General features: G+C 41.6%; 49 protein-coding genes (2 of these 49 running past the window's edge). 33 read left to right on the top strand and 16 right to left on the bottom strand.

The window, feature by feature from the left end; genetic code table 11:
- Positions 1 to 117, bottom strand: the 5' portion of a protein-coding gene (locus tag N477_RS24895) for a FecR family protein (protein ID WP_063363965.1). 486 nt of this gene lie to the left of the window's left edge; the window shows 117 of its 603 coding nt (coding positions 1-117); it begins with the start codon at positions 115 to 117; its stop codon lies beyond the left edge, outside the window.
- A 224-nt stretch (positions 118 to 341) separates the two neighbouring features.
- On the opposite strand from N477_RS24895, the gene N477_RS24900 reads away from it, so the two are divergent.
- Entirely contained in the window at positions 342 to 1070 is a 729-nt protein-coding gene (locus tag N477_RS24900) for an enoyl-CoA hydratase-related protein (protein WP_196760695.1), read from the top strand.
- Positions 1071 to 1150: 80 nt separating this feature from the next.
- Here N477_RS24900 and N477_RS24905 read toward each other — a convergent pair whose 3' ends face one another.
- The gene (locus tag N477_RS24905) at positions 1151 to 1984 is read right to left on the bottom strand and encodes an SGNH/GDSL hydrolase family protein (RefSeq protein WP_063363963.1); all 834 of its coding nucleotides are present in this window, start codon (positions 1982 to 1984) and stop codon (positions 1151 to 1153) included.
- A gap of 260 nt (positions 1985 to 2244) precedes the next feature.
- Between N477_RS24905 and N477_RS24910 the strand changes: the two genes are divergently transcribed.
- The 15 genes from N477_RS24910 to N477_RS24980 all read left to right on the top strand — a co-directional run bounded on the left by N477_RS24910 (position 2245) and on the right by N477_RS24980 (position 25839).
- Positions 2245 to 2655 carry a hypothetical protein gene (locus tag N477_RS24910; RefSeq protein ID WP_063363962.1) on the top strand — a complete coding sequence of 137 codons (411 nt, stop codon included), beginning with the start codon at positions 2245 to 2247 and terminating at the stop codon, positions 2653 to 2655.
- Positions 2656 to 3215: 560 nt separating this feature from the next.
- Complete coding sequence (locus N477_RS24915) at positions 3216 to 4961, top strand: phage tail sheath family protein (protein WP_063363961.1); 1746 nt, start codon at positions 3216 to 3218, stop codon at positions 4959 to 4961.
- Between the two features lie 125 nt (positions 4962 to 5086).
- Positions 5087 to 5533: a phage tail protein gene (locus tag N477_RS24920; RefSeq protein ID WP_039609825.1), complete on the top strand. Its 447-nt coding sequence runs from the start codon at positions 5087 to 5089 to the stop codon at positions 5531 to 5533.
- A 48-nt stretch (positions 5534 to 5581) separates the two neighbouring features.
- Positions 5582 to 6043, top strand: coding sequence for a phage tail protein (locus N477_RS24925; protein ID WP_039609826.1), 462 nt, complete (start codon positions 5582 to 5584; stop codon positions 6041 to 6043).
- Positions 6044 to 6055: 12 nt separating this feature from the next.
- On the top strand, positions 6056 to 6301 hold the full coding sequence (locus N477_RS24930; RefSeq protein WP_063363960.1) for a hypothetical protein: 246 nt from the start codon (positions 6056 to 6058) through the stop codon (positions 6299 to 6301).
- Between the two features lie 2 nt (positions 6302 to 6303).
- Positions 6304 to 7041, top strand: coding sequence for a hypothetical protein (locus N477_RS24935; protein WP_063363959.1), 738 nt, complete (start codon positions 6304 to 6306; stop codon positions 7039 to 7041).
- A gap of 1 nt (position 7042) precedes the next feature.
- Complete coding sequence (locus tag N477_RS24940) at positions 7043 to 8629, top strand: phage baseplate assembly protein V (protein WP_063363958.1); 1587 nt, start codon at positions 7043 to 7045, stop codon at positions 8627 to 8629.
- Between the two features lie 13 nt (positions 8630 to 8642).
- The gene (locus N477_RS24945) at positions 8643 to 9044 is read left to right on the top strand and encodes a GPW/gp25 family protein (protein WP_063363957.1); all 402 of its coding nucleotides are present in this window, start codon (positions 8643 to 8645) and stop codon (positions 9042 to 9044) included.
- Positions 9045 to 9208: 164 nt separating this feature from the next.
- Positions 9209 to 12421: a hypothetical protein gene (locus N477_RS24950; protein ID WP_063363956.1), complete on the top strand. Its 3213-nt coding sequence runs from the start codon at positions 9209 to 9211 to the stop codon at positions 12419 to 12421.
- A 101-nt stretch (positions 12422 to 12522) separates the two neighbouring features.
- The gene (locus N477_RS24955) at positions 12523 to 15195 is read left to right on the top strand and encodes a hypothetical protein (protein ID WP_063363955.1); all 2673 of its coding nucleotides are present in this window, start codon (positions 12523 to 12525) and stop codon (positions 15193 to 15195) included.
- Positions 15192 to 20207 (top strand): hypothetical protein, encoded by a 5016-nt coding sequence (locus tag N477_RS24960; protein ID WP_063363954.1) that lies wholly within the window; start codon positions 15192 to 15194, stop codon positions 20205 to 20207. The genes N477_RS24955 and N477_RS24960 overlap by 4 nt, the downstream gene beginning before the upstream one ends.
- Positions 20207 to 23905 carry a contractile injection system tape measure protein gene (locus N477_RS24965; protein WP_063363953.1) on the top strand — a complete coding sequence of 1233 codons (3699 nt, stop codon included), beginning with the start codon at positions 20207 to 20209 and terminating at the stop codon, positions 23903 to 23905. The genes N477_RS24960 and N477_RS24965 overlap by 1 nt, the downstream gene beginning before the upstream one ends.
- Positions 23906 to 24051: 146 nt before the next feature.
- Complete coding sequence (locus N477_RS24970; RefSeq protein ID WP_063363952.1) at positions 24052 to 24630, top strand: hypothetical protein; 579 nt, start codon at positions 24052 to 24054, stop codon at positions 24628 to 24630.
- Positions 24631 to 24710: 80 nt separating this feature from the next.
- On the top strand, positions 24711 to 25136 hold the full coding sequence (locus N477_RS24975; RefSeq protein WP_063363951.1) for a hypothetical protein: 426 nt from the start codon (positions 24711 to 24713) through the stop codon (positions 25134 to 25136).
- A 97-nt stretch (positions 25137 to 25233) separates the two neighbouring features.
- Positions 25234 to 25839 (top strand): hypothetical protein, encoded by a 606-nt coding sequence (locus N477_RS24980; protein WP_063363950.1) that lies wholly within the window; start codon positions 25234 to 25236, stop codon positions 25837 to 25839.
- Positions 25840 to 25851: 12 nt separating this feature from the next.
- On the opposite strand, the gene N477_RS24985 is transcribed toward N477_RS24980, so the two are convergent.
- The 4 genes from N477_RS24985 to N477_RS25000 all read right to left on the bottom strand — a co-directional run bounded on the left by N477_RS24985 (position 25852) and on the right by N477_RS25000 (position 28297).
- Positions 25852 to 26205, bottom strand: a complete 354-nt coding sequence (locus N477_RS24985) for a hypothetical protein (RefSeq protein WP_063363949.1) — start codon at positions 26203 to 26205, stop codon at positions 25852 to 25854.
- A 155-nt stretch (positions 26206 to 26360) separates the two neighbouring features.
- Entirely contained in the window at positions 26361 to 27218 is an 858-nt protein-coding gene (locus N477_RS24990) for a hypothetical protein (protein ID WP_063363948.1), read from the bottom strand.
- 237 nt (positions 27219 to 27455) lie between these two features.
- A complete protein-coding gene (locus tag N477_RS24995) occupies positions 27456 to 27725 on the bottom strand; it encodes a hypothetical protein (RefSeq protein WP_155732031.1) in 270 nt (89 codons plus the stop codon).
- Between the two features lie 278 nt (positions 27726 to 28003).
- Entirely contained in the window at positions 28004 to 28297 is a 294-nt protein-coding gene (locus tag N477_RS25000) for a hypothetical protein (RefSeq protein WP_155732032.1), read from the bottom strand.
- A gap of 376 nt (positions 28298 to 28673) precedes the next feature.
- Here N477_RS25000 and glnS point away from each other — a divergent pair, with 376 nt between their 5' ends.
- From glnS to N477_RS25015, 3 genes are all read left to right on the top strand, one after another.
- Complete coding sequence (gene glnS / locus N477_RS25005; RefSeq protein WP_063363945.1) at positions 28674 to 30335, top strand: glutamine--tRNA ligase; 1662 nt, start codon at positions 28674 to 28676, stop codon at positions 30333 to 30335.
- Positions 30336 to 30431: 96 nt separating this feature from the next.
- The gene (locus N477_RS25010; protein WP_063363944.1) at positions 30432 to 32243 is read left to right on the top strand and encodes a protein kinase domain-containing protein; all 1812 of its coding nucleotides are present in this window, start codon (positions 30432 to 30434) and stop codon (positions 32241 to 32243) included.
- Positions 32244 to 32367: 124 nt separating this feature from the next.
- A complete protein-coding gene (locus tag N477_RS25015; RefSeq protein WP_063363943.1) occupies positions 32368 to 32667 on the top strand; it encodes a hypothetical protein in 300 nt (99 codons plus the stop codon).
- 80 nt (positions 32668 to 32747) lie between these two features.
- Here the strand turns inward: N477_RS25015 and fur are convergent, their stop codons facing one another.
- The 5 genes from fur to N477_RS25040 all read right to left on the bottom strand — a co-directional run bounded on the left by fur (position 32748) and on the right by N477_RS25040 (position 35214).
- Positions 32748 to 33194, bottom strand: coding sequence for a ferric iron uptake transcriptional regulator (gene fur / locus N477_RS25020; RefSeq protein ID WP_063363942.1), 447 nt, complete (start codon positions 33192 to 33194; stop codon positions 32748 to 32750).
- A gap of 117 nt (positions 33195 to 33311) precedes the next feature.
- A complete protein-coding gene (gene fldA, locus N477_RS25025; protein ID WP_063363941.1) occupies positions 33312 to 33839 on the bottom strand; it encodes a flavodoxin FldA in 528 nt (175 codons plus the stop codon).
- Positions 33840 to 33852: 13 nt separating this feature from the next.
- Positions 33853 to 34131, bottom strand: coding sequence for a LexA regulated protein (gene ybfE / locus N477_RS25030; protein ID WP_023399385.1), 279 nt, complete (start codon positions 34129 to 34131; stop codon positions 33853 to 33855).
- Positions 34131 to 34352, bottom strand: a complete 222-nt coding sequence (locus N477_RS25035; RefSeq protein WP_023399386.1) for a DUF2788 domain-containing protein — start codon at positions 34350 to 34352, stop codon at positions 34131 to 34133. The genes ybfE and N477_RS25035 overlap by 1 nt, the downstream gene beginning before the upstream one ends.
- 88 nt (positions 34353 to 34440) lie before the next feature.
- Positions 34441 to 35214: an alpha/beta fold hydrolase gene (locus N477_RS25040; protein ID WP_063363940.1), complete on the bottom strand. Its 774-nt coding sequence runs from the start codon at positions 35212 to 35214 to the stop codon at positions 34441 to 34443.
- A 126-nt stretch (positions 35215 to 35340) separates the two neighbouring features.
- Here N477_RS25040 and seqA point away from each other — a divergent pair, with 126 nt between their 5' ends.
- The 7 genes from seqA (at position 35341) to ttcA (ending at position 43765) form a co-directional block, all read left to right on the top strand.
- Positions 35341 to 35889 (top strand): replication initiation negative regulator SeqA, encoded by a 549-nt coding sequence (gene seqA / locus N477_RS25045; protein WP_063363939.1) that lies wholly within the window; start codon positions 35341 to 35343, stop codon positions 35887 to 35889.
- Between the two features lie 9 nt (positions 35890 to 35898).
- Positions 35899 to 37536 carry a phosphoglucomutase (alpha-D-glucose-1,6-bisphosphate-dependent) gene (pgm, locus tag N477_RS25050; RefSeq protein ID WP_063363938.1) on the top strand — a complete coding sequence of 546 codons (1638 nt, stop codon included), beginning with the start codon at positions 35899 to 35901 and terminating at the stop codon, positions 37534 to 37536.
- 68 nt (positions 37537 to 37604) lie between these two features.
- The gene (gene astE, locus N477_RS25055; RefSeq protein ID WP_063363937.1) at positions 37605 to 38636 is read left to right on the top strand and encodes a succinylglutamate desuccinylase; all 1032 of its coding nucleotides are present in this window, start codon (positions 37605 to 37607) and stop codon (positions 38634 to 38636) included.
- A gap of 245 nt (positions 38637 to 38881) precedes the next feature.
- Complete coding sequence (locus N477_RS25060) at positions 38882 to 40099, top strand: thiamine pyrophosphate-dependent dehydrogenase E1 component subunit alpha (RefSeq protein WP_063363936.1); 1218 nt, start codon at positions 38882 to 38884, stop codon at positions 40097 to 40099.
- Positions 40099 to 41076 (top strand): alpha-ketoacid dehydrogenase subunit beta, encoded by a 978-nt coding sequence (locus N477_RS25065; RefSeq protein ID WP_063363935.1) that lies wholly within the window; start codon positions 40099 to 40101, stop codon positions 41074 to 41076. Before N477_RS25060 ends, N477_RS25065 begins: the two co-directional genes overlap by 1 nt.
- A 9-nt stretch (positions 41077 to 41085) precedes the next feature.
- On the top strand, positions 41086 to 42666 hold the full coding sequence (locus N477_RS25070) for a dihydrolipoyllysine-residue acetyltransferase (protein ID WP_063363934.1): 1581 nt from the start codon (positions 41086 to 41088) through the stop codon (positions 42664 to 42666).
- 205 nt (positions 42667 to 42871) lie between these two features.
- Complete coding sequence (gene ttcA, locus N477_RS25075; RefSeq protein WP_063363933.1) at positions 42872 to 43765, top strand: tRNA 2-thiocytidine(32) synthetase TtcA; 894 nt, start codon at positions 42872 to 42874, stop codon at positions 43763 to 43765.
- Positions 43766 to 43812: 47 nt separating this feature from the next.
- On the opposite strand, the gene N477_RS25080 is transcribed toward ttcA, so the two are convergent.
- Positions 43813 to 44649 carry a TIGR02285 family protein gene (locus tag N477_RS25080; protein WP_063363932.1) on the bottom strand — a complete coding sequence of 279 codons (837 nt, stop codon included), beginning with the start codon at positions 44647 to 44649 and terminating at the stop codon, positions 43813 to 43815.
- Positions 44650 to 44944: 295 nt separating this feature from the next.
- Here N477_RS25080 and N477_RS25085 point away from each other — a divergent pair, with 295 nt between their 5' ends.
- The 7 genes from N477_RS25085 (at position 44945) to N477_RS25115 (ending at position 56464) form a co-directional block, all read left to right on the top strand.
- The gene (locus tag N477_RS25085) at positions 44945 to 45556 is read left to right on the top strand and encodes a hypothetical protein (protein WP_063363931.1); all 612 of its coding nucleotides are present in this window, start codon (positions 44945 to 44947) and stop codon (positions 45554 to 45556) included.
- A gap of 23 nt (positions 45557 to 45579) precedes the next feature.
- On the top strand, positions 45580 to 46539 hold the full coding sequence (locus N477_RS25090) for a hypothetical protein (protein WP_063363930.1): 960 nt from the start codon (positions 45580 to 45582) through the stop codon (positions 46537 to 46539).
- A gap of 18 nt (positions 46540 to 46557) precedes the next feature.
- On the top strand, positions 46558 to 48804 hold the full coding sequence (locus tag N477_RS25095) for an NAD(P)-binding protein (RefSeq protein WP_063363929.1): 2247 nt from the start codon (positions 46558 to 46560) through the stop codon (positions 48802 to 48804).
- 113 nt (positions 48805 to 48917) lie between these two features.
- A complete protein-coding gene (locus tag N477_RS25100; RefSeq protein ID WP_063363928.1) occupies positions 48918 to 51155 on the top strand; it encodes a TonB-dependent receptor in 2238 nt (745 codons plus the stop codon).
- Positions 51156 to 51236: 81 nt separating this feature from the next.
- Entirely contained in the window at positions 51237 to 53879 is a 2643-nt protein-coding gene (locus N477_RS25105; RefSeq protein ID WP_419555256.1) for an ATP-binding protein, read from the top strand.
- Positions 53880 to 53974: 95 nt separating this feature from the next.
- Positions 53975 to 54364 (top strand): hypothetical protein, encoded by a 390-nt coding sequence (locus N477_RS25110; protein WP_063363926.1) that lies wholly within the window; start codon positions 53975 to 53977, stop codon positions 54362 to 54364.
- Positions 54365 to 54754: 390 nt separating this feature from the next.
- On the top strand, positions 54755 to 56464 hold the full coding sequence (locus N477_RS25115; RefSeq protein ID WP_063363925.1) for a hypothetical protein: 1710 nt from the start codon (positions 54755 to 54757) through the stop codon (positions 56462 to 56464).
- A 35-nt stretch (positions 56465 to 56499) separates the two neighbouring features.
- On the opposite strand, the gene N477_RS25120 is transcribed toward N477_RS25115, so the two are convergent.
- The 4 genes in view from N477_RS25120 to tusD are tightly spaced (at most 2 nt apart) and all read right to left on the bottom strand, a layout consistent with a single transcriptional unit that may run on beyond the window.
- On the bottom strand, positions 56500 to 56829 hold the full coding sequence (locus N477_RS25120; RefSeq protein WP_063363924.1) for a TusE/DsrC/DsvC family sulfur relay protein: 330 nt from the start codon (positions 56827 to 56829) through the stop codon (positions 56500 to 56502).
- 2 nt (positions 56830 to 56831) lie between these two features.
- Positions 56832 to 57101 (bottom strand): hypothetical protein, encoded by a 270-nt coding sequence (locus N477_RS25125; protein ID WP_063363923.1) that lies wholly within the window; start codon positions 57099 to 57101, stop codon positions 56832 to 56834.
- Positions 57098 to 57457 carry a sulfurtransferase complex subunit TusC gene (gene tusC, locus N477_RS25130; protein WP_063363922.1) on the bottom strand — a complete coding sequence of 120 codons (360 nt, stop codon included), beginning with the start codon at positions 57455 to 57457 and terminating at the stop codon, positions 57098 to 57100. The genes N477_RS25125 and tusC overlap by 4 nt, the downstream gene beginning before the upstream one ends.
- On the bottom strand, positions 57454 to 57671 hold the 3' portion of the coding sequence (gene tusD / locus N477_RS25135) for a sulfurtransferase complex subunit TusD (RefSeq protein ID WP_063363921.1). It continues 136 nt past the right edge of the window; only the last 218 of its 354 coding nucleotides appear in the window; its start codon lies beyond the right edge, outside the window; its stop codon occupies positions 57454 to 57456. The genes tusC and tusD overlap by 4 nt, the downstream gene beginning before the upstream one ends.

Consider the following 57671-nt stretch of genomic DNA (forward strand, 5'->3'; position numbering starts at 1 on the left):
CTCTTCACTAGGTGAGGTTGCTGTGACTTGTTCCTTTGCGATTATGACTTTGGCAACCGGTGTGTTTGCAAAACACGACCCGGCAACAACTAATAAGCTCAGCAGTGCTAATTTCATTATTTTATTCCATGGCTATTTCTTTAAAAGTAGAGCGATAAGCGCAAAGTGTCGAGTTTAACAACACCACAAAATGTGGAGAAATATTCACATTATTTTTCGTGAAACGTCGGGTTGTTGATTTAACTTTAAAAGGTCAAAAATTCGTGCGAGTGAGAGCAACTTCCTTATATGACAGTGAGCCGTTGGCGATCATGCGAACGGGATCATTGCACTGGGCTACTATGCAGTTAAATAAGGCCCCTTATTTTACAAAGTCGCTGTTGCGTCAGCTAAGTTATTTTTTTTCACCTGAATTTCAAACCCAAAAAAATACGATAAAAGTGATCAGTAGTGCCAAAGCGGGTGTATTCAGTTTAGGTGGAGACTTAAGCAGCTTAGCGAATGTGGTAACCAATAGAGATGAAATCTGGCTAAAAGATTATGCTTTCACTTATATGACTTTATTACACCGCATTTTAAGTGGCGCAAAATATAACATGACCAGTATTGCTTTGGTACAAGGCCGAGCTTATGGAATAGGTATGGAGTTGGCATTATGTACTGATTGTGTTGTAGCTGAAAAAGAGTCAGTGTTTTTGTATCCGCCTGCGGTATTTAACCATGGTTTGGAGCACTTTTTGGTTCGTAAACTTCAACATAAGTCATCACGCTGTGCATTAATGGAAGTGATGTATTCAAATCGGCGCTTTAGTGCCAAAGAGTTATACGATTTGGGTCTTGTGGATGTTTTGGTTGACGTCGGTGAAGGTGAGCAAGCTGTGAGAGATCTAGTTAGTCGTGCACAAGCTTGTGACCTTGGCCATGCAGAATTACAAAAGTATAGATATCAAAAAAGCATGCATTCACTCAGTCAATTAAATGGTGTTGCTGATACCTGGGTAAAGCGTGCGATTAAAGGGGATGCAAATCAGCAAAAATACTTACGGCGATTAGCCCGCATGCAATATTAAATTTAACAATCATGGCGAAGAGGGCCGCTTTGTGCGCAAGGAAGGGATAAAGCGGCCTTTATTTTAAACAAAGTGACAAGTTACTCCATGTTTTGTTTGCGATGCTTTTTAATTGCTTTGGCAACCCGCTTTGCAGCGCGTTGCATGGTTTTTCTATTGGGATGCAGTCCGTCACTCATAGGCTCAAACCCTTTCCAAATATCTAAAAATATGGCGTCGGGCACTTCAGTGCGTAGGCGGTTTAACCTGAGATCAGAAAATGTCTCGTAATTTTCTTTACTGATTATCCATGGCCAGTTGAATCGACTTCGTAATGTTTCCCAATCTATGGCGTCATAGTCCGGCGCTTTTGAAAAGATTGGGGTGATCCCAGCATCTAATGCACGATTAGCAACGCTAACAAATGTATCAATGTACGAGTTCATTTGCTCAATGGTACATTCCGAAGTTTCTGCCATTGGAATACCAAACGCGTCAGGGTGATTACAATCGTTACCACGAATAATAACGATATATTCTGCTGATACTTCACCAGAAAATGAAGTAACCCTGCTTAGGGCTTTGGTAAATAGTTTTTCATATCCCTCCCAACCAGGTCCCACACACTCAGGACCAGGAAAACAAGTCAGCCTATCAAAAGTGGTTGCACCAGCTTGGCCTTCATTAATGAGGTGGCCAGATAAGCGAGGTTCTCTGATCAAGGCATTACCAAGTGATAAGTATTTCCCTGAATTGATTGCTATGCCGTTCAGTGGCGCCTCAAGGTTATCGAAATAAGGCATTTTTGCATTCGCAAATGAGGCTCCAATTAAAAGTAGCGGTGCTTCATCTGATTTTGTTGCAGCGCTTGCATGTGCACAGAGTGATAACCCAAGGCCACATATCAAGGCTTTTAAGGTATTTACAGTAAACATACTATTCCTTTTGTTTGAAAAATGTTCACTTTTAAACTTAGGGCATGTTGCTAACACAGTAATTAGCACTTTGGTCGGTCATCGTCATGTTTGACATAAATACACGGTAATTAAATTTCACATAGTTTGTTTATCTACGTTTTTTATTAGGCCACAGCCACATGCTCAGCACTTGAGTATTCGGTACGACGGCTGTCATCGTGGGCGTGTATTAAGTTATTCGGTACGCCAAAGTAGATTATAAATTGTTGAGTAATATCATGATCAAAATTCTTAACCATAGTACGGTTTTTAATTTGTTACTGGATAAAGGTGTTCTTGTTGTGCCAACAACCGGACCTTTGGAAGTGGCTTCAAAAGGGTTAATTTGCCAAGGAGAGATAGCAGTTCAAGATGACATAGAGCAGTTTTTGGCTAAAAAAGTAAACATGTCGCCATATATCAATGGAGCATATGCGGCGGGTGGGACAGTCACTTTTAGTGCTATCAACGATATAGTGCTATCGGAAGTCACATTTAAAGGCGGGGCGCCAATTGTACTTAAAGGGGATATTGTTTGCGCACTGAGCGTGATCCCAGCACTTAACCCGCAAGGGGTGCCAGATCCTGGGCCTCCAACTGAGCTAACCGTGAAATATGAGCCAACCCAGCCGATTGTTGTCTCGAAATAAAAGGTATTAAAGCGTATTTAATCTTGTGGCTCACAGCCATGTAAGACAGTTACATCTGATCCTGTTAAGTTAAATACGCCGCTCGACCAGCAACTTTAAGTAGGTCTTTAATATTCCTCTCCAAAAGAGGTTTTTCTATTTTGGTTATCTCAAAAGCCTATCTAATTACGTTGTATTTGATTTCTTTTCATTTCTATTTCTTCCGTTGCCGCACGAGCACTTTATTTTAGAGAACACTACTTTATATCTAACTACACCCTAATTTCCAATAGGTTTAAGTGCTTTATAACAATAACTTACAAAAATTTCATTTTAATTTTCACACCCTTCAGACCATGGCGTCATAGCAGTACAAATTAACAAATAAACACACATCAGCTGGGACTGATGTGGCGGAGCCGTGCAAAGGCTCTTCATTTTCGAGGCACAAAGAATAGGGTGGGTTTGTTCCCATTGATTTGCCACCTGACCTGCAATGACCGAGCAGCTTTGTGCCTCTTTTCACCAAATTCTTGCCTAAACGGCTCTTTAGAATGTAATTATCAACGTAAGGAAAAACTATGCCTCAATATAAAACCCCAGACGTCTACGTCCAAGAGAAGTCAACTCTGCCTCCATCAGTTGCAGAAGTGGCGACTGCTATCCCTGCCTTCATCGGTTATACAACAAAATTAGATGATGCCGGAAATGTTGCTTATCTAAATTCACCAGCACGTATCACCAGCATGGTTGAGTTTGAAGCAGTATTTGGTAGTGCCTACCAAGAAAGCTTTAAAGTTGCACCTAAGTCGACTGGCGGCTTCAATGTTACTTCAGATGGTTCAATGCTTGCTGACGCATTTTTCTTTTTACACCAAGCAGTGAGCCACTTCTTCGCCAATGGCGGCGGTGCGTGTTATGTCGTTAGTATCGGTGCGCCAGACGCAGGACTTCTTTCAGCAGATCCAGTAACTGGTGAAATAAACTTACTAGCTGAGCAAGCAGCAAAGTTCACAGCGGCTATCACATTACTAAATAAAGTAGATGAAGTAACGCTTATCTCTTGTCCAGAAGCGATTGGCCTGAGCACTGTTAAGCATTATGAAGTGCAAAATAAGGCGCTTGTTCATGCAGAAAAGAGAATGGATCGCTTTGCACTTGTTGACGTTCAAATGCAAGCGGATGCAGACAGCATTGACCCAATTGCAGATGACTCAAAAGCATTGAGAGCGGGCGCTACATTGGGCCTTAAATATGGTGCAGCTTACTATCCATATTTAACAACAACGATGGCACGTGCATATGACGCGAAGAAAGTGGTTGTTAAAACACCACTCACAGCGCAAGCTTGGTGGCCAAAAGCGGCTTCACATGAACTGGTTTGTGTGGGTGACGACGGTACTTGGGCTGCAATTGGCCAAGATTACCTTTATAACCCAGAAGGGGCGAACGATCCAACGGATGCTGAATATGACCCATCAGGTAATCGTTATTTAGTGCCTGAAACTGTATTTGCAACAGATGGTGAAAAGTATTATCGCCTTACTGATGGTGAGCAAGTTGACCTATCGGACGGTGAAGTAACAGCGACACCAGGCGGCTCAGCAATTACAATCTCAGATGATTTCGAATTAACTGACATCATGCTTCCTCAGCTACAACTTGCTGCAATTGGCGACCCAGCTTACCCATTCTCATCAGCAGATGTGTATAACCAAGTAAAAGCAGAACTTGGTAAAAACTACCTTGATTTACCACCTTCACCAGCAATCGCGGGTGTGATGGCTAAAACAGATAAAGACCGTGGTGTTTGGAAAGCGCCTGCGAATGCTGCACTTGCACAAGTATTAATGCCTAAACTGGCAATTGATAATGCAGATCAAGAAAACCTCAACGTAGATGCGACTTCTGGTAAGTCTATCAATGCTATCCGTACATTCGTAGGCAAAGGGACGCTTGTTTGGGGTGCACGTACGCTTGCTGGTAACGACAACGAGTGGCGCTATGTGTCTGTACGTCGCCTATTCAACATGGTTGAAGAGTCAGTACAAAAAGCAACGCACTTCGCAGTATTTGAGCCAAATACACCATTCACATGGCTAAAACTTAAAACCATGATTGAAAGTTATCTTGAAGGGCTTTGGCGCTCAGGTGCTTTCTTTGGTGAAACACCAGAGCAAGCATTTTTCGTTAACGTTGGCCTTGGTCAAACAATGACTGAAGATGACATCAACAATGGCTTAATGAACATTGAAATTGGCCTAGCGGCAGTACGTCCAGCTGAATTCATCGTTCTAACATTCTCTCATAAGAGCCTAGAAGGCTAATTAGTAACGCCTAAATGGCAATTAGCTAATCAAACATTGCTATTTGGCGCTGAGCCTTGGCGTCAAATAGATATTAATTATTACTTACAGCATGACTGTAAATACCGAATTTTTGGAGTTATTACATGGCTACTACTAAAGCAGATATCGCAGCAGAATATCCAATTCCCGTCTATCGATTTGTTGTCAGCTTCGGCGAAGAGAGCATTCCATTTTCAGAAGTATCTGGTCTAGACATCGGCGTTGAAACAATTACTTATAAAGATGGTTATGGCAAAAAACACATGCCTGGGCAACCAACAGACGTCAACATTACATTGAAGCGTGGTCTGGTTAAACAGAAGAGTCAATTCTACGATTGGATCTCGTCTATCAGCTTGAACTTAGTTGATAAAAAAGACATCACGATTTCATTGACGAATGAAGACAGATCTCAGCCACTTGTGACGTGGAAAGTGATCAATGCATTTCCTAAGAAGCTTACAGCACCTAGCATCAACGGTGGCTCTAACGAAGCCAGTGTTGAATCATTAGAGATGATGGCAGACGACATTAAGATTGAGTTCCATTAATTTTTAAATCTCTTTTAGGGCACGCAAGTGCCCGCTTAGGTGGCTAATATGTTTCAAGACCCTAGAACCCCGATGGTCGGGTATCGATTTTTAGTTGGTATTGTGGCCGCAGGTATTCCTAACCCCATTGATATTTTGTTCAAAGAAGTCAGCGGCCTGAAAATGAACCGCAGTATCGACTATACCAATAACCGTGTCAGTATCGCTAACCAAAAACAAGCGAAAACACTCACTTTAAAACGTGGCGTCTTTCAAGGTGGCAGTCCTTTGATGTTGCAAAATCTCGTATTTGGCGATGCTTGGAATACCTACTTGGTTAAAAATCAAATTTTGATCACCACCTTAGATGATAACTATTTACCATCGCAAGCTTGGCTTGTTCAAGATGCATTTTTAGAAAGCTGGGAGTGGGAGGGGATTGATGCGAGCAGAAATGATGTACTTATTGAGTCTCTTAGCTTTAGTTATCGCGATTTGGTGGCAGTGCCTATTCCTGGTGTGCCAGTGTAAGGAGCTAGATAGATGGAAGTTAAGTGTAACAATGTGCGCGTTAAAGCGCGGATCAGTGCTGAGCAACCCTCCAAGACTTCAGCGGCAAATTCGAGCGATATGCCCAGCGAGGAAACGCAGCAGGCTCTTGGGTCCGAATATCATAGCAATGCAGTAAGCTGGTCCGAATTACAAGACTTATTACACCAGTTAGAGTCAGATTTAAAACGACACATCGAATTTAGATTTGCACGCCAAGGTAAGGAAAAAAGGCCCTAATTATGAATAAAGCAGACGGCATTAACGCAAGTGGCTTACCACTTTGTAAAGTGACTTTTTATAAAAAAATTGAGCGCGGCGATGGCAATAAGTTGGGGGAGTTGACGCTGCCGTACGATCCTAAATCACTCAATGTCACTCATCAAAATTGTTTAAAAGACTCTAAAGCCATTGGCTCTGAAAGCGGCTCTGCACGTTATCAAAAGTCCCCCCCATCCAGTTTAGCGATCACGTTTTTATTAGATGACACGATTATTGAAACACCCGCTCAATATGCAATGACGCTTAGCGGTGAAACCACCACTGAAGACAGCATTCAAGATATGCTTAAATACGGCCTCGCTGTGCAAGGGGAGACACACTTACCTGGGTTTGTCACAATTATGCCTTTGAACATGGTACTTAACCATGGTGCCGATGGCGGTTTTCACGGCATGTTCAGTGATATTAATGTGATAACTGAATTGGTTAATTCCAAAGGTAATCGAGTCAAAGCTCAGGTCGTTTGTAATATCTCTGAGTGCCTATCTAGCAAAGAAATTAAGCTCAGAACAGGGAAAAGCTCGCCTGACTTAACGCACGAATTACAGTTTATGGATGGAGATAGCTTAGTGTCAAAGGTGGAGTCCATATACGGTAAAGCTAACTATGTTCACCAAGTTGCAAGCGTAAACAGACTGCCTTCGATCCGCAGTGCCAAGGTGGGTGACTACATTACTTACCCACCATTGGAGCGATGACATGGACATTCGTTACACGATATTAGTGGATGGTAGTGAAAAGAAACTGGAAGTTGGCGTTCGTGAAGTTATCACACACCGTGGGCTTAACCAGATCTCAGAACTATCTATCCTATTTGAAGACGGCGATATGGCTGATGAAAGCTTTAAGCTTGATTTAAATAAAGACTTTCAGCCTGGGAAGTCCATTGAAGTCAAAGCCGGTTTTGGTGAAGACGCGCAAATCACGTTATTTGTTGGCGTGATAACGGGCGGTAAAGTGGGTTATTGCAGTGAACCCTACCTTCAAGTGCTCGCTAAAGGTGAAGCCAACAAGTTATGCCAGTCTAAAATCAGTAAGCTTTACAAACCTGACTCCACTGACACAGATATTATCAACGATCTACTCAAACCTTGTGGCGGTAAAAAAACGGTCGCGGACAGTAAAATAAAACATTATCAGTATCTTATGGTTGAGAAAAAACCATGGGAAGTGATCATGAACCGCATATTGACAAATGGATTCGCCCTTTATGAAGAAGAGGGGATCAACATTGTTGATTTGACAACGCATACGCCTTCGGCAACGGAATTTAATGTTGCGATGGATGGCTGTACAGGGTTTGAGCTTTGTATGGACAATAGCTCCTATGCGCAAAAAGTTGATCACAGTGCTTGGGATATCAAAACTCAAGCTATGCTACTTGAAAATTATGATTCAGGTGAGAAAAAAGAAGGCGCGACCGCAGATGTAGTCATCAAATCACAAGCACCGATAGATAAAGTTGAGTTGGCAGCCAAGGCCAAAGCCGAGCAAGTATATCGTTTACTAGATACCAGCCAAGGCCGTATTCAAGTTGATATGTCTGAAGCGACCGTATTACATAAATTAAAGCTACTTGATGCAATCAAAGTATCGGGAGCTGGGGAAAACAACAAAGCGGACTACATGGTGACAGAAATTCACCATCATTTAAGTAACCAAGGCTGGTTCTGTGAATTTACACTGGGCTTATCTTTAACTAAAAGTGGCTGGTCTAAATGGGGTGAGCTTTCGGCTACTCCCATGTTGGTTGCCACTGTTGCGCCGTTTAAAGACGATAAAGAAAAATTGCATCGCATACCTATCACCTTAAATACATTAACCACGGAGCCAATTTGGGCAAGGTTGTTGACCACCTATGCAGGTAAGGAAGAAGGATTATTTTTACCTCCAAACCCAGACACAGAAGTGCTGGTGGACTTTATCGGTGGGGATGCCAGACACCCTGTGATTGTTGGTGCCTGTCATAATCCTGTGGCCATTCCTCCTTTGGGCGGCTACAAGAAAGAATATGATGTTCGAGGACTGCTATTTAAGGAGCAAGCAACAGCACTGAAATTCACCTTTAAAAAACCGCATATCATTATGGAAGGCAGCAAGGATCACTCAATCTCTTTAGGAGAAAGCTCTGGTTATGCGTTATCTCAAAAAGATAAAGCCGGTATGACCGCTAAAACAGATGTTGTGATTAAAACACCAGACGATAGCCAGATAAAAATGGATAGCAAAATTACCATTGAAAGCGCAAAAGTCGAGGTGGCCACAGATAAGATGGAAATAGGATAACGAGGAGGCAAATATGGACAATTCATTTCTAGGTCGTGGGTGGAGTTTTCCACCTAAATTCTCTAGCCCAGATGCAGGTCCTGATATGGACGAGGATGAAACACTGGTGAAGCAAGCCATTTCGGTGGCATTAAATACACTCAAAGGCGAACGTCCATATTGGAGTGAGCTAGGTTCGGGCTTATCAAATTTTGTATTTGAAGATGTCAGTGAGTCGGCGCTTGTCACGCTCAAGCAAGAGATTTCTGCGGTATTGCTAAATTACGAACCCAGGATCATCTTAGAAGATATCTCGTTCGATATGTCAGATGCATATGAAGGTGCGCTACTGATTGAACTCACTTACCTGATCCGTAAAACGAACAGTCGCAGCAATATGGTGTTTCCTTTTTATCTCGCTGAGCAATCTGTATAAATCAGCATTTCTTACACTTTGGTTTTTCAGCACTAGTTCATTAGTTCATTTCATCCTCGCTCATCAAGCAAGACGCAGACCCGCACCGCTTCTTCTTTTGTTTAGGTTAATTTAACCAAGCAGCGCATTGGTATGCTCATAAATAACATTAATAAGGTAATCTCATGACTTTTAAGTCTCGTAGTCAATCACTTATCTCAGGCAATGGGAAGGGGTTAAGTCAAACCGCACGGCAGATCCCCGAGCTTTCCAGTGAGTTTTTCAGTATCGAACCGCGTACAATTGAACTGTGGTTATCATATTTATCAACTGTAGCTGAGCAAACTCAGTTTATTGGTCAAGCCACTTGGAAGCCGGTGCAAAGTTGGTACAAGGTATTGCCTGATGCTGACAAATTTGCTGCTTTGGCTAAGTTAATCGCTTCAGGGCAGGGTGATGAACTCACCGTGCAAATTGCAAGTCGTCCTGATCTGGCGCTACTACTGACGTTTGTTGATTTGCTACAGCATACTCAGCAGCAATTTAACGATTTTGTACAGCGCCATCTTGATCATTATTATCGTGACGTTTTGGGATTTGAATTATTGGCAGCCACTCCAGACTCAGCCCATGTTCTAATCGAGCTCAATGAGGTTGATTCTTTGACCTTACAGCCGGGCACTCAGTTTGATGGTGGTAAGGATGATGACGGTGCAGATCGTGTGTATCAGTTGGCACAGCCAAGCGCGATAAATCGAGCTGTGGTGGATACAGTAACGACGGTTAATAAAGCTAACTACAATAGCGGTGTGCAAATTTGTCGTAATGTTTTACTGGATACTGAGCAGGGCATTAAGCTTGAAAATAGCGCGATGACATTTGGTGACAACGTAACGTCGCCAGAGCAAGCGTCTGTTCAAATAGGATTCAAAATTGCGTCACAAGACTTATTTTTAAGCAGTGGTCAGCGCATTATTACGCTGCGTTTTTCTACCGATGAATTTGGTGAAAGCCCAATAGATTTATCCCTTTGGTTAGACAGTTTTGATATCTGGCTCAGTACCGCAGAAGAAGCCGTGCAATTGGACCCTGCGCAGTTAACACTCAATGGTGAGAATGAGTTGGTTATTCATGTTGATGAGTTATTTGCGCCGATTGCGCCAGTATCAGACATCATGATTGGTCAAGATAAAACCTTACCTTATATTGCATTTATACTGAAGCAATCCAAATACGATGCCTTATATGCGCTGGATCTTGAAAAGCGCCAAGAAGCATTGGCAAATTTGACCGTCAGTGATATTCAAGAAGTGCGCATGGCGGTGACTGTACTTGGCGCCAGTGGCCTGATAGCCAACAATGGCATTGGCTTTTTAGATACAACCAAACCTTTTGAACCGTTTGGCTATTCTCCTCAGTTAGCCGACAAGTTTGAGTTCACTCACCCTGAGCTTTTGTGCAAACGTGTTACCCGAGCCAGCATTGAATTTAATTGGATCGGCAGGCCAACAGATTTCGATAGTCACTACCAAACTTACTTGTCATATAAAAATATCACCACACCGCCAGCAGATCCGCTTCAGGCTGCTGAAGAGTCTTGGCCAAGAAACCAAGTGATGATTTCACAATCGGATGAAACTTATCCAAGTGACGAACATAAAGTGGTGGCGGATCTGTTTTATAACGACACGGTATGGCAACTGAGTAATGAGGAACTGACGTCGCAAGAGCAGACCCTGGTAGCCAATGACAGTGCCAACACCTTACCTGATGTCGTCAATAATATCGCAACAAATCGCTTGGTGTTTAGTTATGATGATGACAATGGTGAAACAGATTATTTATCTTTGCCATTTAATTTGACACAGGCGAAACATTGGCCTAAATGGTATACATTAGCGCTTTCAAATCAAGACTTTGGTCATCCGCAGTATATCAAGGTTGCTGAATATTATGCGTTCCAAAATAGTGTTAAACTGGCAAATTGGGACCCTGCAGATGGCGACTTTATGCCAACGCAGGTGCCAGAGCCTTACACACCCTTATTAGATTCCGTTAAATTACATTATCGCACGCAAAGTATTTCACGGGCGCAAAGAACAGCCATCGGGAACTCAATTTGGATTGAGCATATTTCACCCATTGGTAGACAGCTACAAATATTAGAAAACCAAAACACGGTTCACTTATTGCCGCAAATCGACGATTTAGGGTATTTATACATTGGCCTTGGGACGCTACCAACGCCTGGGCAATGTAGTGTGTTATTTCAACTTGAAGCCGTTGATGGGTTTAACTTTAGTGACTCTCCAGAATTTAAATGGGAATACTACAATCAAGGTCAGTGGCACCACTTTAGCAGAGAAGACTCCCAAGGAAGTGGTGAAGAAGGGCGGATCTTACAAGACAATACCTATGATTTATTAGATTCTGGGATCATTATCTTCTCTTTACCGGAATTTGATTTAGACGATCAATTTAACCAAGACGGCAAGGTTTGGATAAGAGCCGTGATTGACTCGGATGTGTTGCAAGATAAATATGTAACTCCCATCTATTCAAAGCTAAAAGGTGTGTATGCTCAGGCCGTGCAAGTCACATTAAACTCAACTGAACATGCGCAATCTCATTATTTGAAACCACTCGAAGCGGGCAGTATCAGTAAGCTTACGGTCACCGATCCGCTCATCGCGTCGATTGAACAGCCTTTTGAAAGCTTTGGTGCCAAGGTAAAAGAAGATGATAGCCGACTGTATCGCAGAGTGAGTGAACGTTTAAGGCACAGAGACAGACTTTTAACTGGCTGGGACTATGAGCACTTTGCCTTACAAGCGTTTCCCGAGTTGCACTCTGTGAATGCATACCAAACAGAAAAAGGCGTGAATATCACCGTGATCCCGCTTAATCATGATGTTGACATTTTACAGCCTAAAGTACCGCGTTACTTAATGCGCAAAATACAAGATGAAGTTGAAGCGCGCTGTGCACCTTATCTTAATGTAAAAGTTGAAGACCCAACGTATATCGAAGTACAACTTGAGGTCATCATTCAAATAGATCCAAGGTTTGATATTCAATCCACGGTTATAGAGCTCAATGATTTGATTGTCGATACTTTAACACCTTGGAATAAACCGGATGCTGAGTTGTCGCAAACCATTTTCCTCGCAGATGTAGCGCAGGCTTTAGAAGCTCACCAAGCTGTGAATATGGTACAGGTCATACGAGGCATGAAAGTCGGTGAAAATATTAAGCACTATGCTCAAATTTCGCCGAATGATAACAGCGAAATTCTGGTACCGACTCGCAATCATAAAATCTCATTGACCAATGTTGACGGTGATGTATTTGAAGGGATCGGTAAGTGGAAAATTCAGCATAACTTTGTTGTGCAGTAAATCAATTCAGTAATTAAAGCAGCGTTAAACCCATAAAGCGTTTCACAGTCTTGAGGGTTTGACGTCATCTCCCATATCGACTTACTTTCCAAAGGAAAATCATGGAAACCAATGCACTGAAAATTGCTTCAGATGCCTTGTTGCACTCTGGGCAAAACCTAGATGAGCTGCGAGAACAAGGTATTGCGCAATTACAAAAGCTCGCGCCAGAGACTTGGAGCGATCACAACGTATTTGATCCGGGCATTACCTTACTTGAAGTACTGGCCTTTGTGCTTTCGGACCTCAGTTATAAGCTTAATTATTCCGTTGAAGATTTAACCACGCCAGCGCCAGATGAAGCGTCTGCGGTGACACAGTTTTTACCATCAGAGCAAGTCATGTTCAGCCACTGTGTCACGCTTGCGGATTACCGACGATTATTACTCGATATTCCGAGTGTAAAAAACATCACGATAACTGTGCGTGATGAGGGTCAAAGCGGCGCGATTATGTTTGATCTAGTCGTACAGCCTGTGCCAAATAGCCCCGTATCAGAAGAAAGCCTGCGCCACCAAGTCCATAGCGCGTTTGCTAATGCGCGATGTGTGACACATCAGCTTGGCAACATTGAGTTTTATAAGTCGGTACCTGTGCATTTGGGTATGAACCTTGTGCTCCAAGATGCAGAAGACTTGGTACAAGTCATGGCTGATATTCTGAGTAAAGTGGCGCTTGAAATTTCACCTAATTTACCGCGTTACTCAGGGGAGCAACTGCGAGAAAAGGGCATGTATGTTGAAGATGTCTATGTTGGGCCATCACTAAAGCATGGCTTTATTTTGGACAATGACTTAGAAAATACGCCCGTTAAAAAACATTTGTATAGCTCAGATATTTTAGATGCGCTGCGCAATCACCCTAACATTGAGCAAATAGAAGAGTTTCGATTTATTGTAGGCAGTGGCTCGCAACCGGGTTATGACTACTGGCAGGTTGAAATACAAGATTTAGAGCCCGAGTCAGTCAATTTAGCCCCTGAGCTTGGCTTTTTGAGTGAGCAGTTTTTTGATGCCATTTCAATCGTAATTGAAGACCAGAGTTATGTACTTGATGACCAGGAAGTTGAGCAAATAAAGCAATTGGTCAGTGAATACATTTTGGAGCAATCCACAGATAGCATTACTCAGGTGCTTGCTGAAACTGAAGACTATTTATCATTAAGCCAATATCGCTCTTTGCAGCATGAGCTACCAAAAGTGTATGCCGTTGCAGATCAATCACTAAGCCGAGATATCGACTCAGAACAAAAAGCACAGCTACTGCAATTTAAAGGGTACTTGCACCTTTTCGATCAAATATTAGCTGATCAGCACAAGCAACTAGATGTACTGCCACATATTTTAGCGTTACCGCAGTGCGCACATTTTGAACGCCTAGGCCAAATAATGGATCGCATGCTCGCCAGTGAAGCGCTGTCACAAGCTTTACTTGATGAATTTTGGCACCGAGTAACGCAGTTGCCACATACTCAGTTGAGTCAAGCTGTTACGGGAATAAGTGGCGTTAATCACTTGGTAAAACAAGTACTAGAGGATTATGCGCAAAGTGGCTTACAGCAACAATTAGAAGCCGATTTTTCTGTTGCTCAACTGACACGCTTAAATGACAGCCTAGCGCATTTGTTGGCGCGATTTGCGGTTAAGCTACCGAATGCCAACTTGCTGAAGTATCGAGAGGTTTTTGGTTTTTATGTTCATGTCATAGGTGCCTGCCACCAAGATCCAAATGTTCAAGAAGACCTACTATTGCGCTTGGTGCTGTTACGTCAGTACATTGATAAGTGTCGATTATTGACCGAAGTTGGCTTACTGGGGGAAAACCGTTGTCGTGGCTTCGACTATTTATCCAAGGAACCCAAAACGGACCATCTTGCAAGTTTAAGCCGCTTAATTATGCGTAACCTTGGCTTTTCGCACCAAGGACAAATGCCACTGGCAACCCATAACAGAGAAAGTTTCTACCTACTTGAAAGCGACTTGCTCACCAGCGCCACAACAGGGCACTTGTATTGTGTATTGCCGAATTGGACAACTAGACTGCAAAACCCAGCATTTAGGGTGTTAGTTGAAAGTCAGGTTGCTAAGCACAGGCCGCTGCATTTATCCGCTGAGTGTATTTGGCTCACGCGAGAGCAAATGAGTTTATTTGAGCGCTTGTATTTTGGGTGGCTCAATTTCTATGGTCAGGCGCAACGTGAACGATTTGCAGATGGGCAAGCACATATTGCCAGTGTTGCACAAGATATTGGTGGCCTGCTCGAGACTTTGGCGATATCTGATCCACAAGACATGATTAAGCTCATTATCAATTATGTGCTTGCAAAACCTCATGGAATGGAAGTACTTGAAGCATACCTGATACAGATATTATCTGAATATGCCAGCGAACCACTCCCAGAAGACATCGCAATAGACGAGCAAACATACGCTTTAGTCCATGCTGCTGTTACGCGCATAATTAGCGACAACAGTGCGCTTTACCCAGATGGTTTTAGTGCTGACCAAGTACTTTATTTAGCAACACAGCTTTGCATTGACCACATTTGTACACCCAATGCATTTGCACAATCAAACAATACCAGGTTTACGGTTGGGTATTCACCACTGCCGTTTCTTAAACCCATTTTGCCTGTGTCTTTTTCACAAATTAACTCAAACACCGCGGTGGTTTCGAAATTTATCGTGGCAACCAGCGTGCCAAATCGTATAGATCCTGAAGGAAACGAAGAATGAACAAAGTCAGTGACCAAGAAGTGTTAGTCGAATGTGACCAAACATCCATAGTAACTAAGCGCAGCCGCGCTGAATTAATTGAAAAGTTTGACGACCTCAAAACGCCTACTGGGGATGATTTTGAGTCACTCATTCGCTCCGGTTTTAACCAGGTAGATGACCCTATCGCTGTAGTGAAAAATGCAGATACACAGGAAATTGCCATCACGTCACCGTTAACCGTCAGTCCTGATGGTGAGACTGAATGTTTTAGAGTCGATACCGATGCGGTAAAAATTAGTCATGATGTGGTTGTGTCTGCATCAGACAGTGAAAGTAATGTATTGACTGCTGACGCACAAAGTGTCTCCATTTACGACAAAGTCGAAGTGCTCCCTGAGGCTGAAGAGGTGTTACGTGTTACAGGTAGTGCTAAGTTAACTCAAGGCATCAAGTCGCAAACTGCGGATATTAATCAGCACTTAAGAGCAGGTGCGTTGTCTGTCAGCAAAGGGACAATAAAAACATTGGAAGCGGGCTTGGATGATGATGACAATCCAAAAGTCACGGCTTATGGTGATGTTGAAGTAAACGCCGATGTTAACGTTGCAGGCAATGTTCAAGCACACTCTATCTCTGTGACAAATGACATTAGCATGAGCGGTAATACTTCAACGCAAATGTTATCGGTCGAGGAGCGTACCATGCTACTCGGTGAACTTAGTGCGCAAAATGCAATCTTTGCAGGGCATGTAGAAGCACCTATGTTAGGGGTTGGTTTAGATGAAAACAGCACCTTGGCGAAACTGCACATCGGCAAGCGCTCATCAGATACCAGCGATTTATTCCGAGTTGATGACCTAAACCAAGACAATACGCCATTTATTATTAACCCAGAAGGTAAAGTGGGTGTGGGTACCAGTGTGCCTAGAGCGCGCTTCCATGTTGCGGACTCGGTGTTAGTTGGACAAGATAAAGACCACCCACACATTGCATTAAATGAAGATGGGCATGCACATTTCTCTGGCACTGTGCGCATAGAGCAAGTAGCGGACGTTGCAGGTAATTTGAACGTAGAAAGTGATGCGCATATTGATGGGGTGTTGTCGATTGGCGCTGAAAGCCCCAATGCGAAGGTGGATATTCAAGCCGGTAGCGGAGACTTACTGAATATTGGCGATGGCAATACGAATTTAGTTAAAGTCACTAATATGCCGCTTTCGGGTGAGCAGTCAATCAATATGTTTGCACATACATATATTGCAGATGACTTAACTGCCGCGGGGCAAGTGAACGCACAGACAGCGCAGATTGCGGCTACGTTAACGGCTGGCAGCACGGAGCTTAACGATCTAACGATTAGTCAAGATGCTCAAATTAACGGGCAAACACGCACACGTCAGTTGCAAGTAGGTGAAACACCTAGCACACCTGTGCAAACAGATGCCGGTGCGCTTATCAACACGACGCTTGATGTAAAAGATCACGCTACGTTTAATTCAATCCATGCAAGCGACAGTATCATCACTGACACGCAGCTTAGCGCACGCGAGGGTGTTGTAAAGGATAATCTCACCGTGGGTGAGCAAGCGGTTAACTCAGCAGCAACACTTACGGTAAAAAGCACGGCGGTAAATGAGCCATCGTTACTTGTGGCTGACAAGGAAGGAAATCCATTACTGCGTATTGACAATGATCAGGCCGTGATGGGCAGCGCAGCGCAAGACCAAACATTGACTGTAAAAGGCAACATTATAACGCCAGAACTCACGGTATCTGATGAGGCGACTATTCATCAAGCTGACGTCAGTGAGCATGTGGTTATCGCATCGAGTGCTTTACAAAGTGATTGGACGACGGGGGCGAAATTGGGCGTACTGGCGCATAATGGACAGCCACAAAGTGTCGACATCAGTTATTTTGATGGGCTTAACACTACGTCTGTTATTAATGCAACGGGCAAGCAGATTGGTTTATTCCAATCAAGTCCTCAGCAAAGCCTACATGTTGGCGAAAATGCGCTGTTTGATAAAGATATCACGGCACTCAAAGGCGTTTATGTCGCCAATGAAAGCAGTGAGTTTGGCGGTTTTAGCGCGTCGTTAATGCACACCCAAGTGGGCAGCGAGCAAAAATCTGCCAATTTTGATGTGTATGGTAATTCACAGTTATTCGGTGAGTTTTCCATCGTTGAAAACGAACATGTGGCAGTGAACTTTGCGAGTAGCCAGTTGGCATTAACTCAGTTATCTGAAACTCCTGTATTTAAAATTACTAACCCAGCGCAAGATGCAGAAATATTGGCCGCTGCGGGTCAACTTGCCATTAATCAAGCAATTCCAACAGATGGCGTTAACTTCGCAGTCACAGGTCTTGCTAATATTACAGGCCAACTAGCCATTAAAGATACAGGCACCGCCTTAACGGTGGATGGCAAATCTAAATTAATGGGCCATGCTGAGCTAAAAAATGGCATGCACGTCAGCGTGACCAATAACTCTGGTGACGTACAACGAGCGGCGTTATTTGTCGCGGGGCAGTCACAATTAGAGGGAGAGCTCCTTGTTTCAGACGATGTACATCTGGACGCTGATCTGATCGTTGATGGCAACAGTGACATTAAATCAAACCTGCAGGTGGGGCGCAGTACTCAGCTAGGAGAGAATTTATCTGTCGCAGGTGAACATTATGCTGGTGGCAGTGTAGAAATTGAGGGCACAGAAGGTCGGGATGCACTGACTGTAAATAACGATGCCAGCTTTAGAACAGACGTCAATGTTGCGGGCAACTTGTCTTTGGCACCATACCAAGCCACTGCGAGAGTGCACATCTGTGAAACGGATCAACAAGCACTTCGTATTGATGATCCTAGCGGCGCTGCACAACTGGTATTCAGTCATGGGAACCTAGGCCTGGGTGTTGAACGCCCAGATTATATTCTCGATGTGGGAGAAGATGCCTGCTTTAGAAAAGACCTAGCTGTTAATGGACGAGTGGAAGTGGACGACAGTCTGCACGTTAATGAATACGCAAGCTTTAGAAGCAACGTGAACATATACGGCACGTCAGAGCTACAAGGCGAAACAAGAATTGGTTTGGCAATGCATGCCTCTGATGAGGAAGCGTCAACCACACGCCGCAGTGCGCAACTGAGTGTCGATCAAAATCACTTTGAGTATGGCCTGGCGATTTATCACAAAGGCGTTAACCCGATTGTATTCAAAGATGGCAAAGTGGGGATCCGCAATGCACAGCCAGAAGCAGAGCTGGATATTCTAGGGGATATTAAGGTTGAAGGGGATATCGAGCTCAATGGGGTGCTACGCGGTACTGGTCTACTTGAGTGCTTAGATGGTGCGAAAATTTTAGGGGATGTTGAACTGCGCTCAGATTTAACTGTTTATGATGACGCGCTGTTCAAAGACACGGTGACTATCGAAGGCCTGACAACGATTGAGCGTAAATTAAACCTGCTGGCCGATGCTGATTTTGCAAAGAGCTTACACCTAGGTGAAGAGTTGACGGTTCGAGGCAATGCGTTCTTCAAAGAAGCGGTTCATTTTGATAAAGACACGACAGTACGTGGCAGCTTAGTGGTTGAAGGACTAGATGCAGCAAATCAAGTTGTGTTTAAGCCGCATGTGGATATCCATAGCCACTTAGCAGTAAAAGGGGAAGCAAACTTTGGCAGTGATACCCATGTAAAAGGCAATTCTTTCGTTAGTGGCTCAGTACAAGCAGCCAAATTAGTCACAGAGCACAGCCTCAAAGTTGGTGAATCTCATAATGACAGCGCCATGGTGGCAGTAAACACCAGTGAAGGTGAATCAGCGCTTGATATCGCGGTGCGTGGAAAGTCTGAGCTTGTTGTTGATGGCAATACGAATGTGGGTATTGGTTGTAAAGCACCTGAGCACAAACTAGATGTACGTGGCGACGTTCGAGTATCGGACACATTGACTGTTGAAGGTGATTTATTGCTTGAAAGCAGGCTTCATTTACAGCAAGGCGCAGAGATTTTTGGTGATTGTGCTGTACAAGGTCAAATTGCACCGGCGCAATTGCAGCTTCCTGAAGGGCCGCATATTGAGGCGATATCTCCAGATTGTGAGCTTGGCGGTGAAATGGCATCTGACAACGTCCTTGCCACTCAGGCTGCAGTGAAAGCGTATGTCGATGAGCATGCATGGCGCTTTGGTCGCGGCAAAAAAGTGGTCGCAATTCACAACCAAGAAGAGTTTGACGAGATCTTCTCTAGAGACTGTTTGCATAACATGACCATCTTGTTGTTCCCACACAACGGTCATCGTCAGGTTTCAAGAGCCTATAAGCTGAAAAACTCCGTTGAAGTGGGATCAAACCTGAGCATTGTCGGTTTTAATGAGCGAGAAACACGTATTGTAAAAGCCGATGCAGGTTGTCGTTTCCTTATTCGTGGTGATAGAGATGCCATGGTAAAACACGTTGAGATGCATGGTTTCACGTTTGATGGTGCGATCCATGAAGTATCCAGAGAGTTGAGTGCTTATGAAGGTAATGGTGGCGCGTTCAATTTGCGCTATGCAGATCAAATACAACTTAATTGTGTGATTGAAAACCATGCTGTCAGTGGTGATGGTGGTGCAATTTATGGTGAAGATGTAACCAATCTGACTGCCAATAATGTTCGTAACTGCCGCGCTGGCCGCCAAGGTGGTGCTGCTTACGGCTTAAGGTATGCACAGATTAACGCCGAAAATTGTCAAGCTGAGCGCGGCGGTGCGGTTGCTCACTGTGATGACAGTGAAGTGGTTGCGATTAATAACACAGCACAACTACACGGTGGCGGTGCGTATAAGTGTCAAAACCTAATTTGCAAAGGGTTCTGGCGACGCAATACCGCACAACAAGGCGAGGGTGATCACATCTTCAGTGTGGGCTGTTATCATCTAGAAGAGCAAGAAGAGCACCATGGTGACTATTTGTGGCATGCGGTTTATTTGGACAGGCCACTAAATCACTCTCGTTTCTTCTGGCGTAATGACCACATTTAATGATGAGGTTAGCAATTGGTCAAATAGGGGCTGAATTAGAAGCCCCTGCACATCTGGTGAACTCAGGTCAGCGTAGTATTGCTGACCTAGAGTCGCTGTTTAAGACTTGGTTATCTAAGGAAATAAATCGACTCCAAATAGATTTACCGTCCATAACATTGCCGGTTGGTTCTGTGACGCTCAGTGACCTAGAAATTGTGTTGCCTGACATTGATCTACACAGATTACAAAGCGACCCAGGGAGCTATTTCAAAGCTATTTTTCAGCCGGCTTTTAATGCCGCCTTGGCGCAGCAGTTAAGCGATTATGTACGCCAATTACCTAAGAATAATTACGCACTGGCTGCGCCGCTGTTTGGCGAGTTAATCGCGCACAGTAAAAATGCTGTATCAAAACAGGCCATGTTAGATGTTATCAAAGCATGTGAATTGAGTTTGCAACATCGCCCTCAACAATTTTTAAGCTTGGTAAGTAGCGCAGAATGGCCAAGCTTGCGCAAACATGTCATTAATGCATTTTATAAGGACGAGGCACTTTTGGCAGCGTCACTTGCCGTGATCAGTGAAGGGGTTGTTTCTAATCGTTCAATGGCGCTTTTAACTCGATTATCTGAGGCTGAGCATTATCAATTGTGGCTCGATATTGAGTCACTGAGAAGTGCCTACGCATCGAATCTACATACTCGTCAAAGAAGTTTAGCTTTGCTTGTACACAGCTATCAATTTTATAAAGCGCAGACTGCGTTTAACGAAACGGTTCGAGAAAGTGTCATTGATACAATAAAAACAAAGCGGACTATTTTTGGAGCCCTGAGTACCTGGTTTGCAGTGAAAGGCCAAGCAACAATTACGGCTAAAGATTGTAAATCACTATTAAATGTGCTGAACAAAGTAAGCAGTAAAACAAAGACATTACCTCCTCATAAAACTGATTTGGCGCCATATCAGTCAGGTGCACTGACACAAGTGTTAGAACATCGCGGTGCGGATCTTGACTCACCACAACAGACGGTAGAATTCGCCGAGCAAGGCACACCTTATTTGCTTGCACAAATTAGAGGGGCGCTAGGAGGAGGTTGCCGACAAACGATTCGTGCGCTTGAGCGTTTAATTCAACTTTTGGCTGCTCAAACAAGCTCCAAAGAGTTGCCATATTTGAGCCAAATTAACTGGCGTAAATTCATTGCTAAATACGACATCGAGCAAGCTTTACCTGTGCAAGTAAGAGCGCCAGTTCAGCGATTATTGACTGCAATGTTAGCGGCTGAAAGTCAATACGACGGAAATCTGCGAGCAAGCAATAAGGTAATTCAGCTGATCGCACGTGAGCGCAAAGCGCTCGAGTACAATTGGGCACCTAAGCAATCACCTAAATATGCTCGACGTATTTTTGCGCTACTCTGTCAAATCACTAACTTACCATCGCAATTTATTGTTCAATTTAATCATTTCTTTGCAAATGTGTTGGGTAGTAAAGGAGGTGACAGCACTGAAGCAAAAGTGGTGGTGTATAGCGCCTTGCTTGAGCAAGTGCATGCATGGCTGAATAATGAATACGAGCAAAGTGAGCAGCGAACATCGGGCTATCAGCTTACGGATCATAATAATGAGTCTGTAGAAAACGAACAAAAGCAGCAAAACAAGGGTATCGAGTCAGGTACGAGTACCACAAATGAGCATACAGCACTGTGTGATTCTGCAGAGCATATGCTGGGTGAGGTGAGTTATTTTGAGTCATCTATGCGTGTTGTATTTGATAGCAAGCAGATCGCACAATTAGAACAAATTGAGCTGCTGCAATTAGAGTTAACACTGTCTGTCTTACTACCGCAAGTGGATGAAACGTATCAGTTAATCGTTCGAAGTGAGATGTTTGAGGCCAGTGCGACAAAATTAAAGCAGCTTATTGCAAGCCAAACAAAGCGCATAGAGCAAATTGAACACAGCTCATTAACAGAACAATATGCTAAATCAAAGCTAAATGACCTTGATGCTCAAACGCAGATGTCGATTGTAAATAGTTTACTGAGTGCGTTGGCGCCAGTTTGTGAAAAGCTGGGGCAAATAGTCAATCTCATCAGAACGATGCAGAAAAGTACGCTGCATTCAATGGCTATAAACCAAACCAATGACTTGTTGTTTGATGCGCAAAAGCAATCTGCTAACCACGTGAGCATGAATGAGGCTGATGGGCTAACAGACGCGGGCGTTGAAACGCAAAATGAAAAATCAGATGGGCCATTAGCTACCTCAGGGCTTGTTCTCGCTCGAGAGTTGGTCATGATCACTCAGTTGAAGCGCTATATGACAGCGCTACAACAAGAGATTTCAGCCAATCAATTGGGAATTCAATTGCATGCTTGTCATGAGGTGGTGGTTAATTTGCTATCGTATGTGCACAGTTGGAAAGCTTTATTTCCAGTGGATTCAGTATCACCTGCTGGCAAAGAAGCGCAGCAACTTTTAATTTCAACTATCTCTACGTTTGATGGTATTAGAAAACAGCTATATGCGCTAAACCCCTATCTACCTGGTCAATTACAAAAGTCATCTATGTGGTGGGTGTCTTTGCTTGATGAGCATCAGATCGACCACAAAGATGCTAGGGGACAAGGCACCTTAAATGCAGTCATCACAAGAGAGGCTGGTAATAAAGCTGAGAGTGACGGCTCCCCAAATTCACCTCAGAAAAATAGCAAAGAGCACCTAGATTATGCTTTGCAGGCAATTAGTCAGCTACGCTCGGCAAAGACACTAGAAGAAATCAAAAATCAGCTTGTATCTTATGAGTCACATAAAAGTGACGTGAAACACACCTTGGATAGCCATGTAGTTGCTCAGTTAGAGGGACTATTAGAGGGCAGCACATTATTTTCGAAGCCTAAACAGAAACATAAAGGCAAGTTATCTAAATCTCAACATAAGCTCGAAGCCAGCGCGTCAGATGAACGCTTGCAGTTATCTAACACCAGCCATGAGGACATCGAAAAAGTATCGCACGTTGCTGATAACGAGGCGCCTTCACTTGTTGCACAAAATATAAACAAAGTACTTAAAGGCCTGACTCTACAAGCTAAAAAACAGCGAAATAGACTCGCCAGCTTGAATGCGCAAAAGATTAAGACACACAGTGAAGAAGCACTGGCTGAGCTTAAATATCATTATCAGCAGTCTTCTGAGCACTTTATCAGTGCCGATGCGGGCGTTGTTTTACTTTGGCCGTTCTTGGAAATTTTATTTAACAAGTTAGCGTTACTCGACAATACGGATGAATCTGGCGTGTTATTTGAAAGCGAAGCTTCGCAACATAAAGCGCATGCGTTGCTTTGTGAACTTGTTGGTATTGATGACGATGAGACTGAGACTTTTGTTATTAATGCGCTGCTTGGCTTACCTCTTGAACATAGGTACGAAGAGCAAACCACAATAGGTGAACAGGAACGTGATGAAATTACCAACATGGTCAATGCAGCAATAAGCCGCTGGGAAGCCTTAAAAGGCATGCCAGCTGATGCGTTTAAATCAATGTTTTTACAAAGAGCCGGCGAAGTCAAACTCACCGCAAATGGTGTTTGCATTGTTATCGATAGTAAACCTCAAGATATATTGCTTATGAAGCTTCCTTGGGGGTTAGGAATTGTTCAACTTCCTTGGTTGAATAATGACTTAATCAATATTGAATGGCAGTACGGCTTTTAAATTGATTTAACTCACAACAAAAAATCCAGAATAAAACTTAAAACGAAGACACATTATATGGCAAGTGATGTGTCTCAAACCCAAGACCAATCATCAAATGGACTCGCGAACGAGTGAGCTGGTCCCAATTAAATATGGAGAAGTGTATGCCTGTAAATAATCATTCGAATCTACGCGCGTTAATTGAGGAACATCAAGTGCGTCAACAGCAGTATCAAGTTGCAGAAAATAAAGTACAAGCCTATTTGGAGTATAATCGCAGGTATTTGCTCCAACATTTGAATAACTTATTTACAAATCGTGTACTACCACACTTGGAGTTAGCTAAATCTTTATTAGTTGAGCAAGGGTATGTTGCGGATATAGAAATAGAAAAGCAAACACTGTTTGAAGAGAGCGAAGCGATAGAGGTGATCACACAAGTGTCATTTGTTTTTTCGGGAAATTCAGATGATCTTGACACCGGATTGACACAAAATAGGCTATTAATATTTACGCGACCAAATCATGCGTTTATTTATGCTAAATACATTACAGACTTAGTGACAAGCCAAACACAGCCATTGTTTTTTGCTGACGATTATTATTATCAAAATATGCCGTCAGACAATCAATTTCCGCACTTCCCATTCCCCCCTAATTTTGAAGACCATAGTGAATTTAAGTCTATGTTGTCAGACTTTTTGAGTTTGGTATTTTTACAGATCAGAGGGAAGTTAAGTTAATTAAATAAATTACGCCTTGGTTTTTTGTCACATATAAAAAGTTTTTGCGTCAGTATTTAAAGAACCTAAGGAGAGACTCTGTGGCAAATTATCAAGAAGCGTTTAGATATGTTTTTGAAGAAAACTTTAAATATAACCAAGATACTAATTATCAAACTGTGCGTTTGGACAGTTTATATAGCCAAGGTTTTAATGATAAGGAAATCCAAGTTTTACTTAAGCAAATCTACGGGGTGGAACTTTGGCGACAGTTTAAAGGTGAACGTATAAAGAACCAAAAAACAGCAGAGTTATTGTTGCTGCTTAACGCGAATGGTCTTTTAGCGATGATGCTCCTTGAAATGCAAAAATATTATGGTATTTCACCAAGTAGTCAAATGTGCGAGCAAACGCTGCATCGAATAAATCAAATACCTGCTGATAAGTTACATGATTGGATAATTGCAGGTATCAATTATTTTTCTCTTGTTGGCAATATGCAAAAAGAGCATGTCCTTCATCAATAGGGTTGAATTTTACTAAATTTACCCAATATAGAAAATCAATAGAGTAATCATTTGACTTATTAAATCTAGTCAAAGTAATTTTTGTAGGGAAAGAGGCATGAGTATACAGCAGCCTAGCGTGGGCCAATTTACATTTGAACAAGAAGGGCAAGAGGGCGGTAGATACCACAGCCGAGTCTTACATGTGCCATCTCAGTACTCTGGCCTAACTATTGGCAGAGGCTTTGATTTGAAGCATCGCAGTTCGGAGCAAATTATCCAAGCTTTAAAACTAGCAGGTGTGGCTTTTGAAGATGCACAAGTGCTAGCAAAAGCATCGGGCTTGTATGGAAGTGAGGCAAAAGAGTTTATAGAGAAACATGGATTACAAGGCTTTGAGGTCAGCCCGAAAGAGCAAGTCCTATTATTTGAGCAGACATATGAAGTGATGGCAAAAGACGTTAAACGCATCTGTGATAAAGCTGATTGCGTTAAGGTATATGGGCCGGTAAATTGGGATAATTTACATCCAAAAATTAAAGACATCTTAATCGATTTGCGTTACCGAGGCGACTATACTCCGACTACCCGTAGACGGATCCAACGTTATGTGGTGCAAAATGACCTTGAAGCATTCAGTAAAGAGATGTCTGACAGAGAGTTGTGGCACAAGGTACCAAGCGAGCGCTTTAAACAGCGTTTAGCGTATTTGACCGCAACATAATAAAAAAGCTGCTTAGGCAGCTTTTTTATTATGTTGTTTTTTTATTTCGCTTCGAAGGTGTGTTCCATGACCATCGATTTCTGGTGTTGAGAGCAAGTATGCATGGAAAGTAATAATGCCGAGGCCACGACGAGTTCGCTCTGCCCAATATAAGCCAACCAACAACCCCAGCAACAAACAACCTACTATTAAACTTGAAGCAGTAAAGTGGTCAAAATGTAAATATGCAATGGAGCCAAGCACACCCATAAAGAATATTGGCACAATCACAATTTGTAAATATAAGAGTAGAAATACAAGGCACCCTAAAAAATATAAATGCCACTCAAATATTTTTTCAAAAAATAATATGATGCTCTTTAGCAATTAAATTCCTTTTTTTAATGAAATATTTATAATTAGTAAAGATTAATAATAACATGAGGTGAGGAGTGAAGGGAACCTTGCTAAATATTAAGCCCAAGACTTTATTGGCCAGACCGATTCATTTCATGTATCTGGCCACAAAAAAGATGATTTAATTAGCCACCAATATCCACAACTGTAGCATGATTTACTCGTTGCTCTTCTACAAAATCAATCATGCCCGGGCGCTTATAGTGAAGGGTTTTTGAATCATATGAAATAGTCCAAATCGTGTTATCGCGATCGACGTCAATATTATAAAAGTGCCCAAACTTTTCTAGCTCATCACCATTGAGTTTATAAACTTGTTGTGAACCGCGTGTATTTTTAAATATATGTGCGGTGACATAGACTTCACCACCACCAACAGCGACATCTTTGAGGGTGCATGTTTGCGGGCAGTTTATGTTAATTTGATGCCAATTTCCGTTGTTCCGCTGGTAAAGTTCATTGTCATCCGTGATTGCCCAGACAGCGCCAGTTTCATTCACATCAATTTTTACAATGCGCTTATTGGGGATCCCATAATTTCCACCAAACTTTTCAGCTACCAAGTTGAATTTCTTTAAATCCCCAGTTTGTGTGACACAATATGCGTGTTTAGGACTATAAGTCGAAACATCCGCGGCACCCAAACAACCGAATACGTGTTGCCAAGTATCGTTTTGATATCTAAAGACCATGCCATACTCCCCAACTGCAAACGTCGCGCCTTCATTGTATGCGTATCCGGGGGAGCTTTCACTGCTTGGGCGATGATGAAAGTAACCACCTGAGGCGGCGACCGTTTTTTGATAATAAGGAAGTGGCGTAATTTGCCAAGGATCAAACGCATCGTCTTTGTGAATGTAAGGTGTACCTTGGTCGTCAATCAAAACACGGATCGCTGAATTTTGGGGCTCATTAGCAGAAGCCGTTGTATTTAACGCGGATAGTATGCCCATAATCATCACTGCATGTGTGAAGTATTTCATATTAGTTTTCCTTTACATGTTTTTTACGGTCTAAAAAAGTGTAAGCACATTGGGAGGAAATAAGGCGTACTAAACACTCAAAAATCGATACTAATGAATGCTTTTTTACCTTTAGAACATTCTAAAATTAGTAAAAAAGGATGGTTTTTAAAGTGTGGAAAAGTGATTTTTGAGCATGCTAAAAAGCTTTAATGCCATTGATTAAGACTTATATAAATCAAATTAAATACTTTTTAATTAGCGATACGTCGTAAATAGGTAAACGTAAATACCAACAGTTATTTTGCTGTTAGGCGCTGCAACTGTCCAGCTAGGTGGGCAATCTTGCCAAGGACGGACTGTCTTTTTTTCCCACGAAGGATATGTTGAATTACTCGTTGCTGATGTCAGCTTATAATGACACACTTTATAGTTTGCTTTAGTCGCTTCTTTGTCCGAGCCTAGGGCTGATGCACTAAAAATAAAGCTAAAAGTAAGCACAAGTGCCAATATATTTTTTATCATCATATTTCCTTTAAATACTTTCAGGTCGTTGTACAATTCAACTCATCCATTGAGTTTGATTTAGGCCCTATTACTAGAACACATTATGAACGATAAGTGAATAAAAATTACGCCGAAATCTGAAATATTTAAAAGACTCGATTTATAAATTAACTCAATAGTTTGACTGCTCTTATTACTTATGTAGCTGTAAATAGGGCGCAGCATCAAAAGAATAATTTAATTACAAACCTGCCACATACGCACATGTGGCAGGCAAATATAGATTATAAAATTAAATACTATCTATACGTACTGTACTGATAAGCATAATAGCCAGCCGGAACCCGACTCCAATAAAACCCGACAGTCCAGCCGCTTGGGCAAGATTTGTTTGCTAGTACTTCTTTTGTTTCCCATGATGGGAATCTGTCACTTCCAGGGCCACGTAACGTAAGTTTATAATGGCAAACGCGAACAGAATGTGATGCACTGACCTGTTCGGTTTTGGCTTCCGACGCAGCGGATGAGTAAGAAGCAAAGCTTAATGTGCTAGTTAATGCAGCTGATAAAATTAAAACTTTATGATTCATCATATTTCCTTGATTCTACATATTAGTAATTAGATAAAATCCAGATGTGCCTAAATATTGAACAGGCATATTTAAGTTAATCACTGCTGCTTAAAAAGTAAACTAATCGAGCTTGTGTTATTTTAAAGTTACTGTAATGTGAGAAAAATACTTATCAATCAGCTTAATTAGTTTGGATAAGCATGCAAGATCACTTCTTTTAGGGGGATTACTTTAGTCAGACGCCACCTACATTGGACTAATTTTGCATGTAATTTACCCAGCCCATAAAAAACATCAAATAAATCGACTTTATGAGGCGATAAGCGCTGTAAGTTACCAAATTAATTTGTAATAATGCGTCAGTTAACAAGCTACAAATTCAGAGGAAAGACCTCCTATGGCGGATACAGAGAATCGCCCAACTAACTTCATCAGAAATATCATTGATGGTGATCTGGCAAGCGGCAAACACGCATCAACACATACGCGTTTCCCGCCAGAGCCAAATGGTTTTTTACACATTGGTCATGCTAAGTCTATCTGCCTTAATTTTGGCATAGCGCAAGATTATAAAGGCCTTTGTAATTTACGTTTTGACGATACGAACCCAGAAAAAGAAGACATCGATTACGTAAACTCAATTCAAGAAGATGTTAAGTGGCTAGGTTTTGATTGGGATGGCGAAATTTGCTATTCATCAAACTATTTCGACAAGCTATACGGCTATGCTGTAGAGCTGATTGAAAAAGGCTTAGCTTATGTATGTTTCTTGTCTCCCGAGCAAGCACGTGAATATCGCGGTACATTGACTGAGCCAGGTAAAAATAGTCCGCACAGAGACACGTCTCCTGAGGAAAACTTAGCGCTTTTCGAAAAAATGAAAAATGGTGAGTTCAAAGAAGGTGAATGTGTACTTAGAGCAAAGATCGATATGGCGAGCTCTTTCATGGTACTTCGTGACCCGATTATTTACCGTATTCGTTTTGTTCATCACCATCAGACTGGTGACAAGTGGTGCATTTATCCAATGTATGACTTCACGCACTGTATTTCAGATGCGCTAGAAGGGATCACGCATTCGTTGTGTACGCTTGAATTCCAAGATAATCGTCGTTTATACGATTGGGTACTTGAGAACATCAGCATTGAGTGCCAACCTCAGCAGATTGAGTTTTCTCGTCTAAATCTAGAATATACCGTGATGTCAAAGCGTAAGCTTAACGACTTAGTCGTGAACGGTCAGGTAGAAGGCTGGGATGACCCGCGTATGCCTACAATTGCGGGTCTACGTCGTCGTGGTTACACACCGGCATCTATTCGTGAATTCTGCAAGCGTATTGGTATTACAAAGCAAGATAACATGGTTGAAATGGGGATGCTTGAAGCATGTATCCGTGATGACCTAAATGAAAATGCACCACGTGCGATGGCTGTTTTAGATCCAGTTAAAATTGTTATCGAAAACTATGATGCAGACAAAGTGGAGATGTTATCTGCACCAAATCATCCAACATTAGAAATGGGTGAGCGTGAATTGCCATTTACTCGTGAAATTTTCATTGAGCGTGAGGACTTCCGCGTTGAAGCGAACAAAAAGTTTAAGCGTTTAGTGTTGGGTAAAGAAGTGCGTTTACGTAATGCTTATGTGATTAAGGCTGAGCGCATTGAAGAAGATGACGCTGGGAATATCACGACTATTTATTGTACATATGATGCAGATACACTTGGTAAAAACCCAGCAGATGGCCGTAAGGTTAAAGGCGTAATTCATTGGGTTTCAGCATCACATTGTATCGAAGCGGAAGTACGTCAGTATGACCGTCTATTTAATGTACCTAACCCAGCGGCTGCTGAAGATTTTGCGACTACACTAAACCCTGAGTCATTAGTTGTTATTGCAAATGCGAAATTAGAGCCATCACTTGCAAAAGCAAGTCCAGAGCAAGGCTTCCAGTTTGAACGACTGGGCTACTATAGTCGCGATAACAAGTCACAAAGCTTAACATTTAACCAAACGGTTGGGCTTCGCGATTCTTGGGCGAAAATTGAAAAAGCATAAAGTACGTTAAATACACTTTATTTTTTCCAAAAAAGGTCGACATTTGTCGGCCTTTTTTTCAATATATTCACCAAATTAGTTTTATTAAGTCGCGCCGTGAGCAAACAGTCAATTCACAATTTCTATATTAATGAACAGCAATCGATTTATTTGCTATCTCACCATGATGCAAAAAAGCATCGTCAGTGGCTTAATATCTGTAAGAAGCAGTTATCGCTCTTGGGCTATCAAGATGTAGAGTTAATTGGTTCTGGCGCGTTTGGATTTGTGTTTGCAGGCATAGAAGACAGCGGTGAGGAGTGGGTTTTCAAATTTTCTCGTATTACCTTAGCGCAAAGTGTGAGGGATAGGCTTGAAGACGAAGCTTATATGTTATCCCAGATAAATAATCCAATGGTACCTAAGTTCTTTGCTTTTGAACGAGTTAAAAAGCAAGGGATCTTAATGATGGCCAGAGCGCAAGGAGAAGATCTTGAGCAGGTTTCTTTAAAGCAGGGCCGCCTAAAACCCCATGTTCTGGTTCATTTAGCACTGAAATTACGAAATGTGCTACAAGACTTACGTGAGAGAAAAAACGGTATGTCCTTACAACCCGTGGTGCATGGTGACATCAAGCCTTCGAATATTGTTTGGGATCAGCACACAGATGCATTTTCGTTGGTTGATTGGGGCAGCTCTGTTTACGCACAAATTGATGTACATGGAGAACCTGTAGCCAGCAATATCATGGATTTAATGTCATCTGATATTGCGAGCACAAATGCCCGAATGGGGGATGTCTACTTTATTGGTGATGAGCAAATGTCTGGCTCACGCTCTTCACCGCGATTTGATGAGCAGGGAGTCGCTTCGACGATTTACGCATTGGCAAGTGCGCAATCTTGTCGCTTTGGCGCACAGGTGATCCCTGCGACGAGCCTGGGGCTACCTATTGAATTTGCGAAAGTTATCGATGGTATGTTGAGTAAAGATAAAATGACCAGAGATAATGCGGGTGATTATTTTATGCGTAATATGCCTGCCATGGCCAAAGTATATTTACCAGATATAGAATCGCCTCAAATAAAAGCGAACATACCGTTTTGGACGGCTACGCAAACCGATCTGCCTGATACCGTGGTCTACAGCTCTAGAAAGCAATTTTTGCGCCGTGCTGATCATAACCAACAGCTTTTAGACGTAAATGATGCACAGCTTGACAGATATTATAAAGAGTTCTTATTTGATACTGGCGATACGGAAAAAGCATTTTTAGCTTCTATTAGTCGATTAGCGAAATACCCTGTTGTGGGTGGGTTGAGTTTCCACTGGCAACAAGAGTCTTTATATGTTGAATCGAGCTTGATGTTGCATGATGAAAGCTTGCAAAGTGCTTTTACGGATGCAGTAAATGCCACGGTTATGCTGGCGCAGGGCATCGAGCAGAAGGGCTTATTCAAATGCTGCTTATTTGACGCAAGGCAGACGATTCAGTTAGAGCGTGACGAAACCGGTGCATATATTTTTGAGCAGCTGCCAGAATTACAGTACACAGTGAGTCATGTGGCAGCGTCAGAAGTAACGAGGCCGCATTCCTATTTTGAAGATGGTAAAGACCCTGATGAACAGCTTCAGCTGCCTAAGCAAATTATTCAATGTGTTTTTGAGCTGAATAAAATTCACCACACTGGCTGCATTATTTTCGAGTCGCTGAGCGATAGATTAAAAATTCACTATTACTATCGGCTGTTAGATGCAGAGCAGGAGGCTACTTTTGCGGCGTTGCTCAAAGAAATTATTCAGTATACTGTGAGCATTCAAGACTATGGTGTAGCAGGGTTTATGAAGCTTCCCTACAAAAATACCCGAGAATTTGAGTTGTGTCCAAAACAGCCTGATAATTATTATCCAAAAAATCCAAAGTCATAAATTTATACTATTGCGAGTAGTGTAAATCTGCCACTGAGTAGTAAAATTTGGACTAGCATATGACGAATTGTCAATTGAAATCTGGCTGACTCTGTAGCAGTCTCTTATGGGAGAGGAGGGAGCTATGGATAAACGAAAAAGACAGGAGATCTTAACCTTGAGTTGGGGGATCCACGATGAAGTTGAGCAAGCAATAGTCCATCACACTGCCGTTGAAGGGGACGATGACTGGTCCGAAAAACAACGATTGTTGATAGCTGATATGTCTTTGCATTTGCTGCAAACAGCGCTTAAGCCTGAGCCCATGTGCAATGAAAAGCTCAAAAATAATCTCAATGCTATTTTAACTTTATCGAATGACTTTGTGAGTGAAGTTGATCTTAAGCAGGTGGCTGATGCGTTATATCGGCTTGAAAAAGCCTAATCGATTTATTATACACATATCATATATTTAAAAAGCCAGCATAAAGCTGGCTTTTAATTTAAATTGCATACGCTTTCGAATTAAGAATCATCAGATTCTGTAAATCTTCTGCACTCTTCTTCATCGACACACTCACCATACAAGTAAAGAGAGTGGTTTGTTAGTTTGATACCGTTAGTTGTTGCAATTTCGACCTGACGAGTTTCGATAACTTCGTCTTCGAATTCAATAACTTTACCACACTTTAAACAAACCAAGTGGTCATGGTGTGTGCTGCCAGACAATTCAAAAACTGACTTGCCGCCTTCAAAGTGGTGACGTGTCACAATACCGGCATCATCAAACTGGTTCAGTACACGATAAACAGTCGCTAAACCAATTTCTTCGCCCTTATCGAGCAAAATTTTGTAAACATCTTCAGCACTGATATGCTGATTTTCTGGAGATTGTAAAATCTCAAGAATTTTAATTCGCGGTAAGGTGACTTTTAAGCCCGCCTTTTTAAGCTCTAAGTTGTGATCAGTCATTTAATCTGTCTCAATCTATTATCTTTTTACTTCAATTCTTAAGAATAAGCACGACCATTTTCTTAAGAATAACGTGCACGGGCAACAAGTCAAAGCTTGTTTTATTAATTCAATGAATTAATCTTCTAATTCGCTTAGACACATTTCATCATAAACCTGTGCACACCAAGCTTTAATACGTTGCTCAGTAAGCTCAGGTTGACGATCTTCGTCGATACCTAAACCAACGAAATGATTGTCATCTACAAGTGCTTTTGACGCTTCAAACTCATAGCCGTCAGTTGACCAATGACCAACAACAATTGCACCACGCTCAGTAACGATGTCATTTACCATGCCCATCGCATCTAAGAAGTATTCAGCGTAATCTTCTTGGTCACCACAACCGAAAATAGCAACTAGTTTGCCTTCAAAGTTAATCTCTTCTAGCTCAGGGAAAAAGTCATCCCAGTCACATTGTGCTTCACCGTAGTACCAAGTAGGGATACCAAATAGAATTAAGTCAAACTCTTCGATGTCTGCTTTGCTGCTTTTTGCAATATCTTTAACATCAATTAGCTTTTTACCTAGTTCTTTTTGGATTTGCTTAGCAACGTGCTCGGTGTTACCCGTGTCACTGCCGAAAAAAATACCTACGCTTGCCATTAATTACTTACCTTTATCTATTAATCGCTAATTTCTCTTGCAAGATGGTCTCAATAAGTGCGCTACGGCTAATATTTTGCTCTTCAGCCATATCACTCAACGCTTGGTAAAGTTCAGAAGATACTTTGAACTCTACGCGCTTTAAACCTCTTGCTCTATCTCTTTTAATTTGATTACGCTTGTTGATCTTAAGCTGCATTTCCCTTGGTAAGGGATTTGTTTTGGGCCGACCAGGGCGTTTTTCATTTTCAAATAAGTCGATAGTTGTTCTATCTAATTCAGACTTGGCCATTAACCAACACCCGCACCTTGCCAAAACACTTGTATTACACCTTTGGCTATAAAACCTGAACAACCTAAAAACAACACCAGCCAAACGATGTATCGACCAAATTTAGGCACGTCACCTTTCTTTAGAACGTCTTGAATAGCCATTCCTATAAGAAAAAATATACATGCGAGCGCAAAGTAAAAACCAAGAGTTTCAAACTCATTTATGTATTGACTGATCATCTTTGCACTACTAAAACCTTAAACGGCGGGTACTATAGCATACCTAACTACAATAAATTAAGTTTAGCCACATAAAAATCTCCGACAATTATTGAATAAAATCAATAATTGAACGATTGACAGCTTCTGGTTTTTCAGCGTGCAGCCAGTGACCAGCCCCTTGAATGATTTTTGCGCGCGCTTTAGAAAACGCATTTACAATGTCATGTTTGTGTTCTGGTAGTATATAGTCGGAGTTATTACCTTTGACGAATAGCGTATCACACAAACAGGTACGAGGTGTATCTATGTTATCGATAATCTTAGAATAATTTTTTTCGATTATGGGCAAATTGAAACGCCATTCCAATTCACCATCCTCATTCTTTGCCAAGCTTTTTAATAAAAACTGTCTGACGCCAAGCTCTTCTATATTATCTGACATGATTTTGTCAGCATCACTTCGACTTTTTGGTGTGCTGTTTGTCACTTTATTTAGCGCAGCTATGATGGCGTCATGTCTAGGGTGATATTGCACAGGTGCGATATCAAGTACTACCAGCTTGCTTACCTTCTGTTCATCAAGCATTGCCACTTGCATCGCGACTTTGCCGCCCATTGAGTGCCCAACAAGAATCACTTGTTCAAGTTTGAGGTGATCAATCAGAGATAATATGTCTTGGGCCATGACCTGATAGTTCATATCGTCACTTTTGAATGAACGGCCATGATTTCGCAAGTCTACATTGACGACATTGAATTGTGGCTCTAGTGCTCGAGCTATGATGTTTAGGTTTTCTAATGAGCCAAATAAGCCATGTATTAATATGACAGTTTTGGCGCTACTTTGTTCTAGTCCGCTTTGCTTAAAATTAAGTAACATACTACCTCCAAATTTGTGTCGCTATTTTGCCAGCCTTAAATCAAAAATCAAAGCCGTAGAGGAAGAAGAAAAATTTAGATATAATCCCTCCCAAATGCGGTATATGTATAAAATGACAGGACAAGCATGAAAACAATAGAAATAGATGACGAGCTTTATCAATACATTGCAAGCAATACGCAAAGTATTGGAGAGAGCGCCTCACAGATCCTGCGTCGTTTACTAGAGTTAGAGCCAGTTCAGGGTGCTTCGGCAGCAGTGCAAACCGAGGTGTCACAAGTAGAGCCAGTTCCAGTGGAAAGTAAAACGGAAGTTAAACCTGAGCCAGTAAAAGAGTCTGCGAATGTATTTAATATTCTAAATAAAGAAGAGCTTGCTATGCAAAAAGGCGTAGTAGGGCGTTTTTTATTTATTCTTGCAGCATTTCACCGTACGCACAAAGCTCAGTTTAAAAAAGTACTGGAAATAAAAGGGCGAGATAGAATTTACTTTGCAATGAGTAAAGAAGCGTTGCTTGAAAGCGGGAGCAGTATGAACCCAAAAAATATCACAGACAGTGAATATTGGGTCATGACAAATTCAAACACCACGCGTAAAAAGATGATGTTGCACGAAGTGGCCCTAATTTTAGGCTACACTGAGCAGCAGGCAGAAACAGTTCGAGATTACCTATAAGGAAATGTGATGGCAAACCATCCTAACGCAGGCAAAAAAGCTCCCAAGTCACAGCTCGCAAATATTCCAAAGCTGGTGTCAGCTTATTATTTGAATGAGCCAGATCTTGAAACAAATCCAGAACAGTGCGTAGCATTTGGTACCTCTGGTCATCGTGGCTGTTCTTATAATGTAAAGTTTAATGAGTCACATATTCTTGCAATCACACAAGCGATTTGTGATTACAGAAAGGCAAATAATATATTTGGTCCTCTCTTTTTAGGTAAAGATACTCATGCATTGTCTGAGGCAGCGTTTAATTCAGCAATCGAAGTACTCGTTGCTAATGAAGTGCAGGTAATTACTCAAGAAAATGATGACTTTACTCCGACGCCAGTAGTAAGTCATGCGATCGTTTGTCACAATAGAACACATCCACATGAATTGGCTGATGGTATCGTTGTAACGCCTTCACACAACCCGCCTGAAGATGGTGGTTTTAAGTACAATCCGCCAAACGGTGGTCCTGCTGATACCGATGTAACGAATTGGATTGAGCAAAGAGCTAACCAGTTATTACGTGAAGACTTGGTAGAAGTGCAGCTATTTCCTTATGCTAAAGCGAAGCGTTCTGGGTTTATCAAATATGAAGATTTGGTCACGCCATATGTCGAAGACTTAGTAAATGTGATTGACTTAGAAGCGATAGCAAAGGCGGATGTGAGCATCGGTATCGACCCTCTTGGTGGCTCAGGCATTAATTTTTGGCCTGTTATCGCTGAAAAGTTTGGGCTAAATATGACGGTCGTAAACGATGAAGTAGATCCTCGGTTTGCATTTATGCCACTAGATAAAGATGGCAAAATTAGAATGGATTGCTCTTCACCGTTTGCTATGGCAAACCTCATTGAAATCAAAGACGATTTTGATATTGGTATCGGTAATGACCCTGATTATGATCGTCACGGTATTGTGACAAAAGATGGGTTGATGAACCCTAACCACTTCTTGGCGGTAGCGATAGATTATTTGCTAAAACACAGAGGCTGGGCAAAAGACATCAAAGTCGGTAAAACACTGGTTTCAAGTGGCATGATTGACAAAGTTGTGCAAAGCCATGGCAATGAAGTGTATGAAGTACCAGTTGGCTTTAAATGGTTTGTTGAAGGCTTAAGTGATAAGTGGCTTGCTTTTGGTGGTGAAGAAAGTGCAGGTGCGTCATTTTTAAGAAAAAATGGCGATGTTTGGAACACAGACAAAGACGGATTTATTCTAGGCTTACTCGCAGCTGAGATTTTAGCCGTCACAGGTAAAACACCTTCTGAGCGATACAAAGAGCTTGAACAAGAGTTTGGTGCACCAAGTTATAAACGAATCGATGCACCAGCAAATGATGCGCAAAAAGCCAGACTAAAAGCGCTCAGTGTTGATGACGTGAAAGCCACAGCGCTTGCAGGTGATGAAATTACCAATATTCTGACCCATGCACCAGGTAATGGCGCAGCTATTGGCGGCTTAAAAGTAGTGACAGCTTCTGGCTGGTTTGCTGCTAGGCCTTCTGGCACAGAAGACATTTACAAAATTTATTTAGAATCTTTCAAAGGCGAAGCACATCTTGCTGAGCTTGAAAGAGAAGCAAAAGCACTGGTTGACAGTGTAATTAGCTAAATTATCTGATATTAAAGGCCATTTTTTAATGGCCTTTTTCTTTCTTACATCTCTCATAAGGTGACAGTATGTACCTTGATACATTAAAATCAACCGGCGATTTTTTAACCATTACTCGTGAAAATGAGTTTGAATTAGCTCCTAGTCAATTTACTTTGGAGAACGGTACCGAGGTTAAAGTCATTGACACTGGTGTTATTCAATTTACCCCTGCATGCGAAACTCAAAAAGACTTTGTTTTTTCAAGTGCTGTCCACGGTAATGAAACCGCACCAATCGAAATTTGTGATGAGCTGATCCAGCACATTATCACTGGCAAGTTAGAACTGAAACAACGTGTTTTATTTATCTACGGTAATCCGAAGTCGATTAATATTGGTCAGCGTTTTGTTGACGAAAATTTAAACCGGTTATTCAATGGCGCACACGACAATAAAACGGATAACCCAGAACAGGTTCGCGCAGCAAATTTAGAAAATTATGTGCGCGAGTTTTTCACCAGCGTAGAAGCGGGCCGTTATCGTGCGCATTATGATCTGCACACAGCTATTCGTGGTTCTAAAAACGAAAAGTTTGCTGTTTATCCTTTTTTGCATGGCAAACCTTGGAAAAAGTCGCAACTACAATTTTTATTGTCATGCGGTGTAAACACTGTACTGATGATGCGCGCAGCCGCCACGACTTTCAGTTATTTTTCTTCAAAGCAATTTGATGCGGATGCATTCACAGTAGAGCTGGGTCAGGTAAAGCCATTTGGTGAAAATAACATGGCAAGCTTTGAAGCAACAAAGAAGACGCTTAGTGCATTAATTAGCCAAAAAGAAGTTGAATATAAAGAATTCGATGCAAAAGATTTTGAGCTATTCACAGTGCATAGAACGATTAACCGAACTTGTGAAGCGTTTTCATTTCCATTCCCTGATTCTGCGGTGAACTTTACTGGATTCGCTAAAGGCGAGCTACTTGCAACAGACGGAGACACAGAGATATTTGCTGAAGTGGAAGGCGAAGCAATTATCTTTCCAAATGCTAAAGTTGCCCTCGGCCAACGTGCATTATTAACCGTGATCCCAATGGAAGTAAACGAGAACTTTGTTTAACCCACTGAAATAAAAGTTTTTTGTAACCGTATCGAAATCTTTCCAGAATAAAAATGCAAATTACCGGTTATTCATCTAGGATTAGTTGAATAACCGTTTACGTTAACGTAAAGTGGCAAAAGCTTTAATTTAAGTAATTTGCATTTACCGCACTAATTATTCAAAACTCAACACGCGGGCTTTTATGTCAATGCTATTGGCTGCAAGTATTGCAAATTGGCGATGACAACAAGAGAAGGTAGGTTATGACTAACCCCAATAACATATCGTTAAACATAAGCCATGCACTCGAATTTATCGATGGCCATGCGCTTAACATCCCAACATTGAAAATTTTGAGTGAGCAAGGCGAGATCTTAGATGGTGCGACGTCACCTGAGCTAGATAAAGAAACTGCGCTTAAAATTTATAGCACGATGAGATTTATCCGTTTGTTGGATGAACGTATGCAAGCCGCTCAGCGCCAAGGCCGTATTAGTTTCTATATGCAGTGTCTAGGTGAAGAGGCTGCAATTACAGCAAGTGCTGCAGCGTTAAAGCAAGATGATATGATCATGGCTCAGTATCGTGAGCAAGCTGCACTGCATTATCGTGGCTTTACACTAGAACAATTCATGAACCAGCTTTTCTCAAATGAAAAAGACTTGGGTAAGGGTCGTCAAATGCCGGTGCATTATGGCTCTAACGAATTACATTATCTGACAATTTCTTCACCACTTGGCACGCAGATCCCGCAAGCTACAGGCTATGCTTATGGCCAAAAGCTTAAGCATATTGATAAAGAGTCTGGTGAATTAAGCTCTGAAATCGATAACGTAACTATCTGTTACTTCGGTGAAGGTGCTGCTTCAGAAGGTGATTTCCATGCTGGCCTTAACATGGCCGCAGTACACAAAGCTCCTGTTATCTTCTTTGCCCGTAATAACGGTTACGCAATCTCAACACCTGCGGATGAGCAGTTTAAAGGTGACGGTATTGCAGCACGTGGTGTTGGCTACGGGATTAAGACTATTCGTGTTGATGGCGCTGATACATTAGCTGTGTATGAAGCGACTAAAAAAGCCCGTGAAATAGCAGTCACAACAGGTGAGCCTGTGCTCATCGAGTCAATTGCATATCGCCTTGGCGCTCACTCTACTTCTGATGATCCGTCGGGTTATCGTACTAAAGACGAAGAAGCTGAGTTTAAAAATAGCTGCCCAGTTGCCAGATTTAAAGCGTGGTTATTGAAGCAAAACTGGCTAGATGAAAAAGAAGACGAAGCAATTAAAGACAAAATCCGTGAAGAGATTTTAGCGGCACTAAAAGTAGCGGAAAAAGTACAAAAACCAGCACTTGAAGAACTTGTTTCTGATGTTTATGACACGCCAATTCCAGCGCTACAAAAACAATACGAAGAATTAAAAGAGCATATCAAACAATACCCAGATGCCTATCCAGTAACAGCAGGGAGAATTAAATAATGGCTAAAATGAATATGTTACACGCCATTAATTCGGCGCTTGATATTAGTATGGCGGAGCACCCTCAAGCTTGTATCTTTGGTGAAGATGTTGGCTATTTTGGTGGGGTATTCCGTGCAACATCTGGATTGCAAGAAAAGTATGGTAAGCACCGTGTATTTAATACACCACTGACTGAGCAAGGTATTCTTGGCTTTGCCAATGGTCTTGCAGCATTTGGTGCACCAGCATTAGCTGAAATTCAGTTTGCAGATTATATCTTCCCGGCATTTGACCAAATCGTGAATGAGTCAGCTAAATTCCGTTATCGCTCTGGTAATGAGTTTAATGTTGGTAATCTGACTATTCGTACACCGTACGGCGGTGGTATTGCCGGTGGTTTGTATCACTCGCAATCTCCAGAAGCGTATTTTGCACATACACCAGGTTTGAAGTTAGTTGTACCTCGTAATCCTTATCAAGCAAAAGGCTTGCTAAGAGCTTGTATCAAAGACGATAACCCAGTGATTTTCTTTGAGCCTAAACGTTTATACCGTGCATCTGTTGGTGAAGTACCAGAAGAAGATTACACCATTGAAATTGGTAAAGCGGAAGTTGTTAAAGAAGGGTCTGACATCACTGTACTTGCTTGGGGTGCACAGATGGAGGTTATTGAACAGGCCGCTGTGAAAGCAGAAGAAGCAGGTATCAGCTGCGAAATTATCGATCTTCGCTCAATTTTACCTTGGGATGCAGAAACACTGATTAAGTCTGTGACTAAAACAGGCCGTTTGGTGATAAGTCACGAAGCGCCAATTACAAATGGTTTTGGTGCTGAAATTGCTGCGACTATCCAAAAAGAGTGCTTCTTGCACTTAGAGTCACCTATTGAACGCGTATGTGGTCTAGATACCCCGTATCCTTTAGCTCTTGAAAAAGAATATGTACCAGATGCTTTAAAAGTGTTTGAAGCAATCAAGAAGTCAGTGGAATTTTAAGGATAAGTCATGTCTAAAGAGTTTATTTTACCAGATATCGGCGAAGGCATCGTTGAATGTGAAGTTGTAGAGTGGTTAGTCGCTGTTGGTGACACAGTCAAAGAAGATCAGCCAATCTGTGATGTGATGACAGACAAAGCTTTGGTACAAATCCCGGCAGTACATGATGGTGTTATCACTCAATTGCATTACGCTAAAGGTGATATTGCAAAGGTGCACGAGCCACTGTTTGCGATGAATGTGGAAGGTGATGCCCCTGTAGAAGAAGCGACAGCTGAGGCTTCAGCGGCAAAAGAGCAACCAGTAGCAACACAAAGCGATCACTTAGAGGATTTCATCTTGCCGGATATTGGTGAGGGTATTGTTGAATGTGAGATTGTTGAGTGGCTGGTAAGCGAAGGTGAAGAAATTAAAGAAGACCAAGCTGTTTGTGATGTAATGACAGACAAAGCGCTTGTTCAAATTCCAGCGAAGTATGATGGTGTTGTGGAAAAATTGTATTATCAAAAAGGTGATATAGCACAAGTACATAGCCCATTATTTCAGGTACGTTTGGCACAATCTAATGGTGCGCAAGCAGTACCTACTAAATCTGTTGAAGAGGAGCTTGCAATCCACAAGCCTCAAGCTGTTTCTTCTTCAACGCCTTCAACTTCGTCTTCACAGCCTGTTATTAATGGTAAAGCGGTCGCATCACCAGCTGTAAGGCGACGTGCACGCGAAATGGATATTGATATTCGCCAAGTGCCTGGAAGTGGCAAGAATGGTCGTGTCTATAAAGAAGACCTTGAAAAGTTCTTGAGCGCGGGCGCGAGCCCAGCTGCACCAGTTGCTAGCGAAGCGGCTCCTCAGCCTAAGACAACCACAGTGAGCACTGTGACGGGTGGCACAAGAGTTGAACCAATTCGTGGCATGAAAGCCGCGATGGCTAAGCAAATGGTTGCGTCTGTATCCACAATTCCTCACTTCACTTACAGTGATGAAATTGACCTAACAGAGCTTATTGCGCTGCGACTTTCTTTGAAAGAGCAATATGCAAAGCAAGGTATTAAGCTCACTATGATGCCTTTCTTTATTAAAGCGCTGTCTCTTGCCATTAAAGAATTCCCAATCTTAAATTCGCAAGTTAACGATGAATGTACAGAGCTTACATACTTTGATGATCATAACATTGGTATGGCTGTTGATAGTAAGTTAGGCCTGTTAGTGCCAAATATTAAAGGTTGTCAAAATAAGTCTATTGTTGATGTTGCTGAGGCGGTAACTAAGTTAACTGACGCAGCAAGAGAAGGGCGCGTATCACCAGATGATCTGAAAGGCGGCACAATTTCTATATCGAACATTGGCGCAATTGGCGGCACAACTGCGACACCAATTATTAATAAACCAGAAGTTGCGATTGTTGCACTTGGTAAATTGCAACATCTACCACGCTTTGATGCTGACGGTAACGTTGTTTCACGTTCGATTATGCAAGTGAGTTGGTCTGGTGACCACCGAGTTATTGATGGTGGTACGATTGCTAGATTTAACAATTTGTGGAAATCATACCTGGAAGAACCTGCGAAAATGATGATGGCGATGCGCTAAGTCAGATTTGTAAAGGTCCTTTACATGCCCTAAAAGTGCACGCTTTTGGGGCATTTTTATGTTTGAGGTAAATATTTATACGATGTAAATTGTTTATCTGCATTGATATGTTCCAACCCAGTCTAAAAGCCCGTATAATTCACACCTTAAAATTTTTACCCGTAGCAATTAATAAGCCGTCCGTTTTTAGGCTTGAGAAGTCGTGATGAATCAAAAAGACGATAGAAAAGAAATACTTGAATTTAATAAGTTGCAGAAAAAACTGCGCAGAAATGTTGGTAACGCAATAAAAGATTACAACATGATCGAAGAAGGTGATGTTGTGATGGCTTGTATTAGTGGTGGTAAAGACTCTTTTGCAATGCTTGATATATTACTTAACCTGCAAAAAGCTGCGCCGATTAAATTCGAAGTTATCGCAGTAAACTTGGATCAAAAGCAACCTGGGTTCCCAGAGCATATTTTGCCTGAATACTTCGAAAGCTTGAATATTCCTTATTATATCGTTGATAAAGATACGTACTCGGTTGTTCGTGAAAAGGTGCCTGAGGGCAAAACAACATGTGGTCTATGTTCTCGTCTGCGCCGTGGAACTCTGTATTCATTTGCAGAAAAAATTGGCGCAACCAAGCTTGCCTTGGGACACCATATGGATGACATTGTTGAAACCATGTTTTTAAATATGTTCCATGGTTCGCGCTTAAAAGCTATGCCACCTAAGTTAAGGTCTGATGATGGCCGTAACGTGGTTATTAGACCGTTAACATACTGCCGCGAAAAAGACTTGATAAAATACGCAGAGCATAGAGAATTTCCAATTATCCCTTGTAATTTGTGTGGTTCTCAAGAAAACCTACAAAGACAAAATATCAAAGCAATGTTGGTTGAATGGGATAAAAAGACACCTGGCCGTGTTGACAGTATTTTTAAATCATTACAGAACGTTAGCCCAAGCCAGCTTGCAGATACAAACTTGTTTGATTTTGAAAACCTGCCAATCGACAGGGAAAATGATCGAGATGAGTATCAATTTAGTGAAGCGACCGTGTCATCAACAAACATTGATGAGTCTTTGTTTATTGATGTGACAAATATCTAATTAATGCCTTTTGCCAAGTATCGCGGTCAGCGATACTTGGTGCATTATTATCTGGCTTCCTTATTTTTCATTAACTTACTGAGCTTTATCTCCAAGTAGCTTGGCAACCATTTTTGCATCACTGTTTTAAACTCTTGGCTATTAACGACAGTATTAGCAACCGAATCAATTTTTTTGATGATCTCTCTGCCAGTTGTATTGTCTGTGCAACCAACATAACCATGAACAATAGGGTCAACGTCTTCGAGAAGCAGTTGTACCACGTCTTTAGTATTTGTTTGTTTGTGAAGGTAAAAATGTTCACTGGGATAGCCAATAACGGCGTCAACACGACCTTTTTTAAGCATGTAGGTCAAACTTTCAAGTGCATCTTGTCCAGGCCTGATAACAACCTGATCTTTTTCGATAGAACTAATTACTTGGTCTAATGCACTGCCGTATGAACGTTGCATCACAACACCGAGCACCAGTTTATTTTGCTCTATAAACGGCTTAAGCCTGACCTTTGACGCGTTTTCAAAACCAAGTGCCTCAAGGGTCGCGGTGGTTGTGGCAATGGTTGGCGATAATCCAATGGTGGTGTAGTTTTGGCTAAAGCGAATGAATTTTTGACGCTGCGGCGTTTTGTACAAAGAAAGCATACAAAACGTGTTGCGTTTATCACTTAGGGCTCTTATCGCACGACTTGCAGGAAAGTAGACTTTATTATTTTCATAATCAGGCAAGTACGTATGGAATAAATCAATGATTAACTCATCTCTACCAGTACCTTCGTCTGCATCATTAATCATGTAGTAGGGAGGGAAGTCAGTGATAATCCAGTCAATGCTTTTGCTTTCTGCCACACCGGTTAACAACATTAATAGTAGCAATGCTTTGCGCACATTTCGCCCTCGTATAATTGTCACTATTAAAGCTTAGCAAAGATCATTCAATTGCCAACAGGTATAAAAGTAATTAAGTTAAAATCTTTGTTTATTATTTGTGATTTATTTTACAACTTGTGTCTTTTTGCTACATTAAAATACGAACACCAGCCTTAAAGCAATTTAAAGTGGTGGCCAATAGGTTTTGAACAAGGATTGGTCTTTTATTTGTGATTAAAAGTGTTTTAAAGTCGTACTTAGGTTAGTATGCAAGGTTGGCGAGCTAAGTTAATTTCAATAACAAGAGAAAACTATGAATACGCTTATCGTCAGTGATATTTTTGGGCAAACAAAATGCTTAGAGAGTTTCGTTAATGAGCTAGATGGCAGCACCTCAATTTGCTCTCCTTACCCATTTAGACAAGGTCATTTGAATAGAGATGAAGAGACAGCATATAAGCAGTTCATGGATTCTGTCGGCCACGATAAATATTTTCAAAAAGTAGTTGAAGCGATTTCTGATAAACAGCCTGATTTGGTCATCGGCTTTTCGGCCGGTGGAGTTGCATGTTGGAGAGCGCTAGCTGCCATGCCGATCAAAAGTACCACAAAGCTGATTGCATTTTATCCGGGTCAGATAAGGAACTATTTGCAGCTGCACCCTAAATGTGATGTCGATATATATTTTCCTTATCAAGAGAATCACTTTGATATTAAACCTGTTATACATCATTTGTCTGGCATGCCGGGGATAAATTGCCATAGAACTCGCTATGAGCATGGATTTATGAACTCGCTTTCGAGTAATTTTGATGCCGCAGCTCTGCAGCATTTTACTGCTTTGTGCCAGTACAATATAGACGAAGCAATTAAGTTGAAATTAGCCAACCGAAGGATAAAAAGTGGACTAGAATTGACTATGTAAATCATAATGAAAAGGAGTTATGTATGTCAGATCAGCCTCGTATTCCTTACAGACACTTCCCAGGTAACCCGATCGCAAAGCCGCCATGCAGAATGCTTAACGCAATGATGTATGGCTTTTTTGTTAAAGGGGAGTTGGAAACCATTCAAAGCTATGTAGATTCAACACTTAACAGCGTACCCAGTGAAACAATTGCGTTTAGGGCGTTATCATCATATTGCCTTTTAACGTTCACAGATATAGAAAATATTGCGTCTAAAGTACCGCCATTTAGTAACTACGGCTATATGCAAGAGACGGACATCATTGTTTGGTTGCCGATTGCACAGATAAGCAAGCAAGAGAACAAGATGACGCATTTATATTGGTATCCAGCATTTATTACGGTAAACAATATCAATGCGTTAGTTAATGGCCGTGAGACTTGGGGTTATAACAAATACTTGTGTAAGTACCAAATGCCGGATAACCAGCATCGCGCGGACCATTTTTCTCTTAGCCTTGAGACTTTTCAACCTTTTGAAGCAGACAAAAAAATGGCTTGGTATGAGCTTTTGTCTATTGACCGGGTGGCGGATGATGACACTTGGTTCGAAGAAGCGATAGAGATTGGCAAAGAAGTTGCCGAACTTATCCATGGCAGTGTGCATGATTTAGGCGTTAGTATAGACTTTTTTAAACAGCTATTTAGTGGCTTTACCAATCCGCAACTTGCCCAAATTTTATTTAAACAGTTCCCTGACGGCTTTGCAGAAAATAGCGTTTATAGTGCGGTTGTTCACTCTCCCTCAACTGTGAAAAAGGTGCATAAACTCGGTTTTCTTAAAGATGAATATAAAGTCACTTTTAACCAAGTTGATGCATTTCCCTTAGAAGAGATGTTTGGGATCAAGGTGGGTGAACAGTTCGCCAGGCTACCTTACTTTTTGTGCATGGATTTTGATCAAGACGGTGCGCATGAAATCGTAACAGCCGACCTATAAAGTGAGTAAGGACATAACATGACTAAAGAACGTATCGCTATATTAGGTGGTGGCGTGTCTGCGATGACGGCTGCTGTTTACTTAACTGAAAAAGAAAATTGGCAAGATCTGTATGATATTACGGTTTATCAGTTAGGTTGGAGATTAGGTGGGAAAGGAGCAAGTGGCAGAAACGCGCATTTTGGTGAAAGGATTGAAGAACATGGCTTGCATGTATGGTTTGGCGCATATGTCAATTCATTTCGCGCGATTGAGACTGTGTATGACAAATTAAACAGGCCAGCCACCGTGCCAATTCATACTTGGCAGCAAGCGTTAAAGCCCCATAGTTTTGTTGTTTTACAAGAGTATATCGACAATCAGTGGGAGACCTGGCCCGTTGATTTTCCTTTGATTGATGGAAACCCCGCTGATGGTACATTAGACCTTCACTTTTGGCAGTTGATAGAGCTGGTTGTTGCATGGTTACACAAGTGGATTGATGAGTTAGAAGAGGCGATAGAAGCATCTAATCGCCAAACGCAGCTGCAAACGCGTAAACAACGTGATAGAAGTCTATTACAACATTTAGCCGGAGAGATCTCAGACGCATTTGACAGCGTTGAAGACTCTGTTAAGTCTTTTTTTGATAGTGCTATCGATGAAGCGCAAGACATCTTGTCGACCCCTAAACTGCTTATATCTCAGCTACATGATTTAATGAGTTTGCGAGCGAAGGATAAAAATCTATCAAATTCAAAAGATAGACTTGTCACTTGGTATATCGTCAGAAAGTTAAAGCGTTGGCTGCGCTCAGAGGCCTTAGAGCTGATTGACGATAATCCTGCTGTGAGACGCGCATATATCTGTGCTGATTTAGCCATTGCGATGACAGTTGGCATGATCAGGGACAGAGTACACGCTAATGGATTTGGTGTGCTGAATAAGTACGACTTTAAGTATTGGCTTGCTAGAAACGGGGCAGATAAAGAATACGCTGTTGAGTCTGCGCCCGTGCGTGGGTTCTATGATCTTGTTTTTGGTTTTGTCGATGGGGACTTTAAAAATGGCGACGTCGAGGCCGGTGTTGCTTCTTTGGCTATGTTACGCATTATGCTTTGTTACAAAGGCGGTGTGATGTGGAAAATGCAGGCGGGGATGGGTGATATCATCTTTTCACCAATCTACGAGTTACTTAGCCAAAGAGGTGTTAAATTTGAGTTCTTCAATCAAGTTGAAGGGCTTAAACCTGGACAAGATGAAAATGGCAACTACGTCGTAGATGAAATTTCTATTATTGAGCAAGTCGAGCTTAAAAATGGTCAATATCAGCCATTTGTAGATGTGAAAGGTTTGCCTTGCTGGCCTTCACTGCCAAACTTGGATCAAGTAGTTGATGAGCAGGCCGATCTTATTCGACAACACAAGGTGAACTTAGAATCATTCTGGACTGACTGGCCAGCAATATACGAGCAGCATTATCAGCGGCCTTTGCCGCGTAAGACACTCACAAGAATGCGTGATTTTGATAAAGTCGTTTTTGGTATTTCGATTGGGTCGCTAGAGCACCTTTGTCCAGAGCTACTCGCGTTAGATTATGGTTTTGAGCAGCAAAGCAGTAAGGTAAAGACAGTTGCAACGCAAGCGTTTCAGGTTTGGTTAAATAAAACGGATGAGCAGTTAGGTTTTAACTATACACCGACCAGTGAAGAGCGGCCTATATTAAGTGCGTTTTCTCAGCCGTTTGATACATGGGCGGCAATGTCTAATTTACTTGGCGTAGAGGATTGGCCTTCATCGGGACCATGTAATATCGCTTATTTTTGTAGTGCTTTTACTTGCGACTATTACCCCCCAGCATCAGAGCATACGTTTCCTGCAGAACAAACAGCCAAAGTTAAGGTTAATTCACTCAATAAATTGAACCATGAAATGCAGCCGTTGTGGCCATCTGCATATAATGATGTAGGTCAGTTTATTTGGGATGTCATTTACGACCCAAGTGCTGCGCCCACAGAGCAAAGGTTTGACTCACAATACTGGCGCGTCAACGTTGACCCAAGTGAGCGATATGTTCTGTCAGTGACAGGTAGCAGCGATTTTCGCTTAGCGACTGATGGCACAGTGTTCAAAAACTTATTTATAACAGGTGATTGGATCAAAACAGGTGTTAATGCAGGGTGTGTAGAGGCTGCTGTGATGGCCGGTATGCAAACATCACGTGCTATTTGCGGCTTACCTGAGGAAATAAGTGGTGAAAATGGCTTTGAGCCAGATGGTACTTAATAGATAATATTAGGTAAGTTACAGAAAAGACCTGCAATTTTATTGGAGGTCTTTTCTTTTGGACTATACTCAGTAGTGCAAAGTGAATACTGCAATAACTAACGAGAACGGACATGTTTAAACTCTCTGCCATTTCTATATCCATAATGCCTGTGCTTCTAAGTTCATTTCTATCTTATGCAGCAAATGATTCAATCGAGATTATTGAGGTTCATGCACAAAAACGAAAGCAAAACATCGAAGATGTGAGCGTATCGATTTCAACGATTAGCGCCGACCGTATTGCCCGGCAGGGTATCAAAGATGCGACTGAGCTGGGTCATTTTGTCGCAAATTTAAAAATCAGCCAAAATGCAGCTGAAGGCACGCCGCCAGCAATTAATATTCGTGGTATTGGCTTGTTAGATTACAACACAGCAAATACCTCACCAATTGCCATGTATGTCGATGGTGTATCTGTCGGCTCGGCCAACAACCAAATAGCTAACTTGTTTGATATTGAGCAAGTTGAGGTTTTAAAAGGCCCACAGGGAACTTTATTTGGTAGGAATAGTACCGGTGGTGCATTGCTTGTAAGAACTAAACGTCCTGATGCAGGCAATTATGGTTATGTTAGCTTGGGAGCCGGTACTGATGATTGGCGAAGGGCGCAAGGCGCTTATAACACAACAATTAATGATGAGAGTGCCATTCGTTTCGCTTTTAATCATGCGGACTATGAATATACAAGTTATAACCTGCTTGAAACGTCGCCAGAGGCGGGCCTAAAACAAAGCGATTTACGGCTAAGTTACTTGGGAGAGTGGGACAATTGGAGCGCCTTTGTAAAAGGGTACTACGGTCATTGGGATGGCATAGTACAGCCGGTCGGTAATATTGGTATATTCAAGGATCCAAACCCAGCAGCTCCTGTAAAATGTTCACCTAGTGAAGCTGGAAGTGCTGGGTGTGTAGATAGTTTTGGTTTTAATGATGGCAGCGATGATTTTTGGGCTGTAAGTGTAAACAATGACTCTCCTCATTTAAGTATCTATAAAGGCTGGACAGCTGAACTACAGTGGCAACTAAATGAAGATGCATTTGTAACTTATTCAAATGGTTTTAATCGTCTTGATAGAGACCATACGTTTAATTGTGATGGCAGCCCTCAACGTTTATGTGAAGGCGAACTGGGCTTGAAAAGTGAGCTTGTAACTAATGAGCTAAGATACCAAAGCCAATTAGGTGAAGACTATTGGACAATTGGTCTATTTCAATACCAAGAGCGCATCTATCAAAATAATCACAATGATATTTTAAGGGACTTCAGAGGTATTTTTGCGCCGGAGTTAACAACAACCTTTTTTTACGACAATGAGATTGTTACAAAGTCGATTGCTTTGTTCTCTCAGTATGAGTGGCAGGTGAACGAGCATCATATGCTAACGATTGGCGCGCGCTATTCAGACGAGTCGGTTGAATATGACTCTGTTTCACGGTTAAACTTTATCACAACGCCAGGGGAGCTTGCGGGGTCGCTTATTCCTTTTTATACGGTTAATGGAGAGGTCAAAGACGATGGTTTTTCGGGAAAAGTTGCCTGGAATTATACACCGCATGATGATTTGCTAATTTATTATTCTCTGGCAAATGGCACCAAAAGTGGTGGCTATAATGGAGGCCTACTGTCATCTAAAGAACAAGCTGAGTTAGCGGATTATGGCCCCGAAGAAACACTCTCTCATGAAGTCGGTTTTAAGTTCTCTGAAGAGGATGCCTATTTTCTTTCTGGCGCGATTTTTTATTACGATTATAAAAATCAGCAAGTGTTCATGAACCAAGCCTCTTCAACACCCAATGCGCCACCTTTGCAACTTTTGGAAAACGTTGGTGAGTCGACCATTTATGGTGCAGAACTTGAGTTAGAATATTTGTTCACTGAGGCTGTAACATCGCGGGTAGCCATTGGCTACATTCCTGAAGCAAATTTTGAAGAGTTCATAGATCCGCTTGGTAACCGATTAACTGATAATAGACTTCCTTTTACGTCTGAATGGAATATTTCTGCAGAACTTGATTACTCTTATGAATTGAATAGTGGCGAGTTGGCAGCAGTTATTGGTGTTGATTATCAGTCCGAATATTACTTTGATCAAAACCAGAATCCATATGCGATGCAAGCTAGCTATGCATTGTGGCGCGCTAATGTCACCTACCAGTATCAGCAATGGCAGGTCGGTTTATGGGGCAAAAACTTATTCGATAAAGAGTACAGTCATTTAAAGTTTGATCTTAGTTCTTTCCTTGGCATGTTAGAAGACTTTAAGGGTGAGGGGCAAAGAATTGGTGTTGATGTTACATATAACTTTTAGCGCTCTCTTAGCTTATTCATATGGGTTTTTAGGTCGATAATGTATTTGATTAGACTGACTCTTAGCTTAATTATTTTAGTTATGTCGTACTCAGTGAGTGCTCAGCAATACGTGTACAATGGTATCGAAAAAGGTGTCAATCTACACGACAAGGGTTTGGTGCTTGCTGCAAAGGACGATACGCGCTTCCCTGAGTCATTTGATGATGTAATGAACTGGGCGAGTCGTCTAGAGAAACAAGAAGAGCGAGCATTATTCTCTGGGCGCTATTGGCTTGTTACTCAAATTAAAAATATCTCTAACTATGAGCAGTTGGTTTTATACCCTTACAACACTGTTTTATCCAATATCGAGACGAGAATATACTCAAAAGATGATATTAAGCGCTATTACTCCGGGGGCATGGTGACTAATGAGTTTGCGTTTCATTATGGCAACACCATTGAGCTGTTACCAGACAAAGACTATTACGTCGTTACTTTGTTTGAAAGTGACTATTTTTATACGCCTATTAAATTAGAGCTAGTGCCAGTCAAAGAGTTTAAAGAGCAAGTTGTGATTGATAACTTAATCATGATGATTTGCTTTAGTGTTGGCATTGTTTTGGGCCTTTATAATTTGCTCATTTATATTGGCTCTAAAGATTTGACACACCTTTATTATGCGATATTTGCAGCCACTATGGTGTTTGCATGGAGCCACTTTTTTCATATATCAGATCAGCTTTTTGGCTTCTACTCGGCCCACTTGCATTGGCTAGGCTTTACGTTATCTCCAATCAGTAATGCATTGTTTTATAATTGCTTACTTAAATTAAAAGAAAAGCATCCAAATTTATCTTCGGCCTCTATTTGGGTTGGGGTAATTGCTGCGATAGGTACGCCTTTCAGTATTTTATTTCCTGGATTTGGTTTTCTATGGGCGACACTGTCAACAGGTGTTGCGCTGTGTTTAGGTCTTTATATTGGTATTTTAAGGATCTCAGAAGGCTTTAAACCTGCTCGCTATTTCATCTTAGCTTATGTATGTATGGCAGTACCCAACATGATTGGTAATTTCACTAATTTGGGGTTATTACCACCGATAGCGGTTAATTTGTATTTACTCGGTTTGGTTGGTGTGGCACTGGATGCAATGTTCTTGGCATTTGCCGTTGCGGATAAAGTGCGTTTAACCAGTGAAGAAAATATTGAACTGAATAAAAACTTAGAAGCGAAGGTATTGAAACGCACTTATGAGCTAGAACAGTTAGCTTCAGAGTTACGTGATGCCAGTGAAGCGAAAAGTCGATTCTTGGCCAATATGAGCCATGAGATCAGGACGCCTATGACCTCAATAATTGGTTATGCAGATGGCATTATTCTTGGAGATATTAAACCGCACGAGCGCAATCATGCGATTACCGTCATATTACAAAACTCTCGGCACGTACTCGGACTAATTAATGATATTTTAGATATGTCGAAGATTGAGGCCAACAGACTGGAAGTTGAATTAATCGAGGCCAATTTATTTCAGTCTATTGCGCATGTCGAATCCCTGCTTGGCAAGCAAATAAGAGATAAAGGATTAGAGTTTGATTTAAATTATCAATTCCCTTTGCCAGATTATGTCGTTATTGACCCAACGAGACTGAGGCAAATACTACTGAATTTGACATCAAATGCGTTGAAGTTTACATCGGTTGGTAAAATTTCAATTGAGGTAAGCTGTAAGGACGACAGGCTATATATCAGTGTTAAAGATACGGGTATTGGCATGACAACAGAAGAACAAAAAGAATTGTTCAGCGCATTTTACCAAGCGGACTCATCTACAACACGTAAGTATGGTGGAACGGGATTAGGACTTAATATCTCCAAGAGCTTAGCTCAAAAGTTAGATGGTGATATTGTCGTTGAAAGTGAAGTTGGATCTGGAACTTCATTCACCTTGTCATTGAGTTTATTCACCACTGAGCGAACAAAATGGGTAAACTCGTTTGAAGAAATACATCACCAAAGTGAGCCTTACATACAGGCTGAATCAGAGTTAGATTCTGAGGATCTTAAAGGTGAAGTATTGTTGGCAGAAGATCACAGTGATAATTGTCGCCTGATAACTCGGATTTTAGAAAGAATGGGCTTGAATGTAACGGCGGTAGAAAATGGCCAGTTAGCAGTGCAAGCAGTTTTAGACTATGAATTTGATTTGATTTTAATGGATATTCAAATGCCCGTTATGGATGGTGAGCAAGCATTTAACTTTATTCAAGCAACAGGGTGTACTGCGCCTGTTATTGCTTTGACAGCAAACACCATGAGTCATGAAGTGGAAAGGTATATTAAACTCGGGTTTACTGACCATCTAGCGAAGCCAATAGACAGAGCGCAGTTTGCCAAGAAAATTTCACATTATTTGAATATTACAGTAGATGATGATCTTAATTTACCAGATGAAGAGTTTAAGCAGCTCAAAATGCAATATATTGATGGTTTGCATGAGCAGTTAGTTCAGCTTCAAAATCAGTTAAAATATAAAGACTATGAGGGGCTTGCGCGTTCTATTCACGCGCTCAAAGGTACTTCGGCGATGTTTGATTGTCATGAAATTTATCAAACGGTATCCCAAATTGATTCCTTATTAAAACAAGAAAACTGGCAAGATGTTGAAAGGGCGCTCGCTAGGTTATTTGAACTGATTAATAAGGTGATCGATGAATCTGATTGTGGTCAAGCAGTTTAGGGCTTGACTTACAACTTGAAGAATTTGAATTTGAGGTTTTCATCACCAAAACTTTATAATTGCTAAAAATAATGACAATAAAATAGGGAAAGATTATGAAGTATTTAACGTTATTGTGTGCGCTTGTAAGTCCACTTGCCTTGTCAAATCCTTTGATGGGAACTTGGGAGTTTGTAAGTGGTGAATATGCGACTAAAGACGGCAGAGTGACAGCGTCTGCGCCTCAAGTCACCTCAACCAAAATCATTAATAATACACATTTTAGCTATATCACCAGTAGCGACAATAAGTTTCATTATGCTGGCGGCGGCACTTATCAGCTTAAAGACAATTATTTTATTGAGACGGTAACACTTGGCAATGTTGAGAGCTTAATCGGTCGTAAGATGGCATTCACTTATGAAGTCAAAGGTGACCTTTGGCATCATAAACTCGTTGAAGATGGTAAATTTGTTGAATATGAAATCTGGAAACGAGTGAAGTAGTACCTCCTGATTTAGATGCGACAAGCAGCATTTAAAAGTCACAATGTGAGTTAAGCTACGGCGATCACAGCTTAGCTTAACGCTTTTTCGCTTTAAGCGAAATTTCTCTCCATAAAGTTCAATTTTTGATGTAAAAAACTGTATTAAGCATGTTCTGATGAACTAACATTTAGATTAGTTGGAAAACGTAGTTATTTCTGCATTTTATGATTGAGTTGCAATTAATTATCAATTAATTTGAATAATTATTCTTATTTGGCGCTTTAAAACTCATCCTAAAGTGGGTCATATATCAACAGTAACTGACAAGTGTTAACGTCAGTTACTTTGTCCAATTGTATTTTTTCGCATAAGTTATTTGTACAGGTTAGGCAAAGAAGGTATGCAATCATGAAATCTTACATCCCCTTAGTTATCGTGTCTTTAATAGCTGGCTGCTCATCATCTGAAAGTGATAGCCCCAGTCAAGTAAACAATTCATCCCAGCAAGAAACATCGACTCAGGAAACTGAAAACAGTCAGACAAATACATCTACAGATAATAGTAGTGATACAAACTCAAATATGAATAACGATTCATCAGGGCAAACAGATGCCGGTGATAGTAGTGGAAGTACAGATAATGATGTGACGAATAATCGTGGCGTATATTTCCCGCAATCATTGGCAGTCGCCTCTCCGTTTTCAGATAGCAGTGATGAACAAGATAGGCAATATGTTTACAGAACGCTAGAGGCGAGAGGCCCTGCATCACCAACATACTTTTGGGCGACGAGAAGGATTGATGCATTGTTAAGTGGTGAAACACCCTTAAGAGATGTATTTCGAGTTCGTTCTTTTTATAGAAATAGTGAAAATGCGGATTGTTTTGGACCTCAAGTGAGCTATCAGGGCCACCCTGATGCAACTGATCCTAGTATGAGCTCAGGTACTTTACCGACTGGGGATCTTGGTTTGTGGCTAGCCAGTGCAAAAAACGGAAATGCGTGTGCTGTTGCTCAAACTAATGCTCAACTGCGAGCAGTGAGGGAGCGATCAAGAATGGCATTGATGACTTTGGCGAGTATGGTGTCTGCTGCTATTGATGACGGTTCGGGTTTACCATCTGACGGCAGCTCGATTGATTTGACCACGCAGATGAATAGTAAGGGATTAGCTGATATCAATTTTGATACTGCGAGCATAGAGCTGGCTTCTGGTGTGTGGGAATATCGCGTTAATCTAACCTATACAGTGTCGGGGTCAGATTATGGAATTACGTTATCTATGGTACATACACCTGGTAGTGATGCCATGAATTATACTGGGCTATTAAACTTTACAGTTGAAGGCGAAGTCGGCGTAACAGGTATAGAGTTCCCCGGTGGTAATTGTAGTCAAAATGAACGCACATTGGTGGGTTCGCTAGCTTACGAACGAAGTGCAGAGCAGATGTCTGTGCAATCAAGATCGGCAATCAATTGTGGTCATGGTATTAGTGGGGCATTTAACAGTGACCAACAAGTGGATGTGAAAAACAAATACCATAGTACTGATAACACAGATGGTTGGAGTGAGAATTTTGCAATTTTTGGTGCGAATTTTAATCTCACGAGTTTAGCGGGTGATTATGCATATGCATGGCAAGCGGGTGTGAATGATTCAAATAGTCGGATCTTAAATATTGGATTTAATGATGCATCTTTAGAAAACGGCGAAGCGCATTTTGGCTATGGTACTGACATTGATGTGACAGATGGCATGGTACAAGGGTTTATTTGTAATTGGGCCGGGCCTAATAATAACCACACCTTACAAGATTTTACCCAAAGACAATTCTTTGAATACGATTCATCGACGAATACGTATTTAGGTACCGAGCATCGTGCAAATATTGAATATGCACCGACTAATTCCTGTGAGTACGACGGTACCGCCAGCTTTGTATTCGATATTGATGCAAGTGGTGTTTTAGGTGACATTGCTAGTGAATCAGCAAGCGTTAGTTTCGTAACAGACTTGTGGTCACCCACGGATCCTTCGCTCTCAGTTGCTGAATCTGTGGTAGCAAGAGGGCTATCAGTTCCTGATGTGCCATTCACTTGGCCAGTAGATGAATAATTTTGATGAGAAAGAGAAGGCTGAGCCTTCTCTTTTTATATGCATTTAGCGGGTTTGGGCAAACCTGCAATCTTAGTGGCTTGCTTCGCAGGGCCTTTCGGAAAAAGTTTGTACAAGTAGATACTCTTGCCTTTATCTTCACCCAGCTTTTTGGCAATCGCTTTTACAAGCATTCTAATTGCTGGACTAGTGCCATATTCTTCATAAAAGCTACGTACAAATCGAATGACTTCCCAATGCGCATCGGTCAATGTGATATTTTCACCAGATGCAATGACTGGCGCTAGGCTTTCATCCCAGTCTAAGTGATTTAATAGGTAGCCTTCTTTATCTGTTTCTATTGTTTTATCGTTTACTTCTAACATAATTACCACGTTATAGATTTGTCACTGCTTGCAATAAGGTCAACCCAACTCAAATCATCAACAAGTGTAATGGAGTTGTCAGGTAAAACGCCACGGGCCAAAGCGCAAGTTTCTAGCATAAATATAGGAGCAGGGCAGTTAATTAAGAATTTTGATTGATCATAACAGGCGTCTTGCTGAAGCAATACTTTATCTGTTTGGCTAATTAGACCCATATCAACATTGCTATAATAGCTTATCGGTTTAGAAAAAATATGTACTATTGAACTCATAACTTAACCACGTGATCTTGTTCGCTTAACAGTGCTTGTTGTTGATTTATGTTTAACGCATCTGCGTCTATGGCCAATTGCTCTTTTGATATGGAGAAGTCGTTAAGTGCGTCCTCGCAAACAAATATGCTATCCACATCATAAATCTCTAGTGTTTTAAGCTGTTTCAAAAAGTCTTTTATACCGAGTTGGTTAGGCTTTTGACCTTCTTTCAATGCAAGCACTGAGGGGCCTCTGAACAACCAACTTACCTCTTGATCAATGGCTGCAAAAATCAGAGCCATATCTAAACTGTCGCGGATAATTTGCTTGTCAAATGGTGAAGCGTCACAGATAACTAATACTTTTTTTGTCATTTGAATTGCACCCACTTATCAGCTTTACATGTTTCCATAGCGAATTCAGCTAAACCAGCGACAGTGAATAAACCTGTATCGGATATATTGATACCGCGTTTTTCAGCTGCTGTAACGCAGAGTTTTAATGGTATACCTAAGTCATGAAGGTTTTGCCAGACTGTGCTTACTTGAAGCTCATCGCTTGCAAGCGCAAAATGCTGAGTGGCATGGA

This window comes from Pseudoalteromonas luteoviolacea H33-S, assembly GCF_001625695.1.
Classification (GTDB): Bacteria; Pseudomonadota; Gammaproteobacteria; order Enterobacterales; family Alteromonadaceae; genus Pseudoalteromonas; species Pseudoalteromonas luteoviolacea_B.

What these genes read in the sequence shown, in the direction of transcription:
- N477_RS25095 (WP_063363929.1), top strand. Translation starts at nt 46,558, where the DNA reads ATGACTAAAGAACGTATCGCTATATTAGGTGGTGGCGTGTCTGCGATG.
- N477_RS24945 (WP_063363957.1), top strand. Translation starts at nt 8,643, where the DNA reads ATGGACAATTCATTTCTAGGTCGTGGGTGGAGTTTTCCACCTAAATTC.
- pgm (WP_063363938.1), top strand. Translation starts at nt 35,899, where the DNA reads ATGGCAAACCATCCTAACGCAGGCAAAAAAGCTCCCAAGTCACAGCTC.
- N477_RS25040 (WP_063363940.1), bottom strand. Translation starts at nt 35,214, where the DNA reads ATGTTACTTAATTTTAAGCAAAGCGGACTAGAACAAAGTAGCGCCAAA.
- N477_RS24950 (WP_063363956.1), top strand. Translation starts at nt 9,209, where the DNA reads ATGACTTTTAAGTCTCGTAGTCAATCACTTATCTCAGGCAATGGGAAG.
- N477_RS24925 (WP_039609826.1), top strand. Translation starts at nt 5,582, where the DNA reads ATGTTTCAAGACCCTAGAACCCCGATGGTCGGGTATCGATTTTTAGTT.
- N477_RS25090 (WP_063363930.1), top strand. Translation starts at nt 45,580, where the DNA reads ATGTCAGATCAGCCTCGTATTCCTTACAGACACTTCCCAGGTAACCCG.
- N477_RS24960 (WP_063363954.1), top strand. Translation starts at nt 15,192, where the DNA reads ATGAACAAAGTCAGTGACCAAGAAGTGTTAGTCGAATGTGACCAAACA.
- N477_RS24920 (WP_039609825.1), top strand. Translation starts at nt 5,087, where the DNA reads ATGGCTACTACTAAAGCAGATATCGCAGCAGAATATCCAATTCCCGTC.
- N477_RS24955 (WP_063363955.1), top strand. Translation starts at nt 12,523, where the DNA reads ATGGAAACCAATGCACTGAAAATTGCTTCAGATGCCTTGTTGCACTCT.
- fldA (WP_063363941.1), bottom strand. Translation starts at nt 33,839, where the DNA reads ATGGCAAGCGTAGGTATTTTTTTCGGCAGTGACACGGGTAACACCGAG.
- fur (WP_063363942.1), bottom strand. Translation starts at nt 33,194, where the DNA reads ATGACTGATCACAACTTAGAGCTTAAAAAGGCGGGCTTAAAAGTCACC.
- N477_RS25070 (WP_063363934.1), top strand. Translation starts at nt 41,086, where the DNA reads ATGTCTAAAGAGTTTATTTTACCAGATATCGGCGAAGGCATCGTTGAA.
- N477_RS24930 (WP_063363960.1), top strand. Translation starts at nt 6,056, where the DNA reads ATGGAAGTTAAGTGTAACAATGTGCGCGTTAAAGCGCGGATCAGTGCT.
- ttcA (WP_063363933.1), top strand. Translation starts at nt 42,872, where the DNA reads ATGAATCAAAAAGACGATAGAAAAGAAATACTTGAATTTAATAAGTTG.
- N477_RS25120 (WP_063363924.1), bottom strand. Translation starts at nt 56,829, where the DNA reads ATGTTAGAAGTAAACGATAAAACAATAGAAACAGATAAAGAAGGCTAC.
- N477_RS24995 (WP_155732031.1), bottom strand. Translation starts at nt 27,725, where the DNA reads ATGATGATAAAAAATATATTGGCACTTGTGCTTACTTTTAGCTTTATT.
- N477_RS25035 (WP_023399386.1), bottom strand. Translation starts at nt 34,352, where the DNA reads ATGATCAGTCAATACATAAATGAGTTTGAAACTCTTGGTTTTTACTTT.
- N477_RS25105 (WP_419555256.1), top strand. Translation starts at nt 51,237, where the DNA reads ATGTCGTACTCAGTGAGTGCTCAGCAATACGTGTACAATGGTATCGAA.
- seqA (WP_063363939.1), top strand. Translation starts at nt 35,341, where the DNA reads ATGAAAACAATAGAAATAGATGACGAGCTTTATCAATACATTGCAAGC.
- glnS (WP_063363945.1), top strand. Translation starts at nt 28,674, where the DNA reads ATGGCGGATACAGAGAATCGCCCAACTAACTTCATCAGAAATATCATT.
- N477_RS25000 (WP_155732032.1), bottom strand. Translation starts at nt 28,297, where the DNA reads ATGATGAATCATAAAGTTTTAATTTTATCAGCTGCATTAACTAGCACA.
- N477_RS24905 (WP_063363963.1), bottom strand. Translation starts at nt 1,984, where the DNA reads ATGTTTACTGTAAATACCTTAAAAGCCTTGATATGTGGCCTTGGGTTA.
- N477_RS25110 (WP_063363926.1), top strand. Translation starts at nt 53,975, where the DNA reads ATGAAGTATTTAACGTTATTGTGTGCGCTTGTAAGTCCACTTGCCTTG.
- N477_RS24980 (WP_063363950.1), top strand. Translation starts at nt 25,234, where the DNA reads ATGAGTATACAGCAGCCTAGCGTGGGCCAATTTACATTTGAACAAGAA.
- N477_RS24940 (WP_063363958.1), top strand. Translation starts at nt 7,043, where the DNA reads ATGGACATTCGTTACACGATATTAGTGGATGGTAGTGAAAAGAAACTG.
- N477_RS25065 (WP_063363935.1), top strand. Translation starts at nt 40,099, where the DNA reads ATGGCTAAAATGAATATGTTACACGCCATTAATTCGGCGCTTGATATT.
- ybfE (WP_023399385.1), bottom strand. Translation starts at nt 34,131, where the DNA reads ATGGCCAAGTCTGAATTAGATAGAACAACTATCGACTTATTTGAAAAT.
- N477_RS24900 (WP_196760695.1), top strand. Translation starts at nt 342, where the DNA reads ATGCAGTTAAATAAGGCCCCTTATTTTACAAAGTCGCTGTTGCGTCAG.
- N477_RS24915 (WP_063363961.1), top strand. Translation starts at nt 3,216, where the DNA reads ATGCCTCAATATAAAACCCCAGACGTCTACGTCCAAGAGAAGTCAACT.
- N477_RS25015 (WP_063363943.1), top strand. Translation starts at nt 32,368, where the DNA reads ATGGATAAACGAAAAAGACAGGAGATCTTAACCTTGAGTTGGGGGATC.
- N477_RS24935 (WP_063363959.1), top strand. Translation starts at nt 6,304, where the DNA reads ATGAATAAAGCAGACGGCATTAACGCAAGTGGCTTACCACTTTGTAAA.
- N477_RS24990 (WP_063363948.1), bottom strand. Translation starts at nt 27,218, where the DNA reads ATGAAATACTTCACACATGCAGTGATGATTATGGGCATACTATCCGCG.
- astE (WP_063363937.1), top strand. Translation starts at nt 37,605, where the DNA reads ATGTACCTTGATACATTAAAATCAACCGGCGATTTTTTAACCATTACT.
- N477_RS24970 (WP_063363952.1), top strand. Translation starts at nt 24,052, where the DNA reads ATGCCTGTAAATAATCATTCGAATCTACGCGCGTTAATTGAGGAACAT.
- N477_RS24910 (WP_063363962.1), top strand. Translation starts at nt 2,245, where the DNA reads ATGATCAAAATTCTTAACCATAGTACGGTTTTTAATTTGTTACTGGAT.
- N477_RS25115 (WP_063363925.1), top strand. Translation starts at nt 54,755, where the DNA reads ATGAAATCTTACATCCCCTTAGTTATCGTGTCTTTAATAGCTGGCTGC.
- N477_RS25085 (WP_063363931.1), top strand. Translation starts at nt 44,945, where the DNA reads ATGAATACGCTTATCGTCAGTGATATTTTTGGGCAAACAAAATGCTTA.
- N477_RS25100 (WP_063363928.1), top strand. Translation starts at nt 48,918, where the DNA reads ATGTTTAAACTCTCTGCCATTTCTATATCCATAATGCCTGTGCTTCTA.
- N477_RS25125 (WP_063363923.1), bottom strand. Translation starts at nt 57,101, where the DNA reads ATGAGTTCAATAGTACATATTTTTTCTAAACCGATAAGCTATTATAGC.
- N477_RS25060 (WP_063363936.1), top strand. Translation starts at nt 38,882, where the DNA reads ATGACTAACCCCAATAACATATCGTTAAACATAAGCCATGCACTCGAA.
- tusC (WP_063363922.1), bottom strand. Translation starts at nt 57,457, where the DNA reads ATGACAAAAAAAGTATTAGTTATCTGTGACGCTTCACCATTTGACAAG.
- N477_RS24965 (WP_063363953.1), top strand. Translation starts at nt 20,207, where the DNA reads ATGATGAGGTTAGCAATTGGTCAAATAGGGGCTGAATTAGAAGCCCCT.